We start from the raw sequence: 57,671 nt of genomic DNA, 5'->3' as shown, positions 1-57,671 counted from the left end.
CTGACCGGCGAAACCTCGGCAATCAATGTGAACCGCGACACCGCCGCACGTCGCGCCGGTGCAAAGTTTCTCGCCATCATTGGCGATATCAGCGACAGACTGATCGCGCTCTTTCCCGGCAGCCGCAAAAGCTCCGATGCCGAAACCTCGCCCAAGTTGCTGAGCGGCTTCGTCTGGGCTCTGCTCATCATGATCAGCCTTCCAGCCATCATGATGATCCCGATCTCGTTCAGCGCCGCTGGACTGAACTGGCCGCCGTCCGGCTTCACCATGCAATGGTATGAGCAGATGTGGAACACGCCCGTCTGGTCACAAGCCCTGTGGCGTTCGCTGGTCGTGGCGTTGGGCGCAGGCATCCTGTCGATGCTGATCGGCATTCCCGCTGCCTTCCTGCTGGCCCGCGCCAATATTCGCGGCAAGGCAGCAATCCTCGCCTTCGTGCTGTCGCCCATCGTTGCGCCGCGCATCATCATCGCCGTTGGTCTGTTCTATGTCTTCGCAGAACTCGGGCTGGTCGGAACTTCACTCGGTCTCATCATTGGTCATACGGTGGTGTGTGTGCCCTATGTGGTCATGACCATGGTGGCGGTGCTGCGCAACTACGATACGCGTCTTGATCTCGCTGCCCAGAGCCTCGGCGCCAGCCCGATGAAGAGCCTTGCCTATGTCACCTTCCCGATGCTGGCGGCAGGCATGTTCTCCGCCTTCCTCTTCGCCTTCGCAACCTCGTTCGATGAACTGACCATCGCGCTGTTCTCGTCGGGCGGCCTGAATTCCACCCTGCCCAAGCAGTTCTGGGACGAAGTGACCCTTCAGGTCTCGCCGGTCATCGCTGCGGTATCGACGTGCCTCCTCGTCTTTATCTCAGTGCTGATCTTCGTGGCCGACCGCCTGCGCCAGCGCAGCATGTCCCGCTGAACCAATTATTGAATTCGCATGAAAGGACTACCCATGATCAACTCTTCCAGTCTTCGCGGCATTTTGCCTGCGCTCGTCACCCCGGTTCAAAGCGACGACACGATCGACCTGAAGGCGACCGATGCTCTGCTCGCCTGGCTCAAGCAGCAGGGTGTGGACGGTGTGGTTCCGCTTGGCGGCACGGGTGAATATGGCGCATTGGCTCGCCGCGAGCGCAACCGCTTCGTCGAGCTTTCGGCCAAGGCGATGGAAGGAAAGGGCCCTGTCGTCGCCGGTGTGCTCGATCCCGGTTATCACGACGCCATCGCTTCGGCGAAGGACTTTGCAGCGGCTGGCGCAGACGCTCTGCTAGTGATCACGCCTTACTACACCAACCCGACGCAGGCCGGCATCCGGGACTATTTCCTTCGTTATGCGGACGAATCTCCCGTGCCGATCCTGCTCTATGAAATCCCGTATCGCACGCGCATCGCTATCGATCCGGAAGTTATTCACGAGCTGTCGCGTCACGAGCGCATCATCGGCATGAAGGCATGCAACACCGACATGTACCACTATCTGCGCGTGGTAGCGGGCATCGATGCAGCATCTTTCGCCGTACTCAGCGGAGAAGACCACCTGTTCCCGCTGCATGTTGCAGCTGGTGCAACGGGCGGCATCGTCGTGACCGCAAACCTTCTGCCGCGCGTCTGGCGCAAGATGTTTGATCTCGCCGCAGAGGGCAAGACCGCTGATGCGCTGGCGCTGCATCGCGACATGATCCCGTTGATGAATCTGGCCTTTGCGGAAACCAATCCGGGACCGATGAAGTCGGTGATGGATCTGATCGATGTCAACGCCCCCACCATGCTTGCACCACTGCGCCAGCCGAAGCCGGAATTGAGCGAAGCGCTGAAGAAGGAATATGCACGTCTTCTGGACAAGTACGAAAGATCGCCTGTCGATCTTGCTTCTTGAGCCTTTAGTTAGGCAAATACAAAGTTGAGGTCGGGTTCGCGATCCGACCTTTCGAGCGCAGGGCTTTGCGGTCCTGCGCTTTTGCAGCACATGGAAAACGAAAGAGCCGAAATGTCGATGCAGGCGGATACAGGGAAAAAATCGGGTGAAACGGGCCGCGAGGAAGCCGATCCCAAGCGCTCGTCCCTATTCGTCGGATCGACCGAAAAGACATTTCAGATTCTGCAGGTCTTCGACGGGCCGCAGCGGCAGTTGCCGCTTTCGGAAATCGCAAAGCTGGCGGGGCTGGATCGCAGCGCCGCGCAACGTCTGGTCCATACGTTGGAGACGCTTGGATTTCTGCGCCGCGTCCACAATACCCGCAACTACGCCCTGACCTCAAAGGTTCTACAGTTCGCCTATAACTATCTTTCCGCCCATGAAGTCCTCCATAAGGCAGCCCCCTATCTGTTGGAGATCAGCCGCACGGTTGGGGAAACAGCCAACCTCCAGGAACTGGACGGGACCGAAATTGTCTATGTCGGACGCTTTCCGGGCCAACATCTCGTCAATGTCGATATCATGGTCGGCAGTCGCCTGCCGGCGCTTTTCACGGCATCGGGCACGGTCATTCTGTCCCACCGTTCGCCGGAAGAACAGGAAGACGTCTTCGAACGCTCTGTACTGAAGTCGCTGACGCCCTATACGGTGACGGACAAAGGCCGCTTGAAAGCCCGCATTCAGGAGGCGGCTGAGAAGGGTTATGCGATCGTCGCCAACGAAACAGTTCTCGGCGATATTTCGGTTGCCGCAGCCGTCACCGACGAACGTGGTCGCGCTGTCGCTGCTGTCAACATCGCCGCACCGACCACGCGCTGGTCACTCGAACGCGTCGAAGCCGAATTGGCGCATCATGTTCAAGTCGCCGCCACGTCGATCTCCATGTCGAAGTTTATTCGTTAGGACAAGACGCGTCGGCTCAACCGCCTCACGCATTGGAGGCTCATCCTCCGTTATGGAATGTAACGTCTTTCCGTCTGACATGGATTGAATTTTGCCTATCGATTAACAATATTGCTCAAAATACCGGCAAAAAGAAATAGCTTGACGGAATTGCGCTAAATTCAGTAATTTCTCAGTCAAATTGTTACTTGGCATTTGGGCCCTTCTCGGAATCTGAAAATTCCGGAGGGGTTTTTTTGTTTGGCTTTCTGCATGTCTCAAAACAACAAAATTGACATCCCTGTCGGCGTCTTGTTTTCGCACTCCGGTCCTTATCAAAAGCTGGGTTACGAGGGCTATTGCGGAGCTATGGCGGCGATCAAGGCCGTCAATGATCGTGCGCTTCCGTTCAATCTCGTGCCGCGCATCGCCGACCCAAGTGGTAACCCTGACCGTTATGCGCCGCTGAGCGAAGAACTGATCTCGCAAAAGGGTGTCAAACACATCATCGGCTGCACCACATCCTGGAGCCGCAAGGAAGTCATTCCCGTTGTCGAAAAGCGCGATACACTGCTCTGGTATCCGTGCGTCTATGAGGGATTTGAGGCCAGCGACCGCGTCGTTTATGCGGCGGCCTGCGCCAATCAGCATCTTGTGCCGCTGATCGACTTCATCGTTCCCCGCTTCGGCAATCGCGCCATATTGCTCGGTTCAAACTATATCTGGGGTTGGGAAACCAATCGCCTCGCCCGCGAAATGCTGAATGCCGCAGGCGGCGAGGTTCTCGGAGAGCGAGCCATTGCAATCGGTGACACGGATATCAGCCATCTCATCCGCGAAATCGAAAGCAAGAAGCCCGACTTCATCCTCAACAATCTGATCGGTGAATCGTCCTACACGTTCCTGCGCGCCTATGCAGAACTGGGCCGCAAAAACCGCGATTTCCGCACCGATGTCAGGCCGGTTCTGAGCTGCAATCTCTATGAAAGCGAGCTGGAGCATGTCGGCGATGCCGCCGCGGGCAATTATAGCGTAAGCTGTTATTTCCGCACGCTGCCGGGCGAAACCAATCGCGCCTTTCTGGAGGCCGTCAGAAGCAATGGCTTTGACGGTAGCCTATCGGCCATCTTCGCCCAGGCCTATTCCAGCGTCCTGATGATCGCCGCCGGTATTGAGCGGGCTGGCACCGACGATGTCGAAAAAGTGCTTGCCGCCGTCCAGACGCACCCCACCAGCACGCCGCTTGGCGATGTGCTGGTCGAGCCGCGAACAAACCATATCGCCCTGCCCGCGCATATCGGACGGGCCAGACAAGATTGCAGCTTTGAAATCGTGCATGAGGCCGAGGTCGCCATTCAACCGGACCCGTTCATGGCGCGAACGCATCTGCAAACATCCGCCAATCCCGGCCACCAACCCGGCTTTCTGAGGCTCGTCAAATGACTATGACAGACCCGGCCTTCACCGTCGCCAGTTGGGGCGCATTCGAAAACTGGACCGCGCTGATCGTTCATCGCCGCCACACCAATGTCGATGCGATTGTGCAGCAGTTGCGCCGCATCGGCGTGGACGCTGTGGAATGCTGGCCGGACCTGCCTGAGCACGCCGACATCTCCCGGTTCAACGTCGTCTTTTTCGATGTCGATATGGGACATGACGAGCAATTTCCGTGGCCGCCGCAGCAGGCGCCTGTGCCCACCGTCGCCCTGATCGGCTCGGAAGCGCCGGGCCGGATCGGCTGGGCGCTCAATCAGGGTGCAGATGCACAGCTTTTGAAGCCAATCGGCAATGCGGGCGTTTATAGCGCTCTGGTCATCGCGATGCATAATTTCCAGCGTCGCCATGCGCTGGCAACTGAAATCGGTGAGCTGCGCGAAAGCCTTGCCGGGCGCGAAGCCATCGCACAGGCCACGGCAATCCTGATGTTCGCAGACAATATCTCCGCCAGACAGGCCTATCAGAAACTGCGCCTTGCCGCGATGGCGGAGCGCGTCAGTGTCGAAGCCTTTGCCCGGCGCTTTCTGAACGAAAAGCAGACAGGGAACGATCGTGAGCGCGCTTGACACTCTTCCGGTCGGCCAGAAAAAAGCCGAACGCGGCGTTCTTGGCCGCATCATCCGCCGACCGCTGGCCGCATTCGGCCTTGTCGTCATCGTCGTCACTGTCGCAGCCGCGCTCTTTGCGCCCTGGATCGTCCCCTTCGATCCGAACGAACAGTTCTTCGACGGGCTGACGCTGGAAGGCGCGCCGCTCGCGCCCAATCTGAAATTCTGGTTCGGCACCGACCTCGTCGGGCGCGATCTTTTCTCCCGCCTGATTTATGGCGCGCAGACCTCGCTGATCATCGGCGTCGTGGCCAACGGTATTGCCGTGCTGATCGGCTCGACTGTCGGCATTTGCGCCGGGTATTTCCGTGGCTGGGTGGAAACCGTGCTGATGCGCTTTACCGATCTGATGATGGCCTTCCCCGCTTTGCTGCTGGCCATTGTGCTCGCCGCTATCTTCAAGCCGAGCCTCTGGATCGTCGCAATGGTGATCGCCATGGTCAACTGGGTTCAGATTGCGCGCGTGCTCTATACGGAAACCCGATCTCTCTCGGAACGCGATTTCATCGAGGCCGAGCGCGCAATGGGTGCGGGTGCACCCCGCATCATCCTCAAGCATATCCTGCCGCATCTCTTTTCCACGATGATCGTCTGGGCAACGCTCGGTATCGCCACCACCGTTCTACTGGAGGCGACCCTGTCCTTCCTCGGCATTGGTTTGCAGCCGCCGACGGCCTCCTGGGGCAATATCATATTCGAAAACCAGACCTATTTCACGAGCGCTCCCTGGCTCGTCTTCATTCCGGGCGCGGCAATCCTGTTGCTGGCGCTGGCCTTCAACCTCGTCGGTGATGCCTTGCGCGATGTGCTCGACCCAACCCAGCAGGGACACCACTGATGCTCGCCTATATTGCCCGCCGCCTCATCCAGACTGTGATGATCCTGATCGGCATCAGCTTCGTGACCTTCATCCTGCTTTATCTGGTGCCCGCCGATCCAGCGCGCCAGATTGCCGGGCGCAGCGCCACCGCACAAACGGTCGAAAATATTCGTGAGCAGCTTGGCCTCAACCTGCCTTTCTATGAGCAATATCTGCGCTATCTGAAGGGGCTCGTTCAGGGCGATCTCGGACGCTCCTATCTGCAGAAAACCGAAGTGGCGTCGCTGATCTGGTCGCGCCTGCCCGCAAGCCTACTGCTGATGGCCGGAGCAATCTTTTCGGAACTCGCCATCGGTCTCACCATGGGCGTCATCGCGGCCACCCGGCGCGGCAGCCGCACCGACAATGCCTTGATGATCTTTTCCTTCGTCGGCGTTTCAGCACCGCAATTCGTCATCGGCATTCTGATGCTCTACGTGTTTGCGGTTAAGCTCGGCTGGTTCCCGATTGGCGGCTACGGAACGTTCATGCATCTCGTACTGCCTTCGCTGACGCTCGGCCTTCTGGGCGCAGGCTGGTATTCGCGCATGATGCGTTCCTCGCTGCTCGACGTTCTTCGTCAGGATTATATCCGCACTGCCCGCGCCAAGGGGCTGGCACGCTGGAAAATCCTGCTGCGTCACGCCATGCCCAACGCCATCCTGCCGATCATCGCGATGATCGGCATCGACATCGGCCTGTTCATGTCGGGCATTGTCGTCGTTGAAAGCGTGTTCGGCTGGCCCGGCATCGGCCAGCTTGCCTGGCAGGCAATCCAGCGTGTCGATATTCCCATCATCATGGGCGTCACGATTGTCTCCGCTTTCGCCATCGTTCTCGGCAATCTCATCGCCGACCTCATCACTCCACTGATCGATCCGCGCATCAAGCTGCGGTGAAACCAAAAGACTCCAGAGAAAGGGACACCAATGAAAAAGACTTTTCTATCCGGCATATCGGCGCTGGCGCTTGGCCTCGCCATCTCGTTCGGCGCGCAGGCCGCCGACATCAAGCAGGGCGGCTCGATGATCGTCACCTATAAGGACGACGTTTCGACGCTCGACCCCGCCATAGGCTATGACTGGCAGAACTGGTCGATGATCAAGTCGCTGTTCGACGGTCTAATGGACTACGAGCCGGGCACCACCAATCTGCGCAAGGAAATCGCGGAAGATTACACAATCTCCGACGACGGCAAGACCTTCACCTTCAAATTGCGGAAGGGCGTGAAGTTCCACAATGGTCGCGAACTGAACGCCGATGACGTCAAATATTCCATCGAACGCGTCGTCAACCCGAAGACCCAGAGCCCCGGCGCTGGTTTCTTCGGCTCCATCGTCGGTTTTGAAGATGCATCCGCAGGCAAAGCGGAGACGCTCTCCGGCATCACCGTTATCGATCCTTACACGATCAAGTTCGAACTGAGTCGCCCGGACGCGACCTTCCTGCATGTGCTGGCGCTGAATTTCGCCCACGTCGTGCCCAAGGAAGAAGTCGAGAAATACGGTGCAGATTTCGGCAAGCATCCGGTTGGTTCCGGCGCGTTCAAGATGACCGAATGGACGCTCGGCCAGCGCATCGTCTTCGAACGTTTCAAGGATTATTACAATCCGTCGCTGCCGAAGCTCGACCAGATTACCTTTGAAGTCGGTCAGGAGCCGGTCGTTGCCCTTCTGCGTTTGCAGAACGGCGAAGTCGACATTCCGGGTGATGGCATTCCGCCTGCGAAATTCATCGAAGTTACCAAAGATCCTAAGTTCAAGGACCTGATTATTCAGGGCGGCCAGTTGCACACCGGCTACGTGACCATGAACGTCAAGATCAAGCCTTTCGACAATGTGAAGGTGCGTCAGGCCGTCAACATGGCCATCAACAAGGACCGCATCGTCCGTATCATCAACGGTCGCGCCGTTCCGGCCAATCAGCCGCTGCCGCCATCGATGCCGGGCTATGCCAAGGACTATAAGGGCTATCCTTACGATCCTGAAAAGGCAAAGGCGCTGCTTGCCGAAGCCGGTGTGGGCGATGGTTTCGAAACTGAACTGTTCGTCGCCAATACCGATCCGCAGCCGCGCATTGCGCAGGCCATCCAGCAGGATCTGGCCGCCATCGGCATCAAGGCCTCGATCAAGTCTCTGGCGCAGGCCAATGTCATCGCGGCTGGCGGCGAGCCCGAAGGCGCACCGATGATCTGGTCCGGCGGCATGGGCTGGATTGCCGACTTCCCCGATCCGTCCAACTTCTACGGCCCGATCCTGGGTTGCAGCGGCGCGGTACAGGGTGGCTGGAACTGGTCATGGTACTGCAATGCAGAGCTGGACAAGAAGGCGCAGGAAGCTGACGCCATCGTTGACCCGGCCCGCAAGCAAGAGCGCGAAGCCATGTGGCGCGATATCTATCTGAAGATCATGGACGACGCGCCGTGGGCGCCGATCTTCAACGAGGAGCGCTTCTCGGTTCGCTCCGAACGTCTGGGCGGCCCCGACGCGATCTTCGTCGATCCTGTCCACATCCCGGTCAATTACGACGAGGTTTATGCAAAAGATGTGCAATAATTGCCATTACACCATTCATGGTCGGCATCATCATTTCGGCTGGGACAACTCGTTCCAGCCGGCTGAAACGGTCGCGCCCGGCTCGACCCTGAAATTCGAATGTCTGGACAGCGGTGCAGGCCACTATCATCGCGGCAGCACGGTCGCCGATGTGTCGACGATGGACTTTTCCAAGGTCAATCCCGTTACCGGCCCCATCTTCGTCGATGGCGCCAAGCCGGGCGATGTCCTGAAAATCACCATTCACCAGTTTGAGCCTTCGGGCTTCGGCTGGACCGCAAATATTCCAGGCTTCGGTCTTCTTGCTGATGACTTCAAGGAGCCGGCACTAGCATTGTGGAACTACAATCCCACAACGCTGGAGCCAGCACTTTTCGGAGAGCATGCGCGCGTTCCGCTGAAACCGTTCGCCGGAACCATCGGCGTTGCACCGGCGGAAAAGGGCCTGCATTCGGTTGTGCCGCCGCGTCGCGTCGGCGGTAACCTCGACATCCGCGATCTCGCAGCCGGGACCACGCTTTATCTGCCGATCGAAGTCGAAGGCGCTTTGTTCTCCATTGGTGACACCCATGCGGCACAGGGCGACGGCGAAGTTTGCGGCACCGCCATCGAAAGCGCGATGAATGTCGCCCTGACGTTGGATCTCATCAAGGATACGCCACTGAAGATGCCCCGGTTCACCACGCCGGGGCCAGTGACGCGGCACCTCGATACCAAGGGTTACGAAGTCACCACCGGTATCGGGTCCGATCTGTGGGAAGGCGCGAAAGCTGCTCTCTCCAACATGATCGATCTTCTTTGCCAGACGCAGAACCTCAACCCGGTGGATGCCTATATGCTCTGCTCGGCCTGCGGTGATCTGCGCATCAGCGAAATCGTCGATCAGCCGAACTGGGTCGTCTCGTTCTACTTCCCGCGTTCCGTTTTCGAATAAGGCATAAGGGGGCGGTCCCTGCCGCCCTCTTCCATCACTCAGCGAGCACAATCATGAACACGCCTTCTCCGCTTCTGCAGGTAAGAGATCTGGTGACGCAGGTTGCGACACCCGACGGTGCACGCACTGTCGTCGACCGGCTTTCCTTCGATCTGCAATCCGGGAAGACCTTGTGCATTGCCGGCGAAAGTGGTTCCGGCAAATCCATGACCGTGCTCTCGCTGATGCAGCTTTTGCCAAAGTCCTTGGCGCGCGTGACCGGTGGCACCGCCATGATGAACGGTCGCGACATTCTCAAGCTCAACGAAAACCAGATGCGTAGCGTGCGCGGGCGTCATATCGGGATGATCTTTCAGGAACCCATGACCTCGCTGAACCCGGTTCTGACCGTGGGGCGACAACTGGCGGAAGCCGTCGCCAATGAAGCTGGCCCGAAAGGCAGCCTGTCGGGTGCCGCGCTGAAACAGCGTTGCAAGGACTTGCTCGATCAGGTGCAGATTTCCGATTCCAGTCGTCGTTTGCTGCAATATCCATATGAACTTTCCGGCGGCATGCGTCAGCGCGTCATGATCGCCATGGCGCTTGCCCAGAAGCCTGAAATTCTCATCGCCGACGAGCCGACAACCGCGCTCGACGTAACGGTGCAGTCGCAGATACTGGCACTCATTCGCAAGCTACAGGCCGAGAACGGCATCTCGGTCGTTCTCATCACGCATGATATGGGTGTTGTCGCCGAAATGGCAGACCACGTCCTCGTGATGAACAAGGGCAGGCAGGTAGAGCAAGGTCCGCTGCGCGAGGTCTTCCATCACCCTCGGGACGAATATACGCAGCGATTGCTCGCCGCCGTGCCACGGCTTGGCGAAATGACCGGCACGGACAGACCCAAACGCGCGCCAGCGGAACCAAAAGCCGCGCCCGCGCCCGAACCTTCTTGTAGCGTTCTTGAAGTTGAAAATCTTGTTGTCCGCTTCGACATAAAGGGCGGCATATTACAGCGTCCTGTCCGGCGCGTTCATGCCGTGGAGGGCGTCTCCTTCACCGTCAATCGCGGTGAAACGCTGTCACTGGTCGGTGAATCGGGTTGCGGCAAGTCCACGACGGGCAAGGCCCTGCTCAATCTGGTGCCATGGAGCGGCGATATCCGCATTGACGGCAAGAGCACAAAGGGCCTGAGCCGCACGGCGATGCGGCCAGTGCTTCGCGACATTCAAATGATCTTTCAGGATCCCTATGCTTCTCTTGATCCGCGCATGCGGGTTGGCGACCTTGTGGGTGAGCCGCTGACGATCCATGGTCTGGCATCCGGCAGTGAGCTGAAAGACCGGGTCGAATATCTCTTCCGTCGCGTCGGCATGTCTGCCGACCAGATGAAGCGCTATCCGCACGAATTCTCCGGCGGCCAGCGGCAGCGCATCTGCATCGCGCGAGCTTTGTCGCTTTCACCGAAGCTGATCGTTGCGGACGAAAGTGTTGCGGCTCTGGACGTCTCCATTCAAGCGCAGGTTTTAGACCTTCTGCAGGATATCCAGAACGAGACAGGCGTGTCCTATCTTTTCATCAGCCACGACATGGCGGTTGTCGAGCAGATCAGCCACCGTGTGGCGGTGATGTATGCAGGTCGCTTTGTGGAAACCGGGACACGCTCGCAGGTGTTTGAGCATCCCGCCCATGACTATACGCGTCGGCTGATGTCGGCGGTTCCCGTAGCTGATCCAGATCGTGAGCGTCGATTGTTTGTCGCCAATGAGGGAGAGCTTCCAAGTCCCGTCAAGTCGCTCGATTATGTAGCGCCACATCTTGATTGCGTGGAGCTAGGCGGCGAACACTTCGTTTGGCGGGAAGCTGTGGCCTGATGCTGGGAGCGCCCACCCATGACATTGCTTTGGGCACTGGCTTTTAGTTGAAGCGGTCAATCAGCTCTGAAATTGACCCCAATCCCAGCTGCCCCATAGCATTGATCAATTCGGCACGCAGCAATTCAGCCATCTGTTCCGGCCCCCTGGCAACACCGGCCGCAGCGACGGCGTAAAGAAAAGGACGGCCAATAAAAACGAAATCGGCTCCGCGATCGAGTGCAGAAATGATATCGGTCCCTGAGCGGATTCCGCCATCCATTAGCACCGGGATCTGTCGTCCCACGGCTGCGCGAATTTCCGGCAACGCAGCTAATGGCGCCGGTGCCGCTTCGAACTGCCGTCCTCCATGGCTGGAAACAATCAGTGCATCCGCCCCTGTGTCGACAATTCTTCGGGCGTCGGACGGATTCAACACACCTTTGACGATGAATGTTCCTTTCCAGCGTCGCCGCAGGTCGCCCAGAATTGTCCAGTCGAGCCTGCCCGAAGTCTGGCGGGCCATCAATCGCGCCAGCGATGTGCCGGACTGCGACCCCGATGCATAGTTCGCAAAATTAGCAACTTTCGGTGACCCCGCACGCAACGTGGCAAGACACCAGGCTGGGTGGGTCGCAAAGCTGAAAATGCTTCCAAGACTGGGACGCAAGGGCAATGTAAAACCATTCGCCAAATCCCTCAGCCTTCTGCCGGGAGCCGGTATATCAACCGTGACGACAAGTTTTTTGATACCGGCAGATTCCGCACGATCAATCAGATTGTCCACGATAGACTGATCTTCGCCCACATAGAGCTGGAACCAGGCATCCGGGTTAACCTTGGTGATATCTTCAATGGTTGTCGATGCCGCCGTCGAAAGTACGTATGGAATGCCAAGCCGATAGGCAGTCGCTGCCAAGGCTATATCCGTTTTTGGCCACACAAGATCGGCAAGCCCTATCGGTGGAATACCAAAAGGCAAAGACTGTTCCGTACCAAAAAGGCGGCAGCTCGTGTCGAATTCAGTATGACCCCGCAGAACACTCGGCACGAGTTCCACGGCATTGAATGCAGCTTCGGCCCGACGCAACGCATTCTCGCGCCCGGCACCGCCATCGATAAAATCGAACGCTATGCGAGGCAGGCGCCGTTGAGCCGCCTGACGTGTGTGTGAAACGCCGATCAAACCCATGGCGCGTCCTCAAACTTCTTCTACGAGTGACGGTCGGCGGCGGCGCCACAAAGCGATGAGTGCAGGAATGGCAATCATCGCAATCCCGGCGGTCATAACACTCCCGACGAGCCAATTTGAAAAGAAGACTGAAAGTGACCCTTGGGAGATCATCAAGGACTGACGAAAGGCGTCCTCTGCTTTCTGACCGAGCACCATGGCGAGCACAAACGGAGCGATGGGGTAGTCCAGCTTCTTGAAGAGATAACCTACTACGCCGAATATCGCCAGCAACACCATATCGAATGATGCGCTCGCCACCGTATAGGCACCAATCAAACACACAAACATGATCAGCGGTGCCACGATGGCAAAACGGACCCGTAGAATGACAGCAAAGAAGGGAACCGTTGCCAGGGCGAAGATGACACCAATGACATTGCCGAGATACATTGAGGCAATCAAACCCCAGACGAAGTCCGTATTCTGGACAAACAGCATCGGACCGGGATTGAGCCCCCAGATCAACAGCCCCCCCATCATGACGGCAGCCGTCGCTGAACCTGGAATTCCAAGTGCCAGCATCGGCAATATTGCCGAGGAACCGGCGGCATGATCGGCGGTTTCCGGCGCGATGATACCTTCTGGAATACCGGTTCCGAATTTCTTTTTGCCGGAGCGTTGCGCGACACCATAGCTCATGAAGGAAGCCGCCGTTGGCCCTCCCGGTGTTATTCCCATCCAACAGCCAATGGCGAGGGAACGCAGATATGTTGCCCAATATCGCGGCAGCGTTGCAATCGTTTTGAAAACGCGACGGATTTCAAGCTTTGATTTCACGGAATCGAATTTCAGGTCTTCCTCCATCGTCAGCAACAGCTCTCCGATGCCGAAGAGGCCTATCACGGCAACTAGGAAGCTGATCCCGCGCAGCAGTTCAGAAAAGCCATAGGTCAACCGCACTTCACCTGAAACGGTATCCATTCCGACCGATGTGAGTGCAAAACCAAGCGCAATTACTGCAGCGCTCTTCAGCATCGACCCGGAACCGAACCCGATAAAGCAGGAAAAAGCGAGAAAATAGACGGCGAAATATTCCGCCGGTGAAAAGCTGAGCGCGAAGGAAGCAATCCAGCTCGATAAAACCGTGATCAGCGCCACCCCGCACAACGCACCGATACCTGCGGAGGAAAATGCATAGGTCAATGCTTCGGTAGTCTCACCGCGCTTGGCCATGGGATGACCATCGAATGTGGTTGCCACCGAAGATGGTTCGCCGGGGATGTTGAACAAGATCGATGTGGTCGATCCACCAAAGAGTGCGCCCCAGTACATACTGGTTAGCAGGATGATGGCCGAGACGGGCTCCATCGAGAATGTCAAAGGCAACAAAAGCGTCACGCCATTGGGCGCGCCCAATCCCGGCAAAACGCCGACGAGAAGCCCCATCATGACGCCTGCAATCATGAGGAATATATGATAGCCGCTAATAGCGATCGAAAAGCCGTGCAGAAGATTTTCGAAGTTTTCCATCATTTCCACCTCACAATCCGAGAAGAGGTTCGATCGGCCCCTTCAATAGCGGGATACGGAACCAGAACTCAAACATAACATAGAAAAGACCAACCGCGAGAAGAGCGATCAAAAGCGCATTCAAAGTCGAAGCCTTGGCTTGAAACCGGATAGTCAAAAACAGATAGATCAGGCCCGCGCAGTAGATGCCCAGAAGATAACTGGCAACGACCAGTCCTATGATGGGCAGGAAGAACGACAGGACATCGCGTGCGCCATCGAGTGTCAGAAAAACTCTGGCTCTATAACGCTCACGTTCGAGATAGCTCGAAATCGCGATCCCCATACCGGCGAGCCCTATTCCCCATCCAAGATAGAATGGTACATAGCCTGAGTCCGGGCCGCTGGATGTCCAGCCATAACCCAGACCGGCGGCACCGTAAGCAACGAGTACGCCTATAGCGACGAGCAGTGCTGCCACAAACATTTCGGCAGCAAAGCGCGTTAGCAATACCTTCCTGGTATCGTCCATATCGGTCTCTCCCATTTCCAGCAGACAGCGCGGCCTGAAGGCGACCGCACAAAGCTTGCCCTATTTGACAAGCCAACCTTCACGCTCAAACACCGCTCTGGCTCTCGCACTATCTTGATCGATATAAGTCTGAAGTTCAGACCCTTGCAAAAACAGATCGCCCTGCATGGTTTTCTGGAGATAGGCTTGCCATTCCGGCTTCTCGCGCACTTTCGACAGAAGATCGCGAAAATAGGCCTGTTGCTCGTTGGTTAATTTCGCTGCGGAAAAGATCGTTCGCGGAATCTCGTAGGATTGTATTTTGCTGCCCTGACTTGCACAGGTTGGAATATCTCCAAAGCCCTGCCCGTCATACACTTTGTTCGTGTCCTCAAGCTTGGCGTCTGCAAAAACGCAGATTGGCCTCACCGCCCCACCAGCCCACTGTCCCACATTTTCCGACGGGTTATTGGTATTGATGTCGATATGCCCGCCGGCCAGCTGTACAGCGGCTTCACTTCCACTCTTGAAAGGAATGTAAATGAAATTGCCGCCTGCCTCTGCCGCAATCATGCGCACGAGAATCTCATCACCGTCTTTGGACTGTGTGCCACCAGACTTCAAAGGTGCGGACTTATCTTTAGCGGCGTTCGCCACATCCTGATAGATCTTGTAGGCGCTATCTTTGTTGGCCCAGAGCAGGAAAACATCTCTGGCCATGCTGGCGACTGGTGTCAGATCGTCCATCGAATAGCCGACCCTTGCCTTCATTGGCAGCAGCCACGCATTATTGTTTCCGAACAATAGCTTATAAGGATCCTTGCCACCGGTGACACCATACATGAAGGCTTCGCTTCCAGCACCGGCTGGCTTATTCGTCACGACGACATCCACATCCGCCAAATCATACTTCTGAATTATAGACTGGATTGTGCGCGCAAACAGATCGGTCCCACCGCCCGGCCCCGCACCTGCCACGAATTCAAGATCCTGTGTCGGTTTCCATTCCGCCTGTGCGATGTCCGAAAACGACATAGCCGCGATCAATGCCAAAAATGCAGTCGAATAACGCATTCCATCCTCCCAGTGGTTTGCTTTCCATCAGTATTCCTGCTCATCCCAACAGATGAAGCAGAGGTACAATCATCCTTTTCCACGTCCCATCGACGTCGGCATTTTCAACAGTTCCGCTTTGCGTTCAGGCGACATCGAAAAGCCCAGCCCCGGAGTTTCCGGCAGAGCAATCTCACCTTCTCCCAGAGCTGTCAGTCCTTCAAAGACCCCTTTGCACAGTTCAACCGAGATCAGGTGCCATTCAACCAGACCGCCATTGGCCATGGCTGCGTGCAAATGCATATTATGAAAAGGAAATGCCCCGCCATTGTCGATTGTGGTGTTAAAAGCTTGCGCCATACCCGCGATCTTAGCGCCCATTGTATAGCCGCCACCGATACAGACATTCGGTTGCAAAACATCGACGGCCTGATGCATGAGAAGATCACGATACCGGAACAGCTGTCCCTCGTTCTGGCCCGCAGCTACCGGAATTCTAATCTTGCGGCGAAAGTCCGCCAGACTTCCAACATCGTTTCCACGCAGGGGCTCCTCGAAGAACCGAATATCGCAATCGGCAATCCGTTCTGCCAGAAGTTGCGCGTGAAATTTGTCCAAACTGCAATTGGCATCAATGAAGAGGTCGACATCGTCACCAACCGCCAGGCGCACTGCGCGAATTCTGGCCTCATCTTCGCGAATGACCGCATCAAGCGAACGACCACTATCACGACGCGCCAGCGCATGATGGCCAACGACCATTTTCAACCGTTTCTGCCCCTGCCGGGAGAGGTGAGCTGCCGCTTCCGCGAGTTCCTCCCGATCAAGCGCGGCGAAACCAAACGTTACATAGGTTTCGACCTTGCTGCGCGCACCACCCAACAGACGCCAAACCGGCATCTGCAGTTTCTTTCCCGCTATATCCCACAGTGCAATGTCGATTGCGGAGGCGACGTGACTTGCATAACCGGTTTGCCCACGAGGGCTGAGCAACCAATAAAGGCGTTCTGCCACGGCCTCACGCGACATTACAGGCATGCCGACAAGATTGGGTGCAACAAGGCTGTTGACGGCAGCGCTCACCACCTCTTCATCGGTAATCGCCGTAAAACCGTGTCCAATGGCACCGTCGGCGGTTTCAATCTCAACCACCACGGCAGACAATTCAGTCGAGCGATGAATTGCACCGATTTTCAACTCGCACGGCAGAAAGACCGGGATAGCCTCTACCCGCGCAATTGTATCGCCTGCTAAATCGCTTCTAACCAGCATATTCATGGCTTCCTCCCAAGTGCCGAGCAGTCATAATGCTCGACAACCATTCACGGCTTGACGTTGACCTCTACCAGCGCCAGCCCCTTGTTCGCTGACGCATGGGTGACAGCAGCCTCCAAAGCCGCCGGCAAATCTTCCGCTCGTTTAACGTGCTGTGCAAAAGCGCGACTGGCTTGTGCGACCATCGCAAAATCGGGTGTCGGTCCCAGAGAGGTCAGAGGCATGATATTGGCCTGCGCTGCATAGCCTTCCGGGTAAAGGTCGGCGACCGACTGCCGCACCGCACCCCATTCGGAATTGTTTACCACCACAACCACGATCGAAAGACCCAGGGCTTCTGCAATCTGATGACAGACCACAGGGTTGGCGAACATGTAGGAGCCATCGCCCATGGTCGCGACGACCAGTCGGTCAGCTTTTGCCAGTTTCATGCCCAGAGCGGCTGGAAACGACCAGCCCAAACCACCAGAATGCGGTTCCTGAAACCAGCTTCCATGCCTGTTCAATGTCAGCGGCTCCAACGGGCAACCGAGCTCCGACAGAACCGACGCTTCGTGGTTTTGTACGGCTCGCGAAAGGCAGAGGCTGACATAATCCTTGGTTATACCGGAGTCCTGCCCGGTCTCAGCCTTTGAAAGAACCTTTTCGCGTCGCGTGCGACAACGGCCCTGTGCGTCTTCGCGGCGGGTTTGGATATAATAGCCGCTTTCGACGCCCAACTCCTCCAAGGCCTTTTCCAATGCGACAAGAAATGGACCAACCTCGCTGGTAATGGTCCGATCCGACGGAAAATTCCGATATGGGAACCTTTCGTAGAGCGGATCCGCGCCGACCTGAAAAATCCGACAATCTGCTTTCGGTTCATGGATTGCAGGAGACCACGGCGCCAGACAATCCAAGACGACGATCAGATCAGCATCGTTGATCCATGGCGCGATTTCCGCACCGGTCGAAAAAGGATGATCAGTCGCAAGTGCAAGCTGCACTGCCCAATACTGGCTGACGGGGATAGCCCAGTTTCGGGCTATGCGATCAAGGGCAGCAAAACCCTGTTCTGTCCCAGCACCTTTTTGCGCCACGAATAGCGGCCGCCGCGCATCCCGGATGGCTTGCGCCAGCTCAGCCACGCCATCAAAATCGAGCGCAGAAACAGACGACGCCACTCGACTGGGCGCGGTCAGGCCTTCATAGTCAACAACCTCGCACAACACTTCGCGCGGAACACTGACGTAAACCGGACCTCTCGGTGTGGAATTTGCAATGGCAAATGCCCGATCAACGACATCTGGTATCTGCTCCGGAAAGCGGAGTTCATAGTCCCATTTGGAAGCTTCACGGACCAGCGCATGCTGATCGCGCATCTCCTGCCCCCAACCGATGGGCACTGTTCGGGCACCGAAACGACCCTTTTCAAGCGTTGGCGTTCGCCCCGACAGCAGCAGCATGGGGATTTGTTCCGCCGCGGCGTTGATGGCGCCCATGGCGCAATTTGCAAGGCCAACATTGGTGTGCGCCATCACCGCTTGAGGGCGGCCTGATGCGAGATAGTACCCATGCGCCATTGCGACAGCGGCTGACTCGTGGGGAATAACAAGCGCCTCCGGCAAAGCGATCCCATTCGCCTTGGCTTCAGCCAGCCCCTCAATGATCGGGGGAAAGTCAGTACCGGAATTGGCAAAAATATAATCCACGCCAACAGCTTTCAAACGCGCAAGGAGCGCACCTCCCGCGGTCATGGAATGGCTAGTCTGGGGACGAACATCCACGCGTTTTCCTCCTCCCGAGAATTTGCGTCTTGTTCTGCTTCTCGCAGATATTTCTATATGTGAAATTTATATTGCAATTAATGATAGATATGTTACGCTTCGTTTGTCAACACGCTTCGGAATTTTGCGGATATCGCGTTCTGTAGGGAGAAAAATGCGTCATGAGCCAGGCCAATGGATCGGTTATTAAGGCCTTCCAGATATTGGACTTATTCGACGATCAGCTGCTCCAGATTGGATCAAGCGATGTCGTATCGCGCCTGGGGTTGAATACGATAACAGCGCACCGTTTTCTGAAAACCCTCGAAGCTGCAGGCGCACTCGTGGCGGTTTCGCGTGGACATTATCGACTGGGCTACAAACTGGCCGAACTGGGAAAACGCGCCGCCGGAGCAGACAATTTGCGCAGCGCCTTGCAGCCTGTGCTCGACCAACTGACGAAGGACGTTGGCGAAGCAACACTTGCGTCCAGTTTTGACGGTGAAAGCGCGATTTGTATCGCCCGTGCCTTGCCGGATCGGCCGATGTTCGTATCGATACAGCTTGGCAGTCATCTTGAAGCCTATGCCAGCGCGCATGGCAAATTGTGGCTCGCCCATTTAAGTGAAACCGCGCTTGATGCCTATCTTGAGCGCGTTGAGCTCAAGGCGATCAATGAGGGCTTTGTGCCAAACCGGTCGGGGCTCATCGCCGAACTGCAGGATATTCGAGAGTCCGGCCTTGCGTTTAATCGGGGTGAACGGGAGCCCGATGTCTATGCGCTGGCTGTGCCAGTCCTTAACCCCTCCGGCAAAATGATCTGCGGCCTTTCAGTCTTCAGTTCAAAAAGCCGGATGGAACCGCTGATCGCCAATGATCTCGCAGCCAAACTCCGGGCTGCCGCAAAGAAAGTGCAGATCGCCTTCTACGGAACGGCAACCCACGCCAGTTGAACACACCTCAATTCCAAAAATGGGAGGATTAGATGAATATTGGACTGCTGATAGATGGCCAGGATGTTCCGGCACTGGGCAGCGCGACCTTTACCCGTATTGACCCCGTCACCGGAGAAGAGGCCACTGTAGCGCCCGCCGCCCGGCAGCCTGATATCGACAGGGCCGTCAAGTCATCGGCAACAGCCTTCGCAGAATGGTCCGAAGTCGGCCCGAGCGAGCGCCGCACCATCCTGCTCAAAGCAGCAGATCTTCTCGAAGCCAGGATCGGCGAATTCACCGCCTGCGGCATCGCTGAAACCGGGGCGACTGCCCCGTGGATCGGATTCAACGTCGGGTTGGCTGCCAAAATCCTGCGCGAAGTCGCCGCCGCAACAACCCAGATCAAGGGCGAGATCATTCCATCCGATAAGCCTGGAACCCTTTCCATGGCCGTACGCGAACCTGTTGGCGTCATGGTTGGAATGGCGCCATGGAATGCCCCTGTCATTTTGGCGGTACGCGCCTTTGCGATGCCCATTGCCTGTGGCAATACGGTTGTTCTCAAATCGTCCGAGATGTGCCCGCGACTGCATCGCATGCTGGGCGACGTAATGATTGAAGCGGGTCTGCCAAAAGGTGTTCTCAATATTGTCAGCCACAGCGCTGATGACGCACCGGAAGTTGTCAACGCGCTTGTAACGCATCCTCTCGTTAAGCGGATCAACTTCACGGGTTCCACGCGGGTGGGGAAGATCATCGCTCTTGAAGCTGCCAAACACCTCAAGCCTGTGCTTCTAGAACTGGGAGGCAAGGCGCCATTGGTCGTACTGGATGATGCCGATCTTGATGGCGCCGTCAACGCGGCGATTTTCGGTGCCTTCATGAATCAGGGGCAAATCTGCATGTCCACCGAACGCATCATTGTCGATGAAAAAATCGCCGATGAATTCGTGACCAGGTTTACGGCACGGGCTTCAGCATTGCCAAGCGGCAATCCACGCGAGAAAGTCGCTCTGGGCGCTGTCGTCGCGCAAGGCACAGTTGATCGGGTGCTCGAACTGGTTGCCGATGCCAAAGAATCCGGTGCCACAATCACAACTGGGGGCACGGCAAGCGGAACAATCATGCCAGCCACGATTGTCGACAGGGTTACACCCGCAATGCGTCTGTTTCGCGAGGAGTCATTCGGACCGGTCGTCTGCGTGGTGCGCGCCCGCGATGACAATCATGCCGTCGAGCTTGCAAATGACACGGAGTATGGTCTGTCCTCTGCCGTATTCAGCCAGAATATCGACCGCGCGCTCAAGGTTGCGCGTAAAATTGATGCCGGCATTTGCCATATCAATGGGCCGACGGTGGGAGATGAACCACAAATGCCTTTCGGCGGCGTCAAAGACAGCGGCTCTGGTAGATTTGGCGGGTCCGCAGGCATAGACAGTTTTACCAATCTTCGATGGATCACAATCGAAGACCCCAAGCAGCATTATCCATTCTAGCATCAGCTCCATCAAACCGGAGCCATATCAGACCCGATATGGCTCCGGCCAGCATCTCAAGAGGTCCCTACATCACAGCCAGCAACATTGTTCGCCAAAGGCGTCCTACCTCTCAATCTAACCCAGGAGTGGTATCACGATGACCAAATTGACCCGACGCAATGTGAATACTCTTATCGGTACACTTATAGCCGGTGGCATAGCACCGAACAGCGCCTACACACGGAATTACGGTAGTGGCGGCACAAGACTGGCGATGACCAATATACGCATGCTGATAGGCCAGGAGATGTCTGGCCCCGGCGCGATCCTGATTGAGAATGGAACTATTTCAGCGGTCCTTAACGAAACGGACAATACGGCAGCAGCTTTGCAGAATGCGCAGATTGTCGATTATCAAGGACGATATCTGATCCCCGCATTCACCAGCAACCACGCCCATGTCGGGCTTATCAAGGGCACGACGGGCGGACGACATAATTTCACACCGGAAAACGCTTATGCAGCGTTACGCCAGTTTCAGGCTTACGGTATCGGCACGGTGGTTTCGCTGGGCATGACCCCCACGCCCGAGCCCAAAACCCGCGAAAACATGCGCAATAACCCGCAATACGGTGCGTCCTTCATGACAGCAGGTGCGGGAATATTTGCCCCTGACGGTCTGTCACCACGTCCGCAGATACCGGAAGAAGCGCGTCAGGTCGTTCGCCAAATGGCGCAGCAACCGATAGATATCATCAAGCTATGGATCGACACATTCGGACCTATCCAACCGATGAGCGAGGATTGTTTTCGCGCAGCAATCGATGAAGCACACCAACTGGGTTTCGCTGTCGCCGCCCATGTCTACACACTCGACCACGCCAAAAAGCTGGTCGCTGCGGGCGCTGATATTCTAGCCCACGGTGTTCGCGACGTTGAGATCGATCAGGAGTTTATCGATGCTCTTCGCGAGAAGGGTACGTGGTATATTCCAACGGTGCACATGGACGAAGCAACTTATATTTTCGCCGACCAGCCATTGCTACTGGAAAACCCCTTCCTGCAATCGGCTTTAAGCCCTGAACTGAAAGACCAGTTTTCCAGCGCAGAATGGCGCGAAAAGACAGCTACCAGCGAACGGGCACAAAAAGCGCGACAAGATGTGGAAATGAACCTCCGCAATTTGTCAAAATTGATAGAGGCTGGCGGTGTAAAATTCGGCTTTGGTGCGGATGCAGGTGCTTTTCCAGAACGTATACCCGGCTTCGCCGAACATCGCGAGTTGGAACATCTGGTCAATGCAGGACTCCCGCCCGTTCAGGCAATCGGCGTAGCAACCGAGCAGGCCGCAGCGCTGCTGAAATTGACCGACAGGGGCAAGATTGCCGAAGGACAGCGGGCCGATTTGATCGTCCTTGATGCCAACCCGCTGGATGACATCACCAATACGCGAAAAATTCATGCCGTCTGGCAACAGGGCGAGCTGGTTTCCCTCGGCACTCCGTAATCGGCGGACTGTGTCGCATTCAACCGCCGCCAGATCGGTCTCATAGCCTCGTCTATATTGTTAAAAAGGGTATAGCGTCGGGCGTAATGCCCTTCCAGCGACGCGTCCGGAAGGTAATGCCGCTCGGCCTTGACCATGGCGGCTGCACCTTCGCTGAAATCGGCAAAAAGCCCGACACCGGTTCCGGCGGCAATCGCCGCTCCGAGCGCACCAGTTTCACGCGAACGGCTGACGGATACAGGAAGGCCGAGTATGTCCGCGAATATCTGAGGCCATATCAGGCTGCGAGCCCCACCGCCTGAAAGCACGGCTTCGTTGAACACGGCACCCGCTCTGCGAATCCTCTCGACATGCTGGCGATGACCGAAAGCGACACCTTCGAGAAGCGCCCGAACAAGATGTCCTTTGGTGTGCCAACCCGCGATACCGTAGAAACCAGCGCGAGCGTGACCGTCTTGCTGGGCACCATAGAGGTAGGGATGATAAAGCGGATCGTCCGCTGCTGGCGTGATCGCTCCGGCCAAGGCACAGCACGCATCGAAGGGTGAACCACCGTCCGCATTCTCACCTTCGAAGAACTCCTTGACCAGCCACTCCAGATTGGCGGCCGAGGTCGCGCTGTTCTCCATCGCCATGTAGCGGGTACGATCAAATGTCGAGGACATGAATACCGGTTCATTGAGGTCCGGTCCGTCGATAATGACCTGATTGATGCTCCAGGTGCCTGCAATGATTGAGGCGCTACCGGTGCGCGAGACGCCTGAGCCGAGCGCCGAAGCGACAACGTCGAATAGCCCCCCAACCACCGGCGTTCCCGCAGCGAGCCCCGTCTGCGCCGCAATTTCTTGCGTGACAGTACCCGCGATATCAGCGCTTTCGATCAGCGGAGGAAGGAGGTCGATACAATCTTCAAGGCCATAGGCTGCCATCAAGGTCTTGTCATAGCGGCGCGTCGCCAGATTGAGCAGACCCGCGCCGGACATGTCCGAAACCTCGCTGACGCGTTGGCCAGTCAGGCGATTGACGACGAAATCCTTCGAGAAGAACACCGTGCCGATGTTGCTGAACAACTCCGGCCGGTTTCGTTTCAACCATGCAAGCAAGGTCGGCGTCTGCGATGGCCAGGGGCGCTGGCGCGCGATCGGCTGGGTGCGCTCGCCCACACCCCGAGCGGCCCATTGCTCGACCAGCCCGGTCGCACGCGTATCGATCGACTGGATGCCGATGAGCGGCGCGCCATCCCGGTCCAGCGCATAAAGTCCGTTGCCATGGCCTGCGCAACCGATTGCGATAATTTCAGCCGGCGATATCCCTGCACGCTCGATACAGCTACGGATCACGTGCCGTGCGTTCGTCCATAGCTCATCCAGACCACGCTCTACATGGCCTGGGCATGGCATGCGGCTGCGTCCCTCCTCGGAAGCAGCCGCAATTTCATGACCTGTTCGGTCGAAGATCACCGCCTTGATAACGGTGTTTCCAGCGTCGAGCCCTAAAAGATATTCTCCCATATAGAACCCCTCCCAAGGTCCAAAATCTCTGCTTTAGCCCTTCAGATAAAGTTCGAATGCCTCTTCCCCGCTCGCATTCCCATGGATAATGGCCATCAACCCTCGCACGACCGCATTGGGATTGGCATGCTGATAAATGTTGCGCCCATAGACCATGCCCAACGCACCTTGCCGCATCAAGTTCGCAGATTTGTCGAACACCGCACGAAGATCTTCCTTGCCGCCACCGCGCACCAGAACCGGGCACCGTGCGGCTTCGACCACGCGGTGGAAATCTTCCACATTATTCGTCGGGTCCGCCTTGATGATATCCGCGCCCATTTCGCGCGCAAGCCGCGTCAGTGTCACAATTTTTTCGGCATCACCGTCGACCATATAGCCGCCCTTTTCGGTGACCGGCTGCATGACCAGTGGCTCGATCATAAGCGGCATTCCGTATTTGTCGCAATCGGCTCGCACGCGGGAAATGTTCTGCACACATTGACGGAACAACTCAGGCTCGTCCGGCAGCATGAAGAGGTTGACGACGACGCAAGCCGCATCCATCTCGATTGCACCGATCAACGGCTCTGCCTCGTTCTGCAACACTGCCCACATGTCACGATGGCGGATGCGATTATAGGGGTTGCCCATATCGATACGCATGACTAAAGCCGGTTTGTCCTTCCCCGGAATGTCCTGCAGAAGGTCTGACTGGCCGTAATTCATCTGGATCGCATCCGGTGCCGCCTCGACCAACGCCTTGACGACAGACTGAATATCTTCCAGCCCATCCAGAAAGGATGGCTCGTTGCAGACGCCGTGATCGATAGCTACGTCAAGGCAGCGCCCGCCGCCAAACAGCCTGTTCATCCGGACTTTGCTATTGTGTCGCATTCTGTACTCCTTTGTTCGTTCCTTGCGGAAAGCATGATTTCGCTGACGCCGTGGCGCTCGCTGAGAAGGTTGAGAAAACGGGCGCGCTCAATGGCACGCTGTGTGGTGGTCCAGCGCTTTTCTTGAGAAAGCAGGTCGAGAACGGCATCCATCATGTCGAGCGAAAGCTCACCCGAAACGGCCAGCGTCGTTCGTCGCAAAAGCAGATCATCGAGATGTTCGACTGCCTCGTCCCGGATCAGGAACAGGATTTCACGCTCGGAATAACCGGGGTGTGGCAGTGGCCTTTCCGGTCCTGCGGCGATGAAGTCGGCAACTGTCTCGGCATGCGTACCATAACGCTCGAACAATTGAGCCATGCGCACCTCGGACATACGCCTCGCTGTCGCCAGGCCAGCCAGCCAAACCAGCGCGTTGGCGGGAAATACGCGACCGCCGCCGATTGCGCGATCAGTTGTCGAAACAAGCCGTTGCCGACCAAGCTTTTCCAGAACGATATCTGCTGCCATTTCACCAAACGAGCGGAATGTCGTCCATTTCCCACCGATCATGCACAACACCGACGGGCCGTCGTCACCCTGTTCGATGACCGTACAGAAATGGTCCCGTGGAATGCGTCCGGTAAAGCTGTCAGTGCTGGTGGGCAATGGCCTTACGCCGGAAAACTGGAAGACGATCTCGTCAGGCCTGACCCTGATGTCTGGCAGAACGAAGGCGAGTGATTGCAGGATATAGTCCCGCTCCTCCGCCTCGCAACGCACCGCCTCGGGATTGTCCACCCGAATATCCGTGGATCCGACGAGGACCTTGCCGAGATAGGGAAAGAGGATGCAAATTCGCCCATCCTCGTTCTCGTAATAAATCATGTGATCGGCAAGCGCGTCACGCAATTCCGCATTGTCGATGATCAGATGCGAGCCCTTGGTGCCGCCCATCAAGGGCGCCGGGCGCGCTTGCGGTGAAAAAAGTGCTTCATTGGCAATGTCGATCCAGCCGCCGGTGGCGTTGATGATCAACGCCGGATCGATGGTAACAGAGGTGCCACCGAGATGGTCTTCAACGCGATAGCGCCCATCCTCTGTGCGGCGCAGTTCTGCGTAATTCAACGCCCAAACATCACCGCCCGCCTCCAAACCATCCCTCAGCAGTTCGATCCCCAATCTCTCTGGATGGCTCACCCAGGCGTCAAAATAGGTTGCGGAACTTTTGATATTGCGGTTGAGCGCGGGCCATTTTTTGAGCGTCGTGCGACGACCGCGAAACTGGTGACGCGGCATCAGTGCCCGCTTTCGCGTCAGGAAATCATAGATGCAGAGGCCTGCTTTGATTGCGAGGGCACCGCGGCGACTGGGCCGTCGGCTTAACCCCAGGAACCGGACGATGCCGTTGCCAAGACCGGAGAAGATATCGAACACAGGTACTGTCGTCGGCAGCGGCGCAACATAATGCGGCGCATTGCGTAGCAGACGGTCACGCTCGGCCAGCGACTCCTTCACAAGCTTGAACTCGCCATTTTCCAGATAGCGAAGCCCTCCATGGACCATGCGTGAGAGGGCCGAACTGGCGCCCGAGCAATAATCGTGCTTCTCCACCAGCAATACATTTAGCCCTTGCAACGCGAGTTCCCGGAAGACGCTGACGCCATTGATGCCGCCGCCAATCACGCACACGTCCACCTTCGGGATCTGGCGGATCCCGTCCAATATCTCTTCACGCTTCATGATGGCGATCCGTTACCTGTCCATGTCAGTCAGTTTCACCGCTATGGTCGTATCGATGGCGGCAAGATCGGCAGCGTCCAGCCGGATTGTTCCAGCCCGCGCATTGTCCATTGCCTGTGCCGGGTTACGCGCTCCGCAGAGCGCAAAGGTCACACCGGGCTGCGCAAGCGTCCAGGCGATCACCGTTTGAGCGATACTGGCACTGTGCTTTTCAGCAACCGGTCGGATGGTGTCGGCAAATGCCGTCGCCTTCTGCCGATTGCCGACGGAGAAGCGCGGATTGTTCTTGCGCTGATCGTCGCCAGAAAACACCCGGTCTGCCCCTATTGCGCCGGATAAGAGCCCCAGCGCCAGCGACGAATAGCTCAATGTCGCGATGCCTTTGTCTCGGGTCAGCGGCAGAAGGTCTGCCTCGATTTCACGATCAATCATGCTGTATCGCTCTTGAATGGCGTCGAGACCCCCAATCGCAATATAGGCTTCAAGATCATGGCGGCTGACATTGCTCGCTCCAATCGCCCGGATCTTGCCGGAGGTTCGAAGATCCTCCAGCGCCCGCATCGTCTCCTCAACCGGTGTCGTCGGGTCCTGCCAATGGGTGATGTAGAGGTCGATATAGTCTGTTCCAAGCCTTCTCAGGCTTTCTTCAACCTCGTGCTGGATCGCATCGCGACCGAGGTATCGGTGGACCGGCTTGCCGTCCTGATCGAAAAAGTGCCGCCCCTTTCGCGTATGCCAGACAAGGCCGCATTTGGTGGCAATAACCGCCTTCTCGCGGCGTCCGGCCAATGCCTTTCCGACGATCTCTTCGGAGCGGCCAAGCCCATAGGCTGGCGCAGTGTCAATCAGCGTGACACCGGCATCGAGCGAAGCCTGTATCGCAGCGATAGATTCTTTTTCGTCGGTGCCGCCCCACATCCAGCCGCCGATCGCCCAGGTTCCCAGCCCGACTGCCGAAGCGGAGACGCCGGACTTGCCGATCTCTCTTATCAACTGTTGCCCGCTCATATCCATTTCCCCTCGCCATTCGCCAGTTCCAATACCCGAGCGCCCGTTGCCTCGTCAGTCACCAGCGTATCCAGATGATTGCCGCGCAGAACGCTGAGGATCGGCGCTGCCTTGTTCGGCCCGCTCGCCACACCGATCTTGGTCGGGATCGAAGCGAATTCGGGCAGCGTCAATGACACCAGCGAACGGTTGAGGCTGTAGTCGCAGACCTGCCCCCGATCATCGAGCAGATGTGCAAGAAGTTCGCATGCCGCGCCAGAACGCTCGATTGCAGCGCGATCCGTGCTGGAAGATGGATGCAGGTCGTAATAGCTTGAATCATCCGTCAGGATCGAACCGATGCCGACCACTGCGATCTTGGCTTCGCGGGCTCGTTCGAACACGTCGGCGACGGAGCGCATATTCATCAGCATGTCACGCTCAGCCGCACTATCGGCAAACAGCGGCGCATGGATTTGGTAGGAGTGACCGCCCAGCCGATCCGCCATCAACGTTGAGACGTGATTGACGTCGGTATAATGCTTTCCCTGCACACAACCGGTCGCCGGGATCACCTCCACAGCGAAGTGCCGCTGCGCCTGAAGCCCGGCCACTACGGCACTGACGCCCTTGCCACCGGTGATGCAGATCGTATCTCCGTCGGTAATCTCCTCAAGCAGCAACCGAGCTGCCGCCTCACCAACCGCCTGAAGAGCCGTTTGCGGATTGTCAGACACGGTCGGCACGATCACGGCACGACCGATGCCGCCGAGCGCCAGAAGCTGTTCCTCCATGTCGACCAGCGGTTCGACGGGCGACTTGATCTTGATTTCGACGAGGCCGAGCTGGCGACCACGCTTGATGAGGCGGTTTACCGTCGCATGCGAGATGCCAAGCTGGTCGGCAATTTGCGCCTGTGTCAATCCTTCGAGAAAATGCAGGACCAGGGCCTGATGCATCTGCCTTGCGACGACAATTTCCTCGCGCGGCGCGTTAGCGGGTTTCCGTTTGGCAATCGGCATGTCAGGCAGCCTTCCGCTTATGAAGAAAATGGTCAATCGATACGGCGGCAAGCAGAATGCAACCCTTGATCATGTCTTGCCAATAGACCGAGACGTTTAGCAAGATCAGCGAACTTGTGACCACCGAAAGCAGGGCAATACCGAGAATTGCCCCCAGGATCGTGCCTGAGCCCCCACTCAACGAGGCGCCCCCGATCACGGCAGCGGCAATGATGTTGAGTTCCATGCCAACACCGAAGGTGGGCGTCGCTGCACCGAAGCGGGACATGTAGATAACGCCTGCCACACCCGACAGCGTGGCGCAAAGTACTGTTACCCAGAATTTCACCTGATTGGTCTTGATGCCGGAATAGAGCGCTGCCTTCTCGTTGCTGCCGGTGTAGAAAACCTTGCGGAAGGCCGTTGCACGACGCAGCAGGAAATCGAAAAATACGACCACGGCGACGAAGATCAGAATGACAATCGGGACGCCCTGAAACGTGCCCTGCCCGATCGCCTTGAACGATGGCGGCAAGGTGAAGAGCGACAGCGGGGTGCCTTTGGTTATGATCAGGCAGACGCCGCGTACGATCACCATCGCTGCCAGCGATGTGATGAAGTGGTTCAAGCCCACGACCGTAACGAAGAAACCCATGACACAGCCGATCAATCCGCTGGCGATAATGCCGATCAGCGATGCGCTCCAGGGGTCGAGCCCCATCAGAAACAATGTCCCCGAAAGAACCATCGAGAAGCAGACGACCGAACCCACCGACAGGTCGATGCCGCCGACGATCAACAAGATCGTCATACCAACAACGACAATGCCTTCTACCGAAAACGACATCAGCATGGCCCGAAAATTGCCAAATGTCAGGAAGTGCGGCGACGCGAAGCTCATGGCGATGCAAAGCGCCAGAATGATCGCGATCAGTCCCGCTTCGCGCATCGTGCCCAGCCGTTTCCAGCCTGAGGCGCCTTTTCCATAGGTTGTTGTCACTGTTGCGCTCGTCATGACCGTCTTCCCAGCCCCTGTTTCCTGTTCATGCGACATGCTGTGATGCCTTCGAATTCTTGGGGTCATCAATGCCCGACGCAAGCCGCATGATCGCTTGTTCCGTCATCGCTTCGCCCTCGACTTCACCCATAACCCTACCCTCCCGGATGACCAGCACCCTGTCGCAAAGGCCGAGAAGTTCCGGCAGTTCCGATGAAATCACAATGATGCCAATTCCGGAGCGCGCGAGATCACGCAGCAGCCGGTGGATTTCCGATTTCGCACCAACATCGATGCCTCGCGTCGGTTCGTCCATCAGGATGACCTTCGGATTGACCGCCAGCTGCTTGGCTATGGCCACCTTCTGCTGATTGCCGCCCGAAAGCGACGAGACAGGCATGCCGATCCCGCCCATTCGCACGCCGAGCCGACGGGTGAGTTCTTGTGCGCGTTCGGCTTCAGCCTTGGAGTTCAATAGACCTAGCGGTCCGGTCAGCGATTTCAGGTCCAGGACAGCAATGTTTTGGGCAATAGAAAGATCGAGGAAGACCCCGGAACCCTTCCGGTCTTCCGAGAGATAGACAACCCCCGCCTGCACTGCGTCGGCGTAAGACTTCGCCCGAAGCTTCTGCCCATACAGAAACACCTCGCCCTCGTGAACAGGGCGCAATCCGCAGATGCCTTCGGCGATTTCGGTACGTCCCGATCCAATCAGCCCACCAACACCCAGAATTTCGCCTTGTCGCAAGTTGAAACTGACGTCTTTGAAACGGCTGTTGTCCCCAAGACCACGGACACTCAGAACGGTTTCTTCCGTACGCTCTTCCAAAGCCTGCTTTTCAGGATAGAGCTGCGTAATCTCGCGACCGACCATACGACGCACGATATCATCCGGCGTCAGGTCCGCGACGTTCTCTGTCGAAACATAGCGCCCATCGCGCAGCACGGTGACCCGATCACACAGGCTGAAGATTTCGGCCATGCGGTGGCTGATATAGATGATCGATATTCCCTGGGATTTCAGGTTTCGGATAATACCGAACAAAACCTTTGTCTCGGCTTCCGTCAGCGCCGCCGTTGGTTCATCGAAGATCAGAACTTTGCAATCGAGCGTCAATGCTTTTGCAATTTCGACCAGTTGCTGGTTGGAGATCGACAGTTCCGAGACCTTGCGGCGCACATCAATCGGTGCCAGCCGGTCCATCACTGCCTGCGCGTTCCGCTGTAACTCGGCGTAGTTCATGAAGGGCGAACGGCGACGATCTGTTGCCGCCATGAACATGTTCTCGGCCACGGTCACATCGGGGCAGAGCGCAATTTCCTGATGGACAAGACCAAGCCCAAGAGCCTGCGCAATGGTGGGCGACGTTACCCGGACCGGCGAACCCTCTACGCGGATTTCGCCTTCTGTCGGCTGCACCACACCGGCAATGATGTTCATGAGCGTCGACTTCCCCGCGCCATTTTCGCCGCAGATCGCATGAACTTCGCCCTTCGCGAGGCTGAAGTTCACGTCCGTTAACGCTTTCACCGCACCGAAATGCTTGCTCACGTTGCGGATTTCCAAAACGGGCACAGACACCATGACATGCTCCTCCCCAAGCGTGCGGTGGCCATACGGAACTTAACCATCCCGGATGGCCGACACAAAAGGTTACTCGTCGATCCCTTTGGTGCCCCGCCGCTTCAGGTACTTGTCCCAATAAAAGTCGTCCGCATTCTCTGCCGTAACAATCGACAGCCCATTGTCGACGAATGGAATGCTCATCGGATTGAAGCCGGAACGCTTGGAGTCGTTCATCGGGTCAATGAGTTCGGGATGTTTGGCGAGCCACAGCATCATGAAGCCCATATAGCCTTGCATGCCCTGATTAGGGTTGATCGAGCCGAACACTTGTCCAGCCTTGATCATATCGAGGATGTTGGCATTGACGTCGGCACACATGACGAGGATCTTGCCGCCGCTTTCCTGATTGGCCTGGGAGGCCCCGATCGCCGAGTTGGCTTCCGGCATGAAAACCGCGCCCAGGTTTGGGTGTGCCTGAACCAGACTCATAAGCCCCTGATAGGCCTTGTTAGGGTCCTGGTTGGAGGCCGCCCGACCAACGAGCTTCATGTCTGGATATTTTTCATCCATCCGGGCGATGAAAGCCGCTATGCGCTTGTCATGGTTATCCTGACCCGGATTTTCGAGAACGGCATATTCGCCCTTGCCACCCATCTTCTTTGCAATCGCGTCGGCGGCATAGGTGCCTTCGCGGGTATTGTCCGAAGTGATGAACGAAATACGTTTCGAGAGTGGTGAGTCCGCAGCGAAAGTGACGACGGCAGTGCCCTGATCAATCGCCCGGTTGATCGGCTCAACGAAGGGGTCCGAGTTCATCGGATGGACAAGAATGCCCGCCGGATTTTGGGCCAGCGCCTGATCGAAGGTAGCGATCTGCTTGTTGACGTCATATTCCGGCGTGCCGGTATAGGCTGTCTCGCAACCGAACTGCTGACCGGCTTGTTTGAACATCTCGTAAACCGGGAACCAATATTCGACGCCCGAAACCATGACGTTCATGACATATTTTTCGCCCGGCTTGCAGCGAAATGGATTTTCCGTTTCCGCGCTTGCCACGCCGGTGAATAGCGTCGTTGCTAGGATCGCCGCTGCGGATGTGCTTAGAAAATTGCGCAAGTTCCCTCCTTGAGGCCGAAGCCCCTCCCAATATCCTTTGTCGCCCTACCGAGCGGCCGATGAACCCTGAAGACCGAACCTCCTCCTCGAAATCCGGTAAAGCCAGATAATCGGAAGAAATTTGCTATGTCAATATAATTCACATAATGAAATATATTTCACACTGCTCCGAGCAGCGTCGAGTACAAGTTGCTAATCCTGCGCGGGAAAAATCTTTGATGTCATTGTAGGCGCTGATGAGAAGGGCAGGCATGCGTGACGCGGATATGTGGCAGAACCATCAAGCAAAGTAGAATGATGGTGAAACGCCTATTGAATAGATGCGGTGCAAGCGGCACTAGAGCATTTCCAGCAAAAGTGCGTAGCGGTTTTGCGTAGGATAATGCGTAAAAACAAATAGATAGAGCGGTTCCTCGATTCCGTTTTAACCGGAACCGCTCTAGAACAGCCGCTTCCACCGTCAGCTGTCATCAATGTGTGATTATGGCTTGCGCCTGCTATAGTCCCAAAGGGATTTATTGCTTGACGAAACGGCAATTGCGCCCTCTTTCATTGCCTTTGCTACATCGGTCTCATCACAGATAAAGCCGGAAGCTACGATAGGCGGGAGACGGCGTTTGTCCTCTGCAGATAGATAGCCGAGCATGGGCGATGGCATGATCTGCACCAGATTGGGCCCACTTTGCGAAACCGCCTTCAGGCTGCGCGGCCAGGTGGACCGGTCGGTCACAAAGACTTTCTGCATGGTCAGAAGGCCGCATTGCGCGGCCTTCTGGATTGTTGGAACACGGGTCGACAGCAGAACCGAAATGCCAATTTCGGCAAGGAATTCGATAGCTCCCTTGTCCTGCGACAGGCCTTCGCAACTGTCGATGTTCAGAACGATCAGCTTGTTGCTTTTCTTAAGCGCGTTGAGCACTTCGGCCACATGGCGCAAGGCAATGTTGGCGACAATGCCAACTTCCGCCTTGCTGTCCAGAAATGCCTGAAGATTATCCACGCCGTAGAGCGTCGCCATCACTGGCGTTCGCAAAAGCCGCTCACCGATCGTTCTGTCCAAAGTCATTCCATCATTTTCCGTCTCTTGGCATGTCGAGCGAAAGTCCGAGCTTGCCGGGGTTAAGCAGATTGTCCGGGTCGAGCGCCTTCTTCACCGTTTCAAGGAGAGGAAACGCAGAACCCAGAGCGTCCTTCATGTAAGGCGCGCGGAGCAGTCCGACGCCGTGGTGATGGCTCAAGGCGGCACCATACTTGATTAGAACGGCATTGGCAGCATCCCAGGCAGCACGATACCATTCGGCGCGCTTTTCCACTTCCACGTCGCCACGCAGCGAGAAATAGAGGCAGGCGCCGTCGACATAGGCATGCGACTGATGCGCCGAACCGGCCAGCGTCCCCGGCACTGCATTGATTGCAGCGACGACCTCGTCGTAGATCGCAGGCAGATCGCGCCAGCATCCCGTCATTTCCAGCGTATCGGCAACAAAGCCCGGGCTGCGCTTGAAGCCTTCGGCGCTCTTGCCGGTCAGATAGCGCGTGTCGAGCCACTTCTCGAAGATCGTGTCACCATCGAGCTTGTCACCGAGTTCGGCGCAAACCTTCTCGCTGATCGCCGTCACGGCGTCGACCATTTCCTGAGCGCCTTCATCCGCGATCAACAGCACGTTGCTTTCCGGCAGGCCGAACTGCACACCGCTTTCCAGCTCGTCGTAAAGACGCAGTGCTGCGGGATTGGCGCCGCCCTGCATGATACGGCGGCAGGCTTCCAGACCGATGCCGAAGCTCTTGAAGCCATAAGCGATCGCGCGGGCATAATCCGGCAGACGATGCAGCTTAAAGCGCGCCTTCACGATAATGCCAAGCGTGCCTTCCGAACCAATGAATAGCTGCTGGAGATCGGGTCCGATGGCTGCACGGGCATAGTTTCCAACCGTCACCAGCGAACCGTCCGCCAGCACGACTTCCATGCCGTACACCATGTCCTCGATCTTGCCATAGCGTGTCGAAAGCTGACCTGCGCCGCGGCAAGCGATCCAGCCGCCCACGGTGCTGATACCGAATGAGGACGGCCAATGGCCCATGGTCATGCCAAAGTCGCGCTGGATCATCTCCTCGAAAATATCGCCGAACATGCCAGCTTCAACTTCAACGATCTGGCTGTCCGCATCGAAGCTGACGAAACGGTTGAGATTGCAGACATCAAGCACAATACCGCCGCGCAACGGGAGTGCCGCGCCCGTAACGTTGGAGCGTCCGGCAGAAACCGTAACCGGAACTTTTGCTTCATGCGCAAGGCGCATGACGGACTGAACCTGTTCGACCGTCGAAACGCGAACGAATACGCCGTCGACCGTTGCGGGCTTTCCACCCGTTTCCGCGACCATGGTGCGCGCCCACCAGTCGCGGGTGTTCACGACGACATCTTCGCGCGCTGTCAGAACTTCGTCTGCAACGCCCCGCAGCTTTTCAACGAGAGCAGCGTCTACGGCAACGGCGTTCTGAGCCAGATCGGCCTCGGTGCCGATTTCCTTGATGCTGCCGGCATAATGCGGCTGGGTCGGTGCGCCAACGACATAATTTCCACGATTATAACCACGTTTGATGGCTTCCTTGCTGATCATATTCAGTTCGCTCCTATGAGAATGGATTTTTCTTTTTCGGTCGCAGCCACATAAGCGGCGACCTGACGGTCGATTTCGGTTTGGGGGAGACCAAGCTCCTCACCCAGCAAAGCGCCCACCTTGGCGGCGGCACGGGCGGAAGCATCGCGCGCCATCAGGCGGGCACGCATACGACGCGACAGCACGTCATCGATGGTCCGGGCAAGTTCATGCCGGGCGGCGTAGATGACTTCGCCGCCGGTATAGGGCAACCCTTCCACAATCGGTTGGCCAAGTTCAGGACGAGCGGCCATCAGATCACTGACGAAGCGCGATTCCGTACCGTAACGTTCGCCCAGATGCGCCTCCATGCCACCCGAAGCGACGATTGCCTGCGCGTCATAACCGGCGGCACCGAGCAAAAAGGCTTTCTTGGTGGTGCAACGGCGGCGATCACCCAGAACTTTCGCGGCGGCATCCACCGTCTGTTCGGCCATATGGCGCGACGTCGTCAGCTTACCGCCCACAATCGTGACAAGGCCATCAGGCGCAACATGCACGGAATGGTCGCGTTTGACGTCCATGGTGCTGCCGCCCGATGAAGCGGCGACCAGCGGACGACATCCGGCAATGCTGCCGACGACATCATCTGGCGTCAGATCGATATTGAGCGCGCTGCAAGCGCCCTCGATCAGAAAATCGAGTTCTCGGCGGGTGCAATGCACATCATCGAGATCGCCCTGATAATCCTCATCGGTCGTGCCGAGATAGGAGACATTGCCCCAGCGCGTGATGGTCGCCCGGCGGCTACGGCCCGGCACCGGCACCGTCACCGTGCAGTCGTTGCGGATTTTCAGCCAGGGGATCGCCACGTGAACACCCTTGGCGGGGCGCACATGCAACGGCTTTTCGCCGTCCTTGCCAAGGCCCATCCAGTCGCGCAGCCATACGCCCGTCGCCATGATGACGGCCTTGGCGCGCACCCGGATTTCCTTGCCCTCGACGGTATGAACGATTGCGCCATCAACCCGGCCCGAACTGCGGGTGATCTCGGCAACTTTCGAGTGGTTGAGGACCGTCGCCCCATGAAAACCGGCCGAGCGGGCAAGCGCCAGCGTCAGGCGCGCATCGTCGACGCGGGCATCGAAATACATCAGGCCACCGCGCAGATACTCGTCCTTGAAGGTCGGGCAATGCGCCAGCACTTCCGCCGCAGTCAGCTTCTGATGCAGGATGCCTTCGCGCCATCCGCCTGCCAGATCATAGGTCCAGAGCAAGCCTTCAAACGCCTTGGCAAAGCGCGAGTCGAACACACCATCCCTTTCAAGAATGGGGAACAGGAAAGGCAGGCGCTGCACCAGATGGCTTGCGTTGCGGCGCAGGCGTTGGCGCTCCAGCAGGGAATGACGAACCAGCCCAAGATTGCCCTGTTCGATATAGCGCAAGCCGCCATGCACCATCTTGGAGGATTTCGATGATGTACCGGATGCGAAATCATCCTTCTCGACCAGCGCAACACGAAAGCCGCGCAGACTTGCGTCGAAGGCGCAGTAAGCCCCGGTCACGCCGCCGCCGACGATCAGAATATCGTAGGTTTCGGTGGCAAGACGGTCTTCCTGTTCCGAACGGTTCAGCCGCAGCGGTTCGGTGCGGATCATCCGGGCGCGATCCTTGTCCGCGCGCCGGGAGCGCAGATTCAGCATTTCAACTCCTGTTTAATGATAGTGACCGGATCGAACGCGTGCGACTTCCTCATCCGTGAGGGAATGCCACCGCGCTCTGCGGTCCTGTCTTTCCGCTTCGCTGGTCTTGGGGATAAAAAGATTGCCTTCGGGCAGCGTGCCGCGAGCTTCAGCAAGGTCGCTCCAGAGCAAGCCATCGCTGGCTGCCAGAAATGCGGTTCCCCGCAGGCTCGCGCGATCCTGATCCGCCATGCGCCGCACCGGCACACCGCTGAGATCGGCCTGCAGCTGAAGCAGCGTATCGCTGGAGGAAAGCCCTCCGCCTGCTACCACTTCCCGAACCGGAACGCCCGCCACTTTAGAGCTCGCCTCCGCACAGGAAACGACCGAATGCGCAATACCTTCCAGAATGGCATGAGCAAGATGCGCCCGGCTATGTGCCATCGAGAGCCCGGTCAGTGATGCCCGGCCATCGGGAACGATGTTTGGCTGGCGCAATCCCGTCAGGGTCGGCATGAAGAACAGGCCATCGGAAGACGGTACAGTTGCAGCCAGTTCGCTGATTTCCTTGGCATTCTCGAACCAGCGCATTTCATTACAGAGCCAGTTGAGCGCCGATCCGGTTGTGGCGGCGTAAGTCTCGACCGCGAAATGCGAGAGGTTCTCGCTCCGCCAGGCCGTCATGGTGAAAGTTGCCTCGTAGAGGCCGGGATTCTTTGGCGTCTGCTTTCCGATCACAAGATCGACGAAACTGCCCGTACCGTGTACGCACATGGCTTGCCCTGCATCGTGACAGCCAAGACCGACAAGACCACCGAGCTGATCACCGCAAGACGCCTTGATCGGCACGCGGATACCGAGAATATCCTGGCGCGTATAACCGAAATCGTCAGCATCCTGTTTCAGCGCGGGCAACAGCTCCAGCGGAAAATCCTGCGCCTCCACCCATTCGGTGAAGTAGCGGTTCTCAGCGAGAATATAGGCACCGGCAGAAGTCGCATTCGTCGGCGTGGTGACGGCCTTGCGTTCTTCGGACAGATTCCACAGCAGCCACGTGTCGACCGTGCCGAAAGCAAGCCTTTTCGCTTTCCATGCCTCCCGCACGGCGGGCGTCTCCTGCATGTGGCGCGCCGCCCATAGATAGATCGCGCGTCCGCCCACAGGACGTCCGGCAAGCGACACGAGTTTCGCGTCCCAGACGGCTCCGAGTGGTTTCAGTTCTTCGGCATAGCGCGAATCCTGCCAGACCATGGCGGGAACCAGCGCCCGGCCCGTTTGCGTATCCCACAGAACACCGGTGGCGCGTTGCGTGGCGATTGCCATTGCAGCAATCTCCACGTCCGCATCACGTGCGGCTGCAATGGTCTTGCCGCACATTTCGATGGTCTTTTGCAAAAGAACATCGGCGTCCTGCTCCACCACGTTGTGACGTGGTGAAGAGACGGCAACCGTCGTGTAATTGACGGCGGAGACCGAACCGTCGGCCGCGACAAGCGCGGCCCTGGTTCCGGACGTTCCTTCATCAATGGCCAGAATGGCCTGTCTGCGTCCGTTCACATTATCCTCCGTTGTTACCGGTCGCCTTCGAACTGCGGCGCATTTGGCTCGTCATCTGGGCTGACCTTGGTGCGGGTCGGATCCCACTGAATGATCGAGCAGATGATGCAAGCGATCAGTGGAACCACTGACAGGATCAGGAATGTCGGGCCGAGGCCGTAGCTCTCACGAAAGAGCGGAAAGACCAGCAGGCCAAGGGCCGCTCCCATGGCGCCGAGTGCACCGATGATGCCGTTGGCGCCCGCACGCAGTTCGCTTCGGAACGAGAGCGACGACAGGCTCTTGCCGTTTGCGCCCGGACCACCGGAATGGAACAGGATGAACAGAGAAGGCACGATCACCGCGAGCCATGTCGGCATGGTGTCATGGAACAGGCCCATGATGACCAGCATGACGAAGACTGCACCAAAACCGATGGCGGAAGCCTTGCGCAGGCCAAGCACGCGCCCGATGACAGGTGAAGAAAAGCCGCCGATGATACCGAATACGTTGAACACCAGCGTGCCCAACATGGCATAGATGAAATCCTTGCCGAACAGCGCCGCACTGATGAGGGGTAGATACCAGCCCACAGCAAAATACTGGATGGATTGCCCGATCTGGACAGTGGCCGCTAGAATAGTGCGGGGCAGATAGATGCCACGGAAAATCAGGGCAACATTGGCAATGCCGCGGCGGGCCTGATTGAGAACCGGTAGACGGTCTTCCGGAAGAGCGGCAACGAAATCGCGATGATAGATGCGGGTCATCGCACGGGCGGCCTCTTCCAGCCTTTCCTTGCGGGCAAGCCAGATCGGGCTTTCAACCATGAACACTGCCTGAAGCACCATGATGGCAAAGGCAAAGATACCTGTGGCCGCGACGGAATAGCGCCAGATCGCATCACCCACATCCCAGCTGTAGAACAGCATGGCCAGAAGCACATTGGTACAAACGGCTGTGTACCAGATGCCCTGCCATGTATTGAGACGGCTGCGCAGGCGCGCAGGGGTGAACTCGGCAAGGACGGCCATGGCGATGGCAAAGTCGATACCGTAGGCGGCGCCAACGAAGAAGCGTCCCAACAGAATGACTTCATAGGAATGCGCGGTCATCACCAGCACTGCGCCGATGAGCGCGATGAGCTTTGCGAATATCAGCGGGCGCATACGACCCCAACGGTCGGCAATCCAGCCACCAATCGGATTGAACGCGATCGACACCCACGCGGCGAATGAGGTCATCAATGCGACCTGCGCCGCGTCCAGTCCCAGATCGCGTGTCATTGGCCCAAGGCCTGCGCTCAATGCCGAATTGGCGAAGGCATCAAGAAACAGGCCACCAAGGGCGAGCCACCAGATGACACCGGCGCGGCCTCGAATGCCGTCATTCGCATCTATGTAGGAAATGATATCCGGTACGCCCCTAAGGGCTATTTTGCTTCCGTGCATTACGGCGTCCTCCCAACGTCGCTATGACATCTGCAAGAGGACTTATCCGGATTCCAGACACAATAAGACCACCCTCGCAGATGGTCTTAAATCTTCAGTCTGCATTTGTAGTTATAGCCACTTTTTATGAGGAGTCAATGCACCACTTTTATCGCAGAAGCGACGCTGGATAATGCCGCTCTGAAGGAGGACGCACGGGCGGGCCAGCGCCGGGTATGCTGCGACATAGTCGGATGCGTAAGAGCTTGGCCGCAATCAAGACTTCAGCGCGCCAAGCAACTCTAGCAGCCCGGCTTTCAATGCAGCGACGTCATCCTCTTCGGCGCGCAACGCAATCTCGTTCATCGCGCCGTTGAGCAGTATGGCAAGCATAGTCGGGCCAGCTGAGAAGCGTATGGCGCCGGCATCAATCGCCTCTTCTACGCCGATGCGGAGGAGATCAAAGGAAAGTTCGCGATCAAGCGCTTCCCATCTTTCGCGCCCGAGTACGCCTGGCGCATCGATAACAAGTATGCGACGGCTTTCCGGTCGGAGCATAAAGTCAATCCACGCGAGAGAACCCTGCTCCAGCGCCTCGACAGGATTGGTCAAACCCTCGGTTGCGATTCGGATCTCCTCAGCGGCATCAACGGCGAGATCGCGACACACCGCCTCGAATAACTCCGACTTGTCCCGATAGTGATGATAGAGCGCACCTCGTGTCACACCGGCTGCAGCTATAATCGCCTCCGTGCTGGTTGGGGCATAGCCTTCCCGGGCAAACAATGTTCGCGCCGCAGCAACCAACCGCCCCTTGGTCTGGCTCGTGCGAAGTTCATTCTTGGTCATGGCCGCTTCCTTCAGAATTTTATTGACAGACAGTCTGTTTGTTTTTAAGTCTGCCATAAAAACAGATAGTCTGTTTGTTTATATTAGGCAAGGAGGCCAGTATGCGATTTACCGACCGCTACCCCATCATCGTCACCCCAAACAAAAACGCGGCACGCGACTTTTGGGCTAAATATCTTGAGTTTGAGGTGGCTTTCGATAGTTCATGGTTTTGCCTGCTCGTCGCAGAGGGCGGAACGGCCTCAATCGCCTTCATGACACCGGATCATCCTTCGTCGCCCCCCGGCCCCGAAATCTACACCGGAAGCGGACTCTGCTTCGAAATGGAAGTTGCGGACGCAAAGGCCGCCCATGAGGAACTGGCAGGCAGGGGGCTGCCAATTACTTATCCGCTCACTGAAGAGCCTTTCGGCCAGCGCCGCTTTGGCTTCGCAGATCCAACTGGCTTGTGGGTGGATGTGGTCGAGCAAATCGCGCCGCAAAGCGGCTTCTGGGACAAATATATGGTGTGATCCACACAATTCATCATCGCTCTCTAAACCATGAGATGGTTCCGCGCCCTTTGTGTGTCGAGAACCTCCGCTGGACCGTCCAGAACGATCTCACCACGGTCCATGATATAAACATGGTCGGCGAGTTCGCGACAGAAATCGAGATATTGTTCGACCAGCAGAATGGCCATGCCGGTGGAATCGCGCAGATAGCGGATGGCGCGACCAATATCCTTGATGATGGAAGGCTGGATGCCTTCCGTCGGTTCGTCGAGCACCAGAATGCGCGGTTTCAGCACCATGGCGCGACCGATTGCCAATTGCTGCTGCTGGCCGCCGGACAGATCGCCGCCGCGACGCGGCAGCATATCCTTCAGCACCGGAAAGAGATTGAATATCTCGTCGGGAATGAAGCGTTCGGAGCGTTTGAGCAAGGCGTAGCCGGTTTCGAGGTTTTCCTTCACCGTCAAAAGCGGAAAAATCTCGCGCCCCTGCGGAACATAACCCATACCCCGGCTGGCGCGCGCATAGGGCGGCAGGCCCTTCATGTCTTCATTGTCGAACACGACATGCCCGCCGCTCAGCGCCTGTTGCCCGGTAATGGCGCGCAGCAGGCTGGACTTGCCGACACCGTTGCGGCCCAGAACACAGGTGATGCGCCCCGCTTCTGCCTTCAGCGACACCCCGCGCAGGGCCTGCGCCGCGCCATAGTGAAGGCTCACATTTTCAACGCTCAACATCTGTAGCCTTTCTAGCGCCCAAGGTAATTTTCGATCACCTTCGGATCGGAACTGACGAAATCGATGGACCCTTCCGCAAGCACGCTGCCTTCTGCGAGACAGGTCACCTTGACGCCCAGCTCGCGGATGAAGCCCATATCGTGCTCCACCACCACGACCGAATGTGTTTTGGCGATCTCCTTCAGGAGAATGGCCGTCTCGGCGGTTTCGGCATCCGTCATGCCCGCCACTGGCTCGTCGACCAGCAGAAGCTTGGGCTCCTGCGCCAGTAGCATGCCGATTTCGAGCCATTGTTTCTGCCCGTGCGAAAGATTGGCGGCGAGTTCGTCGCGCCGCGCCCATAGCCGCACCGTCTTCAATATTTCTTCGATGCGCTCGCGATCCGCCTTGTCCTGCCGGTAGAGCAATGTCGCCCACACACCGCGCTTGCGGTCCAGCGCAAGCTCGATATTGTCCCAGACACTGTGGCTCTCGAATACGGTCGGCTTCTGGAATTTGCGGCCAATGCCGATCTGGGCGATATCGGCCTCATCCTTCCTGGTCAGATCGATATTGCCCTCGAAGAAGACTTCGCCCTCATCCGGTTTGGTCTTGCCGGTGATGATATCCATCATCGTGGTTTTGCCCGCGCCATTCGGGCCAATAATAGCGCGCAGCTCGCCGGGCTCTATCACGAAGGATAGCGAGTTCAGCGCCTTGAATCCATCGAACGAGACGGATACGCCGTTGAGATAGAGCAGGCTGTTGGTGCTTTCGGTCATGATATCTCTCACTCCGCAGCCGTTGCTTGCAGTTTGGCCTCATCGCCGGATGGGGTGGTTGCCGGTTTGCGCGACGCCATGAAGGCGCGGAACGTGCCGACAATCCCTTTCGGCAGGAACAGGGTAACGGCAACGAAGAGCGCGCCGAGCACGAACAGCCACATTTCCGGGAAAGCCGTTGTGAAGACGCTCTTGCCGAAATTGACCAGCACGGCCCCGATCACCGGCCCCACCAGTGTTGCCCGTCCGCCCACGGCCGTCCAGATCACAACCTCAATAGAATTCGCTGGCGTGAATTCGCCCGGATTGATGATGCCGACCTGCGGAACATAAAGCGCGCCCGCCACCGCCGCCATTATCGCCGAAACCGTGAAGATGAAGAGCTTGTAGTTTTCCGGACGGTAGCCCAGAAAACGCGTGCGACTTTCCGCGTCGCGCACGCTGACCAGCACCTTGCCGAATTTCGATTTGACGACTGCCGAACTGAAGATCAGCGCGACGGCCAGCACGAGTGCGGAAGCAGCGAAGAGTGCGGCGCGCGTACCGTCTGCCTGAATGTTGAAACCCAGAATATCCTTGAAATCGGTCAGGCCGTTATTGCCGCCGAAACCCATCTCGTTGCGGAAAAAGGCCAGCATCAGGGCATAGGTCATCGCCTGCGTGATGATCGACAGATAAACACCGGTGACGCGGGAGCGGAAGGCGAACCAGCCGAAGACGAAAGCCAGCAGCCCCGGCACCAGTAGCACCATCAGCAAAGCAAACCAGAAATGATCGAAGCCGAACCAGTACCACGGCAGTTCCTTCCAATTGAGGAACACCATGAAATCCGGCAGGCCGGGATTGCCATAGACGCCGCGCGCGCCGATCTGCCGCACCAGATACATGCCCATGGCATAACCGCCGAGTGCGAAGAAGGCGGCATGGCCGAGCGAGAGAATACCGCAGAAACCCCAGACCAGATCAAGCGCCAGCGCCAGCATGGCATAGGTCAGATATTTGCCGATGAGCGACACCATATAGGTCGGCACATGCAGCGGATGATCCGGCCCCGTCAGCAGATTGAGAGCCGGAATGACCAGTGCAGCCGCGATCAGGATTGCAGCAGCGATAAAGACACCGCGGTCGAGTTTTTTGAACAGAAATGCCGTGATCATGCTTCCACCGCCCTGCCCTTGAGAGCGAACAAACCGCGCGGGCGCTTCTGGATAAAGAGAATGATGAGGACCAGCACCAGAATCTTGCCGAGCACCGCGCCGGCATAAGGTTCGAGGAACTTGTTCAATATACCGAGCGAGAAGGCGCCGACGAGTGTACCCCACAAATTGCCGACACCGCCGAACACCACCACCATGAAGCTGTCGATAATATAACCCTGCCCGAGATTGGGCGACACATTATCGATCTGCGACAGGGCCACGCCCGCCATGCCGGCAATACCGGAACCGAGCGCAAAGGTGAAAGCATCGACATAAGGCGTGCGAATGCCCATTGACGACGCCATGCGGCGGTTCTGCGTGACGGCGCGCATTTGCAGGCCGAAGTTCGACCGCTTCAAGACCGCCAGCAGCGTGAAGAACACGGCCAGCGAAAACACGATAATCCACAGGCGGTTCCAGGTCACGGTCATGCCGCCGAGTTCAAAGGCACCCGACATCCAGGATGGATTGCCGACTTCACGATTGGTCGGTCCGAACACCGTGCGCACGGCCTGTTGCAGGATGAGTGAAATGCCCCAGGTCGCCAGCAATGTTTCAAGCGGACGCCCGTAGAGAAACCGGATGACGCCGCGCTCGATCACCAGACCGACCAGCGCGGTGAACAGGAACGCCAATGGTAGGGCGATGGCCAGCGACCAGTCGAACAGGCCGGGATAGCTGGTGCGGATGACCTCCTGCACCATGAAAGTGACATAGGCGCCCAGCATGACCATTTCGCCATGCGCCATGTTGATGATGCCCATGACGCCGAAGGTAATGGCAAGGCCGATGGCCGCAAGCAGCAGGACGGAGCCGAGCGACAGCCCGTACCAGACATTCTGCCCGGCGTCCCAGAAAGCCTGCCTTTGTTCGATATGACCGATGGCTGTATCGAGCGCGGCGGCAAGCTCTGGCTGCGCATTGGCGCGGGCGGCATTCAAAACCGACAAAGTGGAACGATCGCCATTGTCCTGAAGAAACTGCGTCGCCTTGAGCTTGTCGGCAACCGGACGGTCCGATGCCAGCAGCGCCGCAGCCTGCGCCTTTTCCAGAAGGGCGCGGATCGCGTCGTCCTGTTCCTTGGCCAGTGCCGCCTCGATCGGCTCAAGCGCATCCGCATCGGCGCTTGCGGCAACGATCTCCGCAGCCTTCAGCCGTTCGGCCCGGTTGGGGCTCATCAGCGTGAGACCGCCCAAGGCCGTGCGAACCGCGCGGCGGACGGAATTATTGACCTTGACCTTGTCCATCGCGGCTTTGGGCGCCTCGCCCGCCGCTTCACCGCCGACCGGATCGGTAAGCTGGAAATTAGCGCCGGATGCTTTCGTGATGAAGACACGACCATCCGACTTGCGTGCATAAAGATCGCCATCGCCAAGCGCGTTCAGCACAGGCACGACGCGCGTGTCGCCGGTGCCCGCAAGCTCGGAAATTCGTTCCTGCATCTGGGCAAAATTCGCCTTGCCCAACGCATCGACAAGCCCCTGAAATTCATCCGCCCGGGCTGTCGTCGCAAGTGCGGCAAACAGGACGGACATGACGAGCAGGACGGCCCGTATCCGGCGCTCCATGGCTGATTTCCTCAATAATAGCTGCATTCTCTATTGTGATTGCAAGGGGCGGGCCCGTTCTGCCCGCCCTCTGCATCCCCCGTTATCAGGACCCGCCCTGACCGCCGCACTTGCCCGTTTCGACGTTAAAGTTGCCGCAGGACATCGGCTTGCGCCAATCGGAGATCAGGTTCTTGGAATCCGGCAGATAATCGGACCATTCGTCACCGACGATCAGGCCCGGCGTCTGGCTGACGATTTCAAACTGACCGTTGGACTGGATTTCGCCGATCAGCACCGGCTTGGTGATGTGATGGTTCGGCATCATTGTCGAATAGCCACCCGAAAGATTAGGTACGGAAACGCCGACCAGCGCGTCGATCACCGCATCCTGATCCGTGGTTCCGGCCTTTTCGACGGCCTTCAGCCACATGTTGAAACCGATGAACGATGCTTCCATCGGATCGTTGGTGACGCGCTTGTCGTCCTTGGTATAAGCGCGCCAGGTTTCAATGAACTTGGCGTTGGTCGGATTATCGACGGATTGGAAATAGTTCCAGGCTGCGAGATGGCCGACCAGCGGCGCGGTGTCGATACCGGCCAGTTCTTCCTCACCGACCGAGAAGGCCACGACCGGGATATCTTCCGCCTTCACGCCCTGATTGGCGAGTTCCTTATAGAACGGCACATTGGCATCGCCATTGACCGTCGAAACCACGGCGGTCTTCTTGCCTGCACCGCCAAAACCCTTGATTGCCGCCACTTCCGTCTGCCAGTCGGAGAAACCGAACGGCGTGTAGTTGACGCGGATGTCTTCTGGCTTCACGCCCTTGGACAGCAGATAGGCTTCCAGAATCTTGTTGGTCGTGCGCGGATAGACATAGTCGGTGCCTTCCAGAACCCAGCGTTCGACGCCTTCGTTTTCCATCAGGTAATCTACGGCGGGAATGGCCTGCTGGTTGGGTGCCGCACCGGTATAGAACACATTGCGCTCGGATTCCTCGCCTTCATATTGCACCGGATAGAACAGGATATTGTTCAGTTCCTTGAAGACCGGCAGGACCGATTTGCGCGACACCGAGGTCCAGCAGCCGAACACGGCCGCAACCTTGTCCTGCGAAATGAGCTGGCGGGCCTTTTCCGCAAAAAGCGGCCAGTCCGAAGCCGGATCGACAACGACAGCCTCAAGCTTCTTGCCCAGAAGGCCGCCCTTCTTGTTCTGCTCTTCGATGAGCATCAGCATGGCGTCCTTGAGCGTCGTTTCCGAGATCGCCATCGTGCCCGACAGCGAATGGAGAATACCGACTTTGATCGTGTCTTCTTCGGCGAGTGCGCCAGAAAGGCTAGGGATGGTGAGCGCGCTTGCAAAAAGTGCGGCAAGCATCTGCGACCGGAATGTCATTGCGTGTCCCTCTCTGTTGGTTGGTCCCGATTTTTCGGGTTACTGCCAACTATTGGGGAGAGGGAGCCGTTTCCTTATACGTTAAATGACGTAGTTACCGGGGTGAAATATGCATTCATAGAATTACCTGCTATCTCTCTTTAAAACGGCACAGCAAGGTGCCGGAGGGGAAATGGAGCAGCATGGCAGCGCGGCAACGCATCATCCCGGTCCGACGGGAATATAACCGCTGGGTCGCGGATGAAACGCTGGAAGATTACGCGCTGCGCTTCACCGCGAAAAGCGCGCGCCGCTTTTCGTCCAATCGCATTGCCCATACCGCCATCGGCGCGATTTCCTTCCTCGCGCTCGAAGCCATCGGTGGCGCGATCACGCTATCCTACGGCACCAGCAACGCCGTAGCCGCCATTATCGTCGCAAGCCTCGTCATGCTGGCGGTCGGCCTGCCGATAAGCCGCTACGCGATACGCCACGGCGTCGACATAGACCTTCTGACACGCGGCGCGAGCTTTGGCTATATCGGATCGACCGTCACCTCGCTCATCTACGCGACCTTCACCTTCCTGCTCTTCGCCATCGAAGCTTCCATCATGTCGGGCGCTCTGGAACTGGCCTTCGGCATCCCGATGTGGATCGGCTATGTCATCAGCGCCGTCGTGGTCATACCGCTCGTCACCTATGGCGTACGCATGATCAGCCGCTTCCAGATCGCCACCCAGCCCTTCTGGATCGCGCTCAATATTCTGCCCTTCATTTTCATCGCATTGGTCGATTGGGAAAAATTCGACCTCTGGCTGACCTTCTCCGGCATTCAGGCAGGCTTTACCGGCGGCGACAGCGCGCCCTTCGTGCTGACGCAGTTCGGCGCCGCTTCGGCAGTCATTCTGGCACTGATGGCGCAGATCGGCGAACAGGTCGATTTCCTGCGCTTTCTTCCCCCTGAAGGCCAACGCAAATGGCGGCACAAGATCGCGGTCTTTCTCGCCGGTCCCGGCTGGGTCGTGCTCGGCGCGCCCAAACTGCTGGCCGGATCGTTTCTGGTGGTACTCACGCTGAGTGCCGGTGTTCCCGCCGATGTCGCAGCCGATCCGGCGCATATGTATCTGACGGCTTTCGGCTATATGATCCCGTCCCATACGGCGGCTTTGCTGTTGACCGTCGCCTTCGTCGTGGTCTCGCAACTGAAGATCAACGTCATGAACGCCTATGCCGGATCGCTTGCGTGGTCTAACTTCTTTTCCCGCCTGACGCACAGTCATCCCGGGCGCGTCGTCTGGCTAGTGTTCAATGTGTGTATCGGCCTTCTTCTGATGCAGCTTGGCATTTACAAGGTGCTGGAACAGACGCTCGGCGTCTTCTCCATCGTTGCCATGGCCTGGCTTTCCACGATTTCCGCCGATCTCTTCATCAACAAACGTCTTGGCCTGTCGCCGCCCGGTATCGAATTCAAACGCGCTCATCTCTATGACATCAACCCGGTTGGCACCGGCACCATGGCCATTGCATCATTCGCGTCATTGGCCGCCCATTTCGGGGCGTTTGGCACCATGGCCGCAGCACTTGCGCCTTTCATCGCGCTTCTGGTGGCCTTCATCGTTTCACCGCTGATCGCGTGGAAAACAGGCGGCAAATATTACCTCGCCCGCAAGCCCCGCCAAAGCTGGCAAAGCAAGCTCGCTATCACCTGTTCGGTCTGCGAGCATGATTTCGAGCCGGAGGACATGGCCTGGTGTCCGGCCTATGCGGCCCCGATCTGCTCGCTGTGCTGTTCGCTCGACAGCCGCTGCCACGATCTTTGCAAACCGAAAGCGCATCTGCGCGCCCAAAGCGCCAAAGTAGCCAATGCGCTGCTGCCCGCCGCCGTCATCGAAAAGCTTTCGACGCGGCTCGGGCGCTATGCCGTGACGGTTGCGGTTTCCATGGCATTTCTCGCTACCATCCTTGCGCTCGTCGCCTATCATGCGGGCGCGGCATCGCCGGAAACTGCGCAGGTCGTCAATCGCACGATCCTGATTGTGTTTTTCGTTCTGGCACTGATCGCCGTCATCGTCTGCTGGTTCTATGTGCTGGCGCATGACAGCCGCATCGTTGCGGAAGAGGAATCCTCGCGACAAACCGCACTTCTTTTAAAGGAAATCTCCGCGCACAAAAGAACCGACGCGGCGCTGCAACAGGCCAAAGACAATGCGGAAGCCGCCAACCGGGCCAAAAGCCGCTATGTCGTTGGCCTCAGCCACGAATTGCGAACGCCGCTGAATGCGGTGCTGGGTTACGCCCAGATATTGGAGCGCGACGAAACGATTCCCCCAGCCCGACAGCCTTCGATCAAGCTGATCCGCCGCAGCGCCGATCACCTTTCGGGCCTGATCGACGGGCTTCTCGATATATCCAAAATCGAAACCGGCCATTTGCAGGTCTATTCCAACGAAATCAATCTGCATGATTTTCTCGACCAGATCATCGACATGTTGAAGCCGCAGGCGGAAGCCAAGGGCATAAATTTCCACTACCGCAAGGCCGAAGCGCTGCCGCAATATGTTCGCACTGACGAAAAGCGCCTGCGTCAGATTCTAGTCAATCTGCTCACCAATGCGATCAAGTTCACCGAGAAAGGGGAAGTCGCGTTGGAGATTGCCTATCGCAATCAGGTCGCCACCTTCAGGATCATGGATACCGGACGCGGCATTGCGGACAAGGACCTTGAGCGCGTTTTCGAACCCTTCCAGCGCGGCCAGGCCGAACATACCCGCCATCTGCCGGGCCTCGGTCTCGGCCTGACCATCACCAAACTCCTGACCAATACGCTTGGCGGTGAGCTTTCCGTCACCAGCGCCTATGGCAAGGGGTCCACATTTCAGGTTCGATTGATGCTGGGCGCCATCGACCGCCCGATCAATCTGGCCGCACCGACGCGAAAAATCCAAAACTATACCGGCCCGCGCCGCACTCTCATTGTGGTCGATGACAATGACGATCATTGCGCGCTGATGCGTGAAATCCTGACGCCGCTTGATTTCATCGTACTGACTGCCAAAAGCGGGACGGAATGCCTAACACTGATCGAAGGTATTCGTCCCGACCTCTATTTTATCGACATCCGAATGCCGCAGATGAATGGCTGGGAACTGGTGACCCGCCTGCGCGAGAAAGGCGAGAGTGTGCCGATCATCATGCTCTCGGCCAATATCGGCGATGGCACCCGGCCCGACAGCCTGCCGGACAATGCGCATAACGACACGCTGACGAAACCATTCGATATCCGGCAAATTCACGCCAAACTGGCGGTGCATCTGGGTATCGACTGGGTTTACGAAGAGAACCAGGAAAAAAAGCTGCAGTCGCGCGCTACAAGCATCAACAGCCCCGCGATTGCCGATTTGCAGGAACTGATCCGTCTGGGGGAGATCGGCTATGTTCGCGGCATCGAAGCCAAGCTCGCCCTTCTGGCGCAGGATGAACACCTTCAACCCTTCGTCGACAACGCGCGCGAATATATACGCGCCTTCAACATGTCGGGCTACGATATGTTCTTGCGCAATCTGGAGCAGAAAATGGATAACCGGCCATGAGCGTTCTTCCCCGCGACACGGTTCTTATCGTTGACGATTCTCCGCAGACGCTCGGCTTCCTGACCGAAGCGCTGGAACAGGCTGGCTACTCCGTGCTGATCGCAACATCCGGCAGCGCTGCGCTTGGCATTGCTGAACGTATCACACCGGACATGATCCTGATGGATGCAATTATGCCCGGAATGGACGGGTTCGAGACCTGCCGCCGGCTCAAGGCAAATCCAGCCATCTCGCAAGTGCCCATCGTATTCATGACCGGCCTGACAGAAACCGAACATATCGTCCATGCGCTGGAAGCGGGCGGTGTCGACTATTTGACCAAGCCCATCAATATCGATGAGCTGCGGGCGCGCATAAGGGTGCATCTCACCAATGCCCGCTCCGTGCAGAGTGCCCGCGTCGCGCTCGACGCCAGTGGCAGACATCTGTTTGCGGTGGACCGTGACGGCGCCATTCTCTGGTCCACGCCGCAGGCGATGCGCCTCATGGATAGTGCCAGTGAGAATGGGAACGGCCAGCTGCTTTTGAAGCAAAAATGCGCCGAGTTGCTACGGGCACGGGACCGAAAAGATATCTCCAACGATAGCCCGGAATTCGTCACGACCAACGGGCAGATATCCCTGCAACTGGCGCATCTCGGTTCGACCGGTCCCAATGAGTTTTTGTTCCGGCTGACTGCGATCAGCGAAAACGGCGAACAGGACATGCTACGCCGTCACTTTGGCCTGACGGCGCGGGAAAGCGATGTTTTGCTTTGGGTGGCCCATGGAAAAACAAATCGTGACATCGGCACTATTCTCGACCTGAGCGCTCGCACTGTGAACAAGCATCTGGAGCAAATCTATATTAAACTTGGGGTCGAGAACCGTGCGGCGGCAGCTGTGAAGGCTACCATCGTTCTTCATAGATAAAGGCTTGCCACTCCTGGAAGCGCCATTTTTACTTCTGCGTGAACAGAGAGCTTGAGTTGCATTATTTGCGATCAGAAAAATTTTCAGCGTTCGCAACTGCTGCGGCGAAGAGTTCGTCTCGGGATCGGGTCCCGGCCCCACTTTGCAAGCCCTCGTCAACGAAGTGCTGCATAGCGGCAATTTTATCGCTGCGCATCTGATCTCTACGGATCAAACCGCGCACATAGTCGCTCGCGTTTGAATAGCGTCCTGTCTTTGCCTGCGCCTCAACCCATTCTTTCATCGGATGAGGGAGCGATACGTTCATGGTTGCCATTTAAGTCTCCCTTCTTTGGCTTACATTGTGCATTGGCAAAGTTTGTCAATTCAATTTCAACGACTCTGCCGCAGTGACTATGTGCCGAAGTTGTGGCAACGAAGGAGGATGAAAGCACTCAGAGCATCATTACGTGATAATCAGATTGCGACCACCTTTGTGGCGTTTATCTGCGCGTTTTTGATGCTTCAGGGAATGCTGTCGGGCTTCACACGCAGCGCCATGGCCGGAAGTGAATACGAGAATGTATTCGGAGTAATCTGCTCGACCGCCGGAGCAGTTCATCTGCAAGCCAATGAAGATGACCACAAAACGCCGTCCAAATCTGGTGATTGCCCGTGTGCTTCTCTTTGCCGACTGGCATCGAGTGCCCTGCAAGTTGCGCTGACACCCACCCAGGCGTCTTTTCAAGAGCCCATTCGCAGCACCAGTCTGGTCCGATATTCAGTAATTTCGGCAGCCTCCAGTCCACAATCAAGTTTCTATTCTGAAGCCAGAGCTCCGCCGCCAATCTCCTGAACAGTTCACCTGGCGCAACCCGCCACATGGAATTCAGGAGAATTGCAATGTCTGAAGACACCCAAGGCGCGGCGCGTTTCGCATCCGCCCCATCCGATCTCTATCGTGCCGTTTGGCGCTGGCATTTCTATGCCGGTCTGCTTGTCCTTCCCTTTATGATCACATTAGCAATAACAGGTGCTCTGTACCTGTTTCAGAACGAACTCGACGGGATCATTCACGCCGACCTCAAGCGCGTCCAAGTTCAGGAAACTTCAAAAGTTTCTCCATCGGCAATGGTGGAAGCATCTCTCAAAGCTGTACCGGGAACCGCGATCAAATTTACCGATCCGGCAAGCCCGAACAGCTCTGCCGAGATAACAGTAAGCACGCCGGACAATGGGAAGGTCGCTGTCTACGTAAACCCTTATTCGGGAAGTGTGCTTGGATCGTTGCCTGATCGTGGCACAGTGATGTGGACAGTCCGATATCTGCACAGTCTGAAATATTTTGGGTCCTACGCCAGAATGGCGATTGAGATTGCCGCGGGATGGGCGATACTTCTGGTGGGAACCGGAATTTATCTCTGGTGGCCACGAAAGCAGTCCGGCGGTGTTGTGAGCGTGCGGGGCACCCCATCAAAACGTGTGTTCTGGAGAGATACGCATGCGGTAACCGGTATCGTTGTTGGTTTCTTTATCGTTTTCCTTGCCGTTACAGGAATGCCATGGTCTGGCGTGTGGGGTGGGAAGGTAAACGAATGGGCGAATGGCAACAATTTCGGATATCCTGCTGGCGTCCGTGTTGCCGTTCCTATGTCCGATGAACACCTGGATCATATTGCCAAAACAAGCTGGTCGCTTGAACAGGCGCAGGTTCCCATGTCGTCGGGCGACCATGACCAAATGAGTTCCATCGGCCTTGATAAAGCCGTGGCAAAATTTGACGATCTTGGGCTTCATCACGGTTACGCTGTCAATATTCCAACAACTCCGACGGGTGTATTTACCGGATCGGTCTACCCTGATGATCTGTCGCAACAACGGGTTGTCCACCTCGATCAATATTCAGGAAATGTTTTGATCGATATGAGCTATGCAGACTATGGGCCGCTTGGAAAAGCGCTGGAATGGGGAATTAATACCCATATGGGCCAGCAGTTCGGTCTCGCCAACCAGATTATCCTGGCGCTTGCCTGTATTGGCATCGTGCTCTTGGCGGTTTCTGCCGGGGTTATATGGTGGAAGCGGCGTCCCGAAGGCTCTCTTGGCGTTCCGCCGATGCCGGGTGACAGGCGGGTATTCCGGGGACTGTTGCTTATTCTCGTGATTGGCGGAATTGTGTTCCCACTCGTGGGAGCGTCCCTGCTCGTAATGCTCGTCCTTGACTGGATCTACACGCGCTCGCGAGACCGAGCGAGAGCCAATCGGAAAGCACGAGCCTAGCATCCACTTTGCTATTTCTTAGAGCACGAAACTGACCATCCTTGATGGTCAGTTTCGCAAACTTGAGGCCGATCTGGAAAGCTGGCCAGCCTTCGCGGAGCGGACTTAAAACTCCCAGTCTTCATCCTCTGTCGCCACGGCCTTGCCGATGACATAGGAAGAGCCCGAACCGGAGAAGAAGTCGTGGTTTTCGTCAGCATTCGGCGAAAGTGCTGACAGGATAGCCGGATTGACCTTACAGGCCTCAGCTGGAAACAACGCTTCATAACCGAGATTCATCAGCGCCTTGTTCGCGTTATAATGCAGGAACTTCTTGACGTCTTCGGTCAAGCCGACGCCGTCATAAAGCGCTTCCGTATAGCGAACCTCATTATCGTACAGTTCAAGCAGCAGCTCGAAAGCAAAGTCCTTGATTTCCTGCTTCTGCGCTTCGCCCAGCACTTCAAGCGCATGCTGGAACTTATAGCCGATATAATAGCCATGTACGGCTTCATCGCGGATAATGAGCCGGATAAGATCCGCCGTATTGGTGAGCTTGGCGCGGCTCGACCAAAACATCGGCAGATAGAAACCCGAATAAAACAGGAAGCTCTCCAGAAACACACTGGCGATCTTTTTCCTGAAAGGATCATCCGCACGATACTGTTCGAGGATCAGTTCGGACTTGCGTTGCAGGAACTCGTTTTCTTCCGACCAACGATAGGCGTCATCGACATCCGGTGTCAGACAAAGCGTGGAGAAGATCGAAGAATAGGAGCGCGCATGGACCGCTTCCATGAAGGCGATGTTGGAAAGCACCGCCTCCTCATGGGGCGTTGCCGCGTCCTCCATCAGCTCCACTGCGCCGACGGCGTTCTGGATCGTGTCCAGCAGGGTCAGACCCGTGAAGACACGGATCGTCAGCTGCTTTTCCTGCGGCTTCAACGTTTCCCAGGACTGGATATCATTGGAGAGCGGCACCTTTTCCGGTAGCCAGAAATTACCCGTCAATCGGTTCCAGACTTCCAGATCCTTGTCGTCTTCGATGCGGTTCCAGTTGATGGCGCGCACGAGACCCGGGGTCTTTTCCTTGCCGGTTTTGAATTGCATGTTCATTGGATTTCCTCTGGTCACATCTGGAACTTACAAGGCGCAGGAAACGCAGCCTTGCACCTGTGTCCCCTCAAGCGCCATCTGGCGCAGCCGGATGTAGTAGATCGTCTTGATGCCTTTCTTCCAGGCATAGATCTGGGCGCGGTTGATGTCGCGGGTCGTGGCCGTGTCGCGGAAGAACAAGGTCAGCGACAGACCCTGATCGACATGCTGGGTCGCAGCCGCATAGGTGTCGATGATCTTTTCCGGCCCGATCTCATAAGCGTCCTGGTAGTAATCAAGATTATCGTTGGTCATGAATGCGGCCGGATAATAGACGCGACCGATCTTGCCTTCCTTGCGGATCTCGATCTTGGACACAATCGGATGGATCGAAGAGGTGGAGTGATTGATATAGGAGATAGACCCGGTCGGCGGCACGGCCTGTAGGTTTTGGTTGTAGAGGCCACCCTCCATCACCGCCTTTTTCAAATCGCGCCAGTCATCCTGCGTGGGGATCGCGATGCCTGCCTTTTCGAAAATCTCACGTACCTTTTCGGTCGCGGGCTGCCAACACTGATCCGTATATTTGTGGAAATATTCACCTGACGCATATTTGGATTTTTTAAAACCGCTGAACGATTTGCCCGCTTCGACGGCAATGCGGTTGGAAGCACGCAGAGCGTGGTAAGTCACGGTGTAGAAATAGATATTCGTGAAATCCACCCCTTCTTCCGAACCGTAGAAAATCCGCTCACGGGCCAGATAGCCATGCAGGTTCATCTGACCAAGGCCGATGGCGTGGCTTTCATCATTACCGCGCGCGACAGACGGCACCGAGCTGATATGGCTCATATCAGAAACCGCCGTCAGCGCCCGAATGGAGGTCTCGATGGTCTTTCCAAAATCCACTGAATCCATCGCGGCTGCGATGTTGAGCGACCCCAGATTACACGAAATATCCTTGCCGAGATGGGCATAGGAAAGGTCTTCATTAAAGATGCTGGCTTCGCTCACCTGCAGAATTTCCGAGCAGAGATTGCTCATGGTGATGCGCCCGTCGATCAGGTTGGCGCGGTTCACCGTGTCCTCGAACATGATATAGGGATAGCCGGACTCAAACTGGATTTCCGCCAGAACCTGGAAGAATTCGCGCGCGTTGATCTTCCGCTTGCGGATGCGCGCATCATCGACCATTTCACGATATCTTTCCGTGACCGAAATCTCGGTCAGCGGCTGACCATAGACCCGCTCCACGTCATAAGGCGAAAAGAGATACATATCCTCATTGTTGCGGGCGAGTTCAAAGGTGATATCCGGGATCACCACACCGAGCGACAAGGTCTTGATACGGATTTTCTCATCGGCATTCTCGCGCTTGGTGTCGAGGAAGCGCATGATATCGGGATGATGGGCATGGAGATAAACCGCACCGGCTCCCTGTCGTGCGCCAAGCTGGTTGGCGTAGGAGAATGAATCCTCCAGAAGCTTCATCACGGGAATAATGCCCGAAGACTGGTTCTGGATCTGCTTGATCGGCGCGCCGGATTCGCGAATATTCGTCAGGCTCAAGGCCACGCCGCCACCGCGCTTGGAAAGCTGCAATGCGGAATTGATGGAACGTCCAATGGACTCCATATTGTCCTCCACCCTCAACAGGAAACAGGACACGAGTTCGCCGCGCTGCTTCTTGCCCGCATTGAGGAATGTCGGCGTTGCAGGCTGATAGCGACCGGAAATGATCTCATCGACAAGGTCACGCGCCAGTTGCTCGCTGCCGCGCGCCAATGCCAGCGCCACCATGCAGACGCGGTCTTCATAGCGCTCCAGATAGCGCTTCCCGTCGTAGGTTTTCAGCGTGTAGCTGGTGTAATATTTGAAGGCGCCCAGAAATGTCGGGAAACGGAACTTTCTCGCATAGGCCTCATCGAAAAGATCGCGCACGAAATTGAAGGAATACTGGTCGAGCACGGCTTGTTCGTAATAGTTTTCGGCCACCAGATAATCCAGCTTCTCCCGCAGATTATGGAAGAAGACCGTATTCTGGTTGACGTGCTGAAGAAAATATTGCCGCGCAGCTTGCCGGTCACGGTCCAGCTGGATGTTGCCTTCATCGTCATAGAGATTGAGCATTGCGTTCAGCGCATGATAGTCCAGCCCGTCCGTAGATTTGACGGGCTTGGGGCTGTTCGACGCTGCCGCTTGTGGCGCGTCCTCCGCAATCGGCTCTGCACCGCGCTCGCGGATCAGGGTTGTGTCTGCCGTGTCCAAAATCGTTCCATCCCGTTCCTGACATTGCCAATGTCTTCATCGGTTCCCAAAAGCTCGAAGCGATAAAGATAGGGAACCTGACATTTGGCGGAGATTATTTTGCCGGCTATGCCAAAAGCTTCGCCGAAATTGCTGTTGCCCGCGGCGATCACGCCGCGGATCAGCGAGCGATTGCCCGCATTGTTGAGAAAGCGGATGACGGGCTTTGGCACCGCCCCCTTGGTTCCACCGCCGCCATAGCTGGGCGTCATGAGCACGAATGGCTCGTCTATCTGCAACGGGCTTGTGTCCTCATCCCTTTGCATGATGGGAATGCGCCTCGCGCGCATTCCAAGCCGCTCTACGAAACGGTGCGTGTTCTCGGAGCGACTGGAAAAATAGACAAGGAGACCCATTGCAGAACTCATGCAAAGCCACGGTCACGAAAGGCCGTTGATCATATCCGGGCGAAAACCGGCCCAGTGGGTTTCACCGGCCACGACGACCGGCACCTGCCGGTAACCCAGCCCCGTCACGAGATCGAAAGCCTCCATATCTGCAGAAATGTCGATGACCTGATAATCGATCCCCTGGCGGTCGAGGGCGCGGGTTGTTGCGGTGCACTGGACGCAAGCGGGTTTGCTATAGACGGTAACGTTCATTTCTTCCTCACTGGATTGGGCGCAAGCTGACTGGGACCCGTCCGCCGTATGGGGGACAGATGCGCATAAAAGATCGTTCGCGCACGGGACATGCGCGTGAAGACGGACAAAATGGGGAAAGTCAGCGATGCATGAGCACCACTGGACCGCGCAAAATCACCTCTGGAAAGGTGGTCCTGAACTGAAAGGACAATACAAACTGGACAATGTGTCAGACATGGACTTCACCCCGAAGCTAGTGAGCGGGTATTCGGGGTAACAATCGGCAAGAAGCACAACTCGCCTCAATGACTGCACACCAACCGGACACCCCGCCCGTGGACGTTCATTGCTCAAGGCAGGTCTCCTGGCTCACGGGTTAGCGCCCTTGTCGGTCTTCCCAGCTTACGCCAGTGACATGATCAACAAGAACTCACCGTTTACAGTTGCGGGGGCAGCTTCGGCTTCGTCTCAAACTTCATGGCGGCGACTCACCGAATTCCCTCTTAGCTTTCGACCCATCGAATCGAAAGAACCTAGAACACTATATATAGTAGTCTAAGTTAAAAATCGGTCAATAGATAGTTGCGGAAAACGCGCGTCGGTGGGCGAATACGTCAATCGCGACGACGAAACGACGAGGCATCGATGTCGTGCCTTTGCAGCCTTGCATAGAGACTACGGCG

General features: G+C 57.0%; 49 protein-coding genes and 1 riboswitch (2 of these 50 running past the window's edge). Of the genes, 18 read left to right on the top strand and 31 right to left on the bottom strand.

Annotated features, from left to right (window positions below; all coding sequences use genetic code 11):
* The 10 genes from HWD97_RS04945 to HWD97_RS04900 form a co-directional block, all read left to right on the top strand.
* Window positions 1-918, top strand: the 3' portion of a protein-coding gene (locus HWD97_RS04945; protein ID WP_109366250.1) for an ABC transporter permease subunit. It extends 852 nt beyond the left edge of the window; only the last 918 of its 1,770 coding nucleotides appear in the window; its start codon lies beyond the left edge, outside the window; its stop codon occupies window positions 916-918.
* 33 nt (window positions 919-951) lie between these two features.
* A complete protein-coding gene (dapA, locus tag HWD97_RS04940; protein ID WP_109366251.1) occupies window positions 952-1,875 on the top strand; it encodes a 4-hydroxy-tetrahydrodipicolinate synthase in 924 nt (307 codons plus the stop codon).
* Between the two features lie 90 nt (window positions 1,876-1,965).
* Window positions 1,966-2,817 carry an IclR family transcriptional regulator gene (locus tag HWD97_RS04935; protein ID WP_235858921.1) on the top strand — a complete coding sequence of 284 codons (852 nt, stop codon included), beginning with the start codon at window positions 1,966-1,968 and terminating at the stop codon, window positions 2,815-2,817.
* A 252-nt stretch (window positions 2,818-3,069) separates the two neighbouring features.
* Window positions 3,070-4,239, top strand: a complete 1,170-nt coding sequence (locus tag HWD97_RS04930; RefSeq protein ID WP_121537494.1) for a transporter substrate-binding domain-containing protein — start codon at window positions 3,070-3,072, stop codon at window positions 4,237-4,239.
* Between the two features lie 2 nt (window positions 4,240-4,241).
* Window positions 4,242-4,859, top strand: coding sequence for an ANTAR domain-containing response regulator (locus HWD97_RS04925; RefSeq protein WP_109366253.1), 618 nt, complete (start codon window positions 4,242-4,244; stop codon window positions 4,857-4,859).
* A 49-nt stretch (window positions 4,860-4,908) separates the two neighbouring features.
* Complete coding sequence (locus HWD97_RS04920) at window positions 4,909-5,739, top strand: ABC transporter permease (protein WP_371834836.1); 831 nt, start codon at window positions 4,909-4,911, stop codon at window positions 5,737-5,739.
* Window positions 5,739-6,659, top strand: a complete 921-nt coding sequence (locus HWD97_RS04915) for an ABC transporter permease (RefSeq protein ID WP_040129398.1) — start codon at window positions 5,739-5,741, stop codon at window positions 6,657-6,659. The genes HWD97_RS04920 and HWD97_RS04915 overlap by 1 nt, the downstream gene beginning before the upstream one ends.
* A 30-nt stretch (window positions 6,660-6,689) precedes the next feature.
* Window positions 6,690-8,315: an ABC transporter substrate-binding protein gene (locus tag HWD97_RS04910; RefSeq protein WP_371834825.1), complete on the top strand. Its 1,626-nt coding sequence runs from the start codon at window positions 6,690-6,692 to the stop codon at window positions 8,313-8,315.
* Window positions 8,305-9,249 (top strand): acetamidase/formamidase family protein, encoded by a 945-nt coding sequence (locus HWD97_RS04905; RefSeq protein WP_112592762.1) that lies wholly within the window; start codon window positions 8,305-8,307, stop codon window positions 9,247-9,249. The genes HWD97_RS04910 and HWD97_RS04905 overlap by 11 nt, the downstream gene beginning before the upstream one ends.
* A gap of 53 nt (window positions 9,250-9,302) precedes the next feature.
* Complete coding sequence (locus HWD97_RS04900) at window positions 9,303-11,105, top strand: ABC transporter ATP-binding protein (protein WP_371834824.1); 1,803 nt, start codon at window positions 9,303-9,305, stop codon at window positions 11,103-11,105.
* A 43-nt stretch (window positions 11,106-11,148) separates the two neighbouring features.
* Here the strand turns inward: HWD97_RS04900 and HWD97_RS04895 are convergent, their stop codons facing one another.
* The 6 genes from HWD97_RS04895 to HWD97_RS04870 form a co-directional block, all read right to left on the bottom strand.
* On the bottom strand, window positions 11,149-12,276 hold the full coding sequence (locus HWD97_RS04895) for an alpha-hydroxy acid oxidase (protein ID WP_109366257.1): 1,128 nt from the start codon (window positions 12,274-12,276) through the stop codon (window positions 11,149-11,151).
* A 9-nt stretch (window positions 12,277-12,285) separates the two neighbouring features.
* Complete coding sequence (locus tag HWD97_RS04890; RefSeq protein WP_371834835.1) at window positions 12,286-13,788, bottom strand: tripartite tricarboxylate transporter permease; 1,503 nt, start codon at window positions 13,786-13,788, stop codon at window positions 12,286-12,288.
* A 10-nt stretch (window positions 13,789-13,798) separates the two neighbouring features.
* A complete protein-coding gene (locus HWD97_RS04885; protein WP_167836055.1) occupies window positions 13,799-14,299 on the bottom strand; it encodes a tripartite tricarboxylate transporter TctB family protein in 501 nt (166 codons plus the stop codon).
* 60 nt (window positions 14,300-14,359) lie between these two features.
* Window positions 14,360-15,352, bottom strand: a complete 993-nt coding sequence (locus tag HWD97_RS04880; RefSeq protein ID WP_109366259.1) for a tripartite tricarboxylate transporter substrate binding protein — start codon at window positions 15,350-15,352, stop codon at window positions 14,360-14,362.
* Between the two features lie 69 nt (window positions 15,353-15,421).
* On the bottom strand, window positions 15,422-16,609 hold the full coding sequence (locus tag HWD97_RS04875) for a mandelate racemase/muconate lactonizing enzyme family protein (protein ID WP_235858918.1): 1,188 nt from the start codon (window positions 16,607-16,609) through the stop codon (window positions 15,422-15,424).
* 44 nt (window positions 16,610-16,653) lie between these two features.
* Window positions 16,654-18,372, bottom strand: a complete 1,719-nt coding sequence (locus HWD97_RS04870; protein ID WP_371834823.1) for a thiamine pyrophosphate-requiring protein — start codon at window positions 18,370-18,372, stop codon at window positions 16,654-16,656.
* A 161-nt stretch (window positions 18,373-18,533) separates the two neighbouring features.
* Here HWD97_RS04870 and HWD97_RS04865 point away from each other — a divergent pair, with 161 nt between their 5' ends.
* The 3 genes from HWD97_RS04865 (at window position 18,534) to HWD97_RS04855 (ending at window position 22,271) form a co-directional block, all read left to right on the top strand.
* Window positions 18,534-19,304, top strand: a complete 771-nt coding sequence (locus HWD97_RS04865; protein ID WP_109366261.1) for an IclR family transcriptional regulator — start codon at window positions 18,534-18,536, stop codon at window positions 19,302-19,304.
* A 32-nt stretch (window positions 19,305-19,336) separates the two neighbouring features.
* Complete coding sequence (locus tag HWD97_RS04860; protein ID WP_121537484.1) at window positions 19,337-20,782, top strand: aldehyde dehydrogenase; 1,446 nt, start codon at window positions 19,337-19,339, stop codon at window positions 20,780-20,782.
* A 139-nt stretch (window positions 20,783-20,921) separates the two neighbouring features.
* Window positions 20,922-22,271 carry an amidohydrolase family protein gene (locus HWD97_RS04855; RefSeq protein WP_371834822.1) on the top strand — a complete coding sequence of 450 codons (1,350 nt, stop codon included), beginning with the start codon at window positions 20,922-20,924 and terminating at the stop codon, window positions 22,269-22,271.
* Here HWD97_RS04855 and HWD97_RS04850 read toward each other — a convergent pair.
* The 14 genes from HWD97_RS04850 to HWD97_RS04785 form a co-directional block, all read right to left on the bottom strand.
* A complete protein-coding gene (locus HWD97_RS04850) occupies window positions 22,223-23,782 on the bottom strand; it encodes an FGGY-family carbohydrate kinase (protein WP_371834821.1) in 1,560 nt (519 codons plus the stop codon). The genes HWD97_RS04855 and HWD97_RS04850 overlap by 49 nt on opposite strands.
* A 33-nt stretch (window positions 23,783-23,815) precedes the next feature.
* Complete coding sequence (locus HWD97_RS04845; protein ID WP_109366265.1) at window positions 23,816-24,658, bottom strand: class I fructose-bisphosphate aldolase; 843 nt, start codon at window positions 24,656-24,658, stop codon at window positions 23,816-23,818.
* The gene (locus HWD97_RS04840; protein WP_371834820.1) at window positions 24,631-26,379 is read right to left on the bottom strand and encodes an FAD-dependent oxidoreductase; all 1,749 of its coding nucleotides are present in this window, start codon (window positions 26,377-26,379) and stop codon (window positions 24,631-24,633) included. The genes HWD97_RS04845 and HWD97_RS04840 overlap by 28 nt, the downstream gene beginning before the upstream one ends.
* Window positions 26,380-26,391: 12 nt before the next feature.
* Window positions 26,392-27,387, bottom strand: coding sequence for an aldo/keto reductase (locus tag HWD97_RS04835; RefSeq protein WP_371834819.1), 996 nt, complete (start codon window positions 27,385-27,387; stop codon window positions 26,392-26,394).
* Entirely contained in the window at window positions 27,384-28,388 is a 1,005-nt protein-coding gene (locus tag HWD97_RS04830; protein WP_371834818.1) for a sugar-binding transcriptional regulator, read from the bottom strand. Before HWD97_RS04830 ends, HWD97_RS04835 begins: the two co-directional genes overlap by 4 nt.
* Before the next feature lies 1 nt (window position 28,389).
* A complete protein-coding gene (locus HWD97_RS04825; protein WP_109366269.1) occupies window positions 28,390-29,382 on the bottom strand; it encodes an ABC transporter permease in 993 nt (330 codons plus the stop codon).
* A gap of 28 nt (window positions 29,383-29,410) precedes the next feature.
* Window positions 29,411-30,949 (bottom strand): sugar ABC transporter ATP-binding protein, encoded by a 1,539-nt coding sequence (locus HWD97_RS04820; RefSeq protein ID WP_371834817.1) that lies wholly within the window; start codon window positions 30,947-30,949, stop codon window positions 29,411-29,413.
* 69 nt (window positions 30,950-31,018) lie between these two features.
* On the bottom strand, window positions 31,019-32,047 hold the full coding sequence (locus HWD97_RS04815) for a substrate-binding domain-containing protein (RefSeq protein ID WP_371834816.1): 1,029 nt from the start codon (window positions 32,045-32,047) through the stop codon (window positions 31,019-31,021).
* Window positions 32,048-32,528: 481 nt separating this feature from the next.
* Complete coding sequence (locus tag HWD97_RS04810) at window positions 32,529-33,113, bottom strand: glycerol-3-phosphate responsive antiterminator (protein WP_121539199.1); 585 nt, start codon at window positions 33,111-33,113, stop codon at window positions 32,529-32,531.
* Window positions 33,114-33,117: 4 nt separating this feature from the next.
* Window positions 33,118-34,668 carry an FAD-binding oxidoreductase gene (locus HWD97_RS04805; RefSeq protein ID WP_371834815.1) on the bottom strand — a complete coding sequence of 517 codons (1,551 nt, stop codon included), beginning with the start codon at window positions 34,666-34,668 and terminating at the stop codon, window positions 33,118-33,120.
* A 2-nt stretch (window positions 34,669-34,670) separates the two neighbouring features.
* Entirely contained in the window at window positions 34,671-36,350 is a 1,680-nt protein-coding gene (locus tag HWD97_RS04800; RefSeq protein ID WP_371834814.1) for an FAD-dependent oxidoreductase, read from the bottom strand.
* 12 nt (window positions 36,351-36,362) lie between these two features.
* A complete protein-coding gene (locus HWD97_RS04795) occupies window positions 36,363-37,886 on the bottom strand; it encodes an FGGY-family carbohydrate kinase (RefSeq protein WP_371834813.1) in 1,524 nt (507 codons plus the stop codon).
* Window positions 37,887-37,900: 14 nt separating this feature from the next.
* Window positions 37,901-39,316, bottom strand: coding sequence for an MFS transporter (locus HWD97_RS04790; protein ID WP_109366276.1), 1,416 nt, complete (start codon window positions 39,314-39,316; stop codon window positions 37,901-37,903).
* Between the two features lie 255 nt (window positions 39,317-39,571).
* Window positions 39,572-40,144: a TetR/AcrR family transcriptional regulator gene (locus HWD97_RS04785; RefSeq protein ID WP_371834812.1), complete on the bottom strand. Its 573-nt coding sequence runs from the start codon at window positions 40,142-40,144 to the stop codon at window positions 39,572-39,574.
* 101 nt (window positions 40,145-40,245) lie between these two features.
* On the opposite strand from HWD97_RS04785, the gene HWD97_RS04780 reads away from it, so the two are divergent.
* Window positions 40,246-40,656, top strand: coding sequence for a VOC family protein (locus tag HWD97_RS04780; protein ID WP_140025908.1), 411 nt, complete (start codon window positions 40,246-40,248; stop codon window positions 40,654-40,656).
* A gap of 23 nt (window positions 40,657-40,679) precedes the next feature.
* Here HWD97_RS04780 and urtE read toward each other — a convergent pair whose 3' ends face one another.
* From urtE to urtA, 5 genes are all read right to left on the bottom strand, one after another.
* On the bottom strand, window positions 40,680-41,375 hold the full coding sequence (gene urtE, locus HWD97_RS04775) for an urea ABC transporter ATP-binding subunit UrtE (RefSeq protein WP_371834811.1): 696 nt from the start codon (window positions 41,373-41,375) through the stop codon (window positions 40,680-40,682).
* Between the two features lie 11 nt (window positions 41,376-41,386).
* Window positions 41,387-42,136, bottom strand: coding sequence for an urea ABC transporter ATP-binding protein UrtD (gene urtD / locus HWD97_RS04770; RefSeq protein ID WP_371834810.1), 750 nt, complete (start codon window positions 42,134-42,136; stop codon window positions 41,387-41,389).
* 8 nt (window positions 42,137-42,144) lie between these two features.
* Complete coding sequence (gene urtC, locus HWD97_RS04765; RefSeq protein ID WP_371834809.1) at window positions 42,145-43,293, bottom strand: urea ABC transporter permease subunit UrtC; 1,149 nt, start codon at window positions 43,291-43,293, stop codon at window positions 42,145-42,147.
* The gene (gene urtB, locus HWD97_RS04760; RefSeq protein WP_371834808.1) at window positions 43,290-44,903 is read right to left on the bottom strand and encodes an urea ABC transporter permease subunit UrtB; all 1,614 of its coding nucleotides are present in this window, start codon (window positions 44,901-44,903) and stop codon (window positions 43,290-43,292) included. The genes urtC and urtB overlap by 4 nt, the downstream gene beginning before the upstream one ends.
* Before the next feature lie 85 nt (window positions 44,904-44,988).
* Complete coding sequence (gene urtA / locus HWD97_RS04755; protein WP_371830842.1) at window positions 44,989-46,266, bottom strand: urea ABC transporter substrate-binding protein; 1,278 nt, start codon at window positions 46,264-46,266, stop codon at window positions 44,989-44,991.
* Window positions 46,267-46,466: 200 nt separating this feature from the next.
* Between urtA and HWD97_RS04750 the strand changes: the two genes are divergently transcribed.
* Together HWD97_RS04750 and HWD97_RS04745 are read left to right on the top strand one after the other, a co-directional pair.
* Window positions 46,467-49,853 (top strand): ATP-binding protein, encoded by a 3,387-nt coding sequence (locus HWD97_RS04750; protein WP_371834807.1) that lies wholly within the window; start codon window positions 46,467-46,469, stop codon window positions 49,851-49,853.
* Complete coding sequence (locus HWD97_RS04745; protein ID WP_371834806.1) at window positions 49,850-50,764, top strand: response regulator; 915 nt, start codon at window positions 49,850-49,852, stop codon at window positions 50,762-50,764. Before HWD97_RS04750 ends, HWD97_RS04745 begins: the two co-directional genes overlap by 4 nt.
* Before the next feature lie 61 nt (window positions 50,765-50,825).
* On the opposite strand, the gene HWD97_RS04740 is transcribed toward HWD97_RS04745, so the two are convergent.
* Window positions 50,826-51,080 carry a type II toxin-antitoxin system ParD family antitoxin gene (locus HWD97_RS04740; RefSeq protein ID WP_283735655.1) on the bottom strand — a complete coding sequence of 85 codons (255 nt, stop codon included), beginning with the start codon at window positions 51,078-51,080 and terminating at the stop codon, window positions 50,826-50,828.
* 108 nt (window positions 51,081-51,188) lie between these two features.
* Here HWD97_RS04740 and HWD97_RS04735 point away from each other — a divergent pair, with 108 nt between their 5' ends.
* Together HWD97_RS04735 and HWD97_RS04730 are read left to right on the top strand one after the other, a co-directional pair.
* Window positions 51,189-51,599: a DUF2946 family protein gene (locus tag HWD97_RS04735; protein WP_339442198.1), complete on the top strand. Its 411-nt coding sequence runs from the start codon at window positions 51,189-51,191 to the stop codon at window positions 51,597-51,599.
* A 47-nt stretch (window positions 51,600-51,646) separates the two neighbouring features.
* Window positions 51,647-53,023: a PepSY-associated TM helix domain-containing protein gene (locus HWD97_RS04730; protein WP_371834805.1), complete on the top strand. Its 1,377-nt coding sequence runs from the start codon at window positions 51,647-51,649 to the stop codon at window positions 53,021-53,023.
* A gap of 105 nt (window positions 53,024-53,128) precedes the next feature.
* Here the strand turns inward: HWD97_RS04730 and nrdF are convergent, their stop codons facing one another.
* From nrdF to HWD97_RS04705, 5 genes are all read right to left on the bottom strand, one after another.
* Window positions 53,129-54,118 carry a class 1b ribonucleoside-diphosphate reductase subunit beta gene (gene nrdF, locus HWD97_RS04725; RefSeq protein ID WP_371834804.1) on the bottom strand — a complete coding sequence of 330 codons (990 nt, stop codon included), beginning with the start codon at window positions 54,116-54,118 and terminating at the stop codon, window positions 53,129-53,131.
* A 27-nt stretch (window positions 54,119-54,145) separates the two neighbouring features.
* The gene (gene nrdE, locus HWD97_RS04720) at window positions 54,146-56,365 is read right to left on the bottom strand and encodes a class 1b ribonucleoside-diphosphate reductase subunit alpha (RefSeq protein ID WP_371834803.1); all 2,220 of its coding nucleotides are present in this window, start codon (window positions 56,363-56,365) and stop codon (window positions 54,146-54,148) included.
* Window positions 56,341-56,760: a class Ib ribonucleoside-diphosphate reductase assembly flavoprotein NrdI gene (nrdI, locus tag HWD97_RS04715; protein ID WP_371834834.1), complete on the bottom strand. Its 420-nt coding sequence runs from the start codon at window positions 56,758-56,760 to the stop codon at window positions 56,341-56,343. Before nrdI ends, nrdE begins: the two co-directional genes overlap by 25 nt.
* 24 nt (window positions 56,761-56,784) lie before the next feature.
* The gene (gene nrdH / locus HWD97_RS04710) at window positions 56,785-57,006 is read right to left on the bottom strand and encodes a glutaredoxin-like protein NrdH (RefSeq protein ID WP_109366291.1); all 222 of its coding nucleotides are present in this window, start codon (window positions 57,004-57,006) and stop codon (window positions 56,785-56,787) included.
* Window positions 57,007-57,324: 318 nt separating this feature from the next.
* Window positions 57,325-57,540: riboswitch (cobalamin riboswitch) on the bottom strand.
* 62 nt (window positions 57,541-57,602) lie between these two features.
* Window positions 57,603-57,671: the final stretch of a sigma-54-dependent transcriptional regulator gene (locus HWD97_RS04705; protein WP_371834802.1), read on the bottom strand. Its footprint extends 1,242 nt past the window's final position; only the last 69 of its 1,311 coding nucleotides appear in the window; its start codon lies beyond the right edge, outside the window; the stop codon is at window positions 57,603-57,605.

Source organism: Ochrobactrum sp. C6C9, from assembly GCF_022627935.1.
Taxonomy (GTDB): Bacteria; Pseudomonadota; Alphaproteobacteria; order Rhizobiales; family Rhizobiaceae; genus Brucella; species Brucella teleogrylli.
This window is presented reverse-complemented; position numbering and strand designations above follow the sequence as displayed.

What these genes read in the sequence shown, in the direction of transcription:
- dapA (WP_109366251.1), top strand. Translation starts at nt 952, where the DNA reads ATGATCAACTCTTCCAGTCTTCGCGGCATTTTGCCTGCGCTCGTCACC.
- HWD97_RS04935 (WP_235858921.1), top strand. Translation starts at nt 1,966, where the DNA reads ATGGAAAACGAAAGAGCCGAAATGTCGATGCAGGCGGATACAGGGAAA.
- HWD97_RS04930 (WP_121537494.1), top strand. Translation starts at nt 3,070, where the DNA reads ATGTCTCAAAACAACAAAATTGACATCCCTGTCGGCGTCTTGTTTTCG.
- HWD97_RS04925 (WP_109366253.1), top strand. Translation starts at nt 4,242, where the DNA reads ATGACAGACCCGGCCTTCACCGTCGCCAGTTGGGGCGCATTCGAAAAC.
- HWD97_RS04915 (WP_040129398.1), top strand. Translation starts at nt 5,739, where the DNA reads ATGCTCGCCTATATTGCCCGCCGCCTCATCCAGACTGTGATGATCCTG.
- HWD97_RS04910 (WP_371834825.1), top strand. Translation starts at nt 6,690, where the DNA reads ATGAAAAAGACTTTTCTATCCGGCATATCGGCGCTGGCGCTTGGCCTC.
- HWD97_RS04905 (WP_112592762.1), top strand. Translation starts at nt 8,305, where the DNA reads ATGTGCAATAATTGCCATTACACCATTCATGGTCGGCATCATCATTTC.
- HWD97_RS04900 (WP_371834824.1), top strand. Translation starts at nt 9,303, where the DNA reads ATGAACACGCCTTCTCCGCTTCTGCAGGTAAGAGATCTGGTGACGCAG.
- HWD97_RS04895 (WP_109366257.1), bottom strand. Translation starts at nt 12,276, where the DNA reads ATGGGTTTGATCGGCGTTTCACACACACGTCAGGCGGCTCAACGGCGC.
- HWD97_RS04890 (WP_371834835.1), bottom strand. Translation starts at nt 13,788, where the DNA reads ATGGAAAACTTCGAAAATCTTCTGCACGGCTTTTCGATCGCTATTAGC.
- HWD97_RS04885 (WP_167836055.1), bottom strand. Translation starts at nt 14,299, where the DNA reads ATGGACGATACCAGGAAGGTATTGCTAACGCGCTTTGCTGCCGAAATG.
- HWD97_RS04880 (WP_109366259.1), bottom strand. Translation starts at nt 15,352, where the DNA reads ATGCGTTATTCGACTGCATTTTTGGCATTGATCGCGGCTATGTCGTTT.
- HWD97_RS04875 (WP_235858918.1), bottom strand. Translation starts at nt 16,609, where the DNA reads ATGAATATGCTGGTTAGAAGCGATTTAGCAGGCGATACAATTGCGCGG.
- HWD97_RS04865 (WP_109366261.1), top strand. Translation starts at nt 18,534, where the DNA reads ATGAGCCAGGCCAATGGATCGGTTATTAAGGCCTTCCAGATATTGGAC.
- HWD97_RS04860 (WP_121537484.1), top strand. Translation starts at nt 19,337, where the DNA reads ATGAATATTGGACTGCTGATAGATGGCCAGGATGTTCCGGCACTGGGC.
- HWD97_RS04855 (WP_371834822.1), top strand. Translation starts at nt 20,922, where the DNA reads ATGACCAAATTGACCCGACGCAATGTGAATACTCTTATCGGTACACTT.
- HWD97_RS04850 (WP_371834821.1), bottom strand. Translation starts at nt 23,782, where the DNA reads ATGGGAGAATATCTTTTAGGGCTCGACGCTGGAAACACCGTTATCAAG.
- HWD97_RS04845 (WP_109366265.1), bottom strand. Translation starts at nt 24,658, where the DNA reads ATGCGACACAATAGCAAAGTCCGGATGAACAGGCTGTTTGGCGGCGGG.
- HWD97_RS04840 (WP_371834820.1), bottom strand. Translation starts at nt 26,379, where the DNA reads ATGAAGCGTGAAGAGATATTGGACGGGATCCGCCAGATCCCGAAGGTG.
- HWD97_RS04835 (WP_371834819.1), bottom strand. Translation starts at nt 27,387, where the DNA reads ATGAGCGGGCAACAGTTGATAAGAGAGATCGGCAAGTCCGGCGTCTCC.
- HWD97_RS04830 (WP_371834818.1), bottom strand. Translation starts at nt 28,388, where the DNA reads ATGCCGATTGCCAAACGGAAACCCGCTAACGCGCCGCGCGAGGAAATT.
- HWD97_RS04825 (WP_109366269.1), bottom strand. Translation starts at nt 29,382, where the DNA reads ATGACGAGCGCAACAGTGACAACAACCTATGGAAAAGGCGCCTCAGGC.
- HWD97_RS04820 (WP_371834817.1), bottom strand. Translation starts at nt 30,949, where the DNA reads ATGGTGTCTGTGCCCGTTTTGGAAATCCGCAACGTGAGCAAGCATTTC.
- HWD97_RS04810 (WP_121539199.1), bottom strand. Translation starts at nt 33,113, where the DNA reads ATGACTTTGGACAGAACGATCGGTGAGCGGCTTTTGCGAACGCCAGTG.
- HWD97_RS04805 (WP_371834815.1), bottom strand. Translation starts at nt 34,668, where the DNA reads ATGATCAGCAAGGAAGCCATCAAACGTGGTTATAATCGTGGAAATTAT.
- HWD97_RS04800 (WP_371834814.1), bottom strand. Translation starts at nt 36,350, where the DNA reads ATGCTGAATCTGCGCTCCCGGCGCGCGGACAAGGATCGCGCCCGGATG.
- HWD97_RS04790 (WP_109366276.1), bottom strand. Translation starts at nt 39,316, where the DNA reads ATGCACGGAAGCAAAATAGCCCTTAGGGGCGTACCGGATATCATTTCC.
- HWD97_RS04785 (WP_371834812.1), bottom strand. Translation starts at nt 40,144, where the DNA reads ATGACCAAGAATGAACTTCGCACGAGCCAGACCAAGGGGCGGTTGGTT.
- HWD97_RS04780 (WP_140025908.1), top strand. Translation starts at nt 40,246, where the DNA reads ATGCGATTTACCGACCGCTACCCCATCATCGTCACCCCAAACAAAAAC.
- urtE (WP_371834811.1), bottom strand. Translation starts at nt 41,375, where the DNA reads ATGTTGAGCGTTGAAAATGTGAGCCTTCACTATGGCGCGGCGCAGGCC.
- urtD (WP_371834810.1), bottom strand. Translation starts at nt 42,136, where the DNA reads ATGACCGAAAGCACCAACAGCCTGCTCTATCTCAACGGCGTATCCGTC.
- urtC (WP_371834809.1), bottom strand. Translation starts at nt 43,293, where the DNA reads ATGATCACGGCATTTCTGTTCAAAAAACTCGACCGCGGTGTCTTTATC.
- urtB (WP_371834808.1), bottom strand. Translation starts at nt 44,903, where the DNA reads ATGGAGCGCCGGATACGGGCCGTCCTGCTCGTCATGTCCGTCCTGTTT.
- urtA (WP_371830842.1), bottom strand. Translation starts at nt 46,266, where the DNA reads ATGCTTGCCGCACTTTTTGCAAGCGCGCTCACCATCCCTAGCCTTTCT.
- HWD97_RS04750 (WP_371834807.1), top strand. Translation starts at nt 46,467, where the DNA reads ATGGCAGCGCGGCAACGCATCATCCCGGTCCGACGGGAATATAACCGC.
- HWD97_RS04745 (WP_371834806.1), top strand. Translation starts at nt 49,850, where the DNA reads ATGAGCGTTCTTCCCCGCGACACGGTTCTTATCGTTGACGATTCTCCG.
- HWD97_RS04740 (WP_283735655.1), bottom strand. Translation starts at nt 51,080, where the DNA reads ATGGCAACCATGAACGTATCGCTCCCTCATCCGATGAAAGAATGGGTT.
- HWD97_RS04735 (WP_339442198.1), top strand. Translation starts at nt 51,189, where the DNA reads ATGAAAGCACTCAGAGCATCATTACGTGATAATCAGATTGCGACCACC.
- HWD97_RS04730 (WP_371834805.1), top strand. Translation starts at nt 51,647, where the DNA reads ATGTCTGAAGACACCCAAGGCGCGGCGCGTTTCGCATCCGCCCCATCC.
- nrdF (WP_371834804.1), bottom strand. Translation starts at nt 54,118, where the DNA reads ATGAACATGCAATTCAAAACCGGCAAGGAAAAGACCCCGGGTCTCGTG.
- nrdI (WP_371834834.1), bottom strand. Translation starts at nt 56,760, where the DNA reads ATGGGTCTCCTTGTCTATTTTTCCAGTCGCTCCGAGAACACGCACCGT.
- nrdH (WP_109366291.1), bottom strand. Translation starts at nt 57,006, where the DNA reads ATGAACGTTACCGTCTATAGCAAACCCGCTTGCGTCCAGTGCACCGCA.